This window comes from Marinobacter maroccanus (genome assembly GCF_002933275.1).
GTDB lineage: Bacteria > Pseudomonadota > Gammaproteobacteria > Pseudomonadales > Oleiphilaceae > Marinobacter > Marinobacter maroccanus.
In genome coordinates, this window is the sequence record NZ_PSSX01000001.1 from 55,207 (window position 1) to 110,235 (window position 55,029).

Sequence of the window (55,029 nt, forward strand, 5' to 3'; positions counted from 1 at the left end):
GCGTTTTCCATGGTTGCCGGAATAGGTGAGCCGTCGGCGTGGCGATAAACGCAGCTCACTCCGATGGTCAGTGCTGTCGCTGCCGGTAGCTCAACAAATCCGTCCTCTCTGGCATCCGGCTCCTCGCCGTTGATCGCGATAACCTTGAGACAGGGGCCATAATGCACCTTCTCGAGATCATCCAGATATTCGTTGAGACAATGGCTGGCGCTGACGAAGACAGTGTCTGCCTCAATCCCGTCCTGGGCGGAGGGCAATGACTGGCATCCCTGAAGTAACAGTATCCCGAAAACCACGAGCAGGGTCCGTTTCATGATATCCCCTCAACTGATGCGCGTATCCTGTTTCAGAGCTTGTCCTGTGCCGGGCCTGAGCCGGCTACCGGAGTATTGTAGCGCGTATCCCCGTCTGCGTTTCCCCGTAGCTGATCGATCAGGCGGGCATCGCGATTGTATAAGTCATTGCGAAACTGCAGTCGCCCCTCGTTATCCACCCAGGAGGTCCAGTACTGGATATGCACGGGCACTGGCTCGGGCAGCACGACAGTCTGGGGTTCTGCCCCGGAAACCAACTGGTCAATCTTATCCCGGGACCAGTCAGGTGCCGACGCCAGAAGCTGCTCTGCAAGTTCAAAAGGTTGCTCAACCCGGATGCAGCCAGAGCTGAATGATCGCTCGGCCCGGGTAAACAGGCCGCGACCCGGCGTATCGTGCAGGTAAACATCGTACTGGTTCGGAAACATGAACTTAACCTGCCCCAGGGCATTCTGGGGGCCGGGCTCCTGCACCAGCTGGTACGGGAAGTTGTTCCGGTTCAGTGATGACCAGTCAACGTCCAGCGGATCCACCTTCTGCCGGTCCGCGCCCCAGCCACGGTAAACGCTGATGTTGAGGCGCGAAAGGTAATCCGGATCCCGCACAATCTGGGGCAACTGATCCTGGATCATCACCGTGCGGGGTACGGTCCAGGTGGGATTGAACACCAGGTACCGGATGCGATCACTGAACACCGGGGTTTGTCGGAAGGGCTGGCCCACGATAACGCGCTGTCGCAACACCTCTTCGCCATCTGCCACCATCTTCAGCTCGAAACCGGCGATATTGACCAATACATAGGTGTCGCCGAGGGATTCCGGCAGCCAACGCCAGCGTTCGAGAGTCGCATCAATCTGGCGCAGTCGTTCCACCGGCATCAGGTTCAGGGCCCTCACGGTGTCCCGCCCGATAAGGCCATCGGGTTCAAGGCCATGTCGGGCCTGGAAACGCATGACTGTAGCTTCAAGCTCCGCATCGTAGTCAAGCGGATCTGTGGCCATCGCCGCTTCCTGCGCGAGCTCTCCCAATAAAGAGAGTCTGCGGCGGATTTCACTCAGCCTCTCATCCCTGTCGCCAGGGCGGATGGTCGGTCGCGAAGCCAGAGGTAACCAGGGCTGGCCCAGCAGTCTGGTAAGGTCCTGCCTTGCATTCATCAACTTTCGGTAAGCAAGATCGGCGGGCCTCAACAAATCCAGCGTGCCGGTAATATCCGAGCGCTCCAACGCATCCCTCAGAACGGATTCCATCTGTTGCTGGCGTCTATTGGCAGTCCATTCGGCGTGAACCGTCTGTGGGTTAACCTTGCCGACCAGCATGTGTGAGCTGAGCATTAGAAAAGCGTCAGAGAAAAGCAGGTCCAGATCGGCCCTTAGGTCCTCAGAGAAATCGCTCATGGGTCTGAGTGCCAGCCCGGAGAGAATATCCGCGTGATAGTCAGCCGGGTTCAGGCCGTCATGGCTGGCTTGTTCAACCGAATCGATCAGTTGCCGACGAAGCTCAGCGGATTGCCATACCGGCTGGTATCCGTTGGCCCCGTAAAAGGCCGACAGTGCCTTGTGGGCCATTAACCTGCTTCCGAGCACCTGCACTGGGAAGCCGGCCTCCATGGCCTCAATCCTGGATACAATGGCTTCATCGGCTGCCAGGCAGGCGGGTTGCCAGAAGGCGGCAAACAGGGCAAGACATGTTGTGGCGAGGTAAAAACGTCTGATTCCATGCATGGGTGTTCTCCACCTCATCCCTGAGAGGCATTAAATTGCGGTGGTAGGTGGGGCAATACTTTGATGCTACCACAGCGGCATTTGTTCCCCACCTGGCCGCCGGAAAAGATCGTTCCGCAATGGTTCCTCTTCATGGAGGTTGAGTCCCAAGCGCCGTGATTTCTTGGTGAAGCGCTGGCGAATCAGGTCCGAGTAGGGGCCCGTGCCCGTCATTCTTCGGCCGAAGGTGGCGTCATAACTCTTGCCGCCCCTCAGGTCGCGCATCCGGTTCATTACATGCTCGGCCCTTTGTGGAAAGTGCCGGTGCAACCAGTCCTGGAACAACTCGTCCAGTTCATAGGGTAAACGAAGCATAATCCAGCTGGCGCGGGTGGCTCCCGCTTCTACGGCGGCTTCCAGAATGGACTCGATTTCGTGATCGTTGATGAAGGGGATTACCGGCCCGAGAATAATGCCGGTCGGAATGCCGGCCTTCGAGAGCTGCCTGATGATCTTGAGCCGAGTGGCAGGAGCGGCTGTCCTCGGCTCCATGCGCCGTTTCAGATCGTTGCTCAGACTGGTGAGGCTGATGCGCACAGAGCAGAGTCCATCAGAGGCCATGTCGGCGAGAAGATCAAGGTCCCTGAGAATGAGAGCACCCTTGGTAATGATCGACACCGGGTGACGATATTCGGCCAGAACTTCCAGCACCTGGCGAGTAATTCTCTGGTCCCGTTCGAGGGGCTGGTAGGCGTCAGTATTGACGCCCAGGGCAATGGGCGAAACCCGGTAGCCGGGCTTGTCCAGTTCTTCTCGCAGCCGCACTGCAGCGTTGGGTTTGGCGATTAGTCGCGTCTCGAAATCCAGGCCCGGCGACATGTCCCAATAGGCATGGGTAGGGCGGGCAAAACAGTAAATGCAGGCATGCTCGCAGCCGCGATACGGATTTATGGACTGATCAAAAGGCACATCTGGTGACGAATTGCGGCTGATGATGGATTTTGCGGTTTCCAGAATGACTTCAGTGGCCAGGGTGTCGGGGTTCAGGTCGTCTTCGGGATCGTTAAACCAGTCAGGGTCGACTTCACGGTCAGTGACAATCGGCTGGAAACGGTTATGAGGATTCAGGGCGGTGGCGCGAGTTTTCATGGGATATCCATATACTGTATGTATGAACAGTAATTCGATGGTACCCTTGCCGTTTGCCCTCATCAACCAGAAAATTTCGCAGACTTGCTCCCTGGGCAGGTAACATTCGCTGATCTTTTATTCTTGACCGGGGAGCCGATGTCGGAGCTTTCGTTTATACAGTACTTTCTGATTGCCCTGATTTTTGTCTGGAGTGGTTTTGTCCGCTCCGGGTTGGGGTTCGGTGGTGCGGTTCTGTCACTGCCATTTCTGTTGCTGGTTCTTGACCAGCCGCTGGTATTCCTGCCGATTATTGCGGTCCATCTTCTGGTGTTCTCATCCCTGACAATCTGGATGAACAACCGCACAGGGGCCGGCGAGCAACGTCAGGCGGGGTCGGGAACCGTCGACTGGCAATACCTGTGGCGAATTCTGGGCATCATGATCGTGCCCAAGCTGATTGGTGTTTTCGGCCTGATCACCATGCCCTCTGACATCCTCAGTGCCATCATCTTTGTGATCGTGGCGCTCTATTCGGTCTCGTACATCATAAATCGGCCGTTTCGCAGTGGCAGCAAAACGGTGGATGCGATATTCCTGATGGTGGGCGGCTACATCAGCGGCACATCCCTGATCGGTGCGCCCCTGATCATTGCAGTGGCAGCCCAGCACCTGCCGAAAGAAAAGCTGCGGGATACCTTGTTCGCGCTGTGGTTTATCCTGGTGCTGATCAAGATGGCCGCCTTTGTCTGGGCCGGCGTCGATCTGCAACTCATCCATCACCTCTGGCTGCTGCCCTGCGCTGCGGTGGGCCATGTCATAGGGCTCTATGCCCATGACCGCATCCTCCGGGCGGAAACGCCGGTATTCTTCCGGTTGCTGGGAACGGTATTGCTGCTGGTGAGCAGCGTCGGGATCGTCAGCGTCTTGTGGTAAGCGGGGCGGCGGGCTTCAACCCGCGCGCCCGAACACCCTTTCAAAGAATCCAACTTCCCGCACGTTCGGTATCGGCAGGCTGTCGACTTCTTCCATGGCCCGTCGCCAGAACTTCTCGGGTTCATCCAGGTGGGCCACCTTGGCCCGTTCGTCAGGGCTGTAGTGGTTGTGCTCCCCGGCAATGCCTTCGGCCATGAGTTCCTGGGTCCAGAGGTAGATGGCGGCCCGGACAGTTCTCAGCAGCCGGCAGTAGACATCGCGGCTCAGATTGATAGCCAGTTCAGCTGTCAGATTAATCTGTTTCTGCAGCACTGCCATGTCGTCTTTTTCCAGCAGTACCCGGTTGCCGTTGCCCTTCTTGCAGTTTACGCAGATTTTCTCAAGGGCTTTTACTCCCTCGAGCAGATCCATGTAACCGAACTCTTCCTTCTGCTGATCGTCTACTGGCGCAGGAATCCAGCCGTACTGTGGCGATTTGGCAACTATGTGTCCGTGCAGCTCCCTGCGGTAGGGTGGCGCGGCAGCAACATCCTGGTAGCCATCAAATTCGGTACGCAGCCACGCGGCCATTTTCCGATGGCGAAGCATCATTGCAAGGGTTATGGCTGAGGGCATGATCTCTTCGAGCAAGTCGGCGGAATCCCGCGTGCGCTCGTCGAGATGGTTTACAGATGTCGACATTTCTCCTCCTCGGCAACGGGTTTCCCGATGATTCATCCCGTTGTCCGTTTGTTGTTTTTGGCGTTCGGTGGTTGTATCTGTCATTGCCGGTGACTAAAAAGTAGTCAGATAATGGCGAGGGCGCCGTTGTAAAAAGGTTACTGCTTTGTAACGGCCGGTAAGCAGCCAGACCACGGGAAGGAAAACAGGCGATGAATCGGGACAATGGCTTTGAATCACAGAGAGCTTCCATGGTGGATTATCAGCTTCGTGCCCGTGGAATCGAGTCGCCACTGGTGCTCGAGGCCATGGGCCGGGTGGCACGCGAACGGTTTGTTCCCAGGCGCATGCGGGATTGCGCCTACGATGACGGCCCCCTTCCCATCGGGGCAGGGCAGACTATCTCACAGCCATACATCGTGGCGTTGATGACGGAAGCTCTGGATCTGGAGGGCGGGGAAAAGGTTCTCGATATAGGGACCGGCTCTGGTTATGCCGCCGCGGTTCTGGGCTGTATTGCCGGCCAGGTGTTCAGCATTGAACGGGTACAGGAGTTGGCCGATCGCGCTGCACGGACACTTGCCGCCGAGGGTTTTGATAATGTCGAGGTTCGCTGCGGCGACGGCACGATGGGCTGGCCCGAGCACCAGCCCTATGATGGCATCGTCGTGGCTGCCGGTGCGCCAGCAGTGCCGGATTCGTTAAAGCATCAGCTGGCCGTTGGCGGGCATATGGTCATTCCGGTGGGCTCGGAACATTCGGTGCAGTCACTGATGCGCGTTACCCGGCTGGCGGAGGATGAATTCCGGACCGAGAACCTGGGCGCGGTGCGCTTTGTTCCCCTGCTCGGCGAACAGGGGTGGTCGTAACTGTCAGGCCTGACGTGCCGAATCAGCTGCCGGCGTTTGTGCTTTCAAAGATCTTGTCAGCCGATGCCGCCACGAAACCCGAGTAGAGTTGTCCATCCGGCTTCGGATAACGGAGGGCAAACTCGTAAAAACAGCTGGGTATGGTCACCGTCTGGTCGGAAAAGGCGACTGGTACACGATCGGCCATGGTTGACGACTGCTCCAGCAATTCTGCCGGCGAGCCCTTCACCTCTCCACCTGATGCATTTACCGTATAGCCCTGATCTTTCAGCAGTTGATTGATTTCCGGCACCGAGCGGAACTGGTCCAGGTGGTTGATGCTGACCGTGAAATGGTTGGCGCGATAGCCCCAGGCGGCCATCCAGGCCGCGTATTCGCTCTCCCGCATCAGTTTACGATAGGTTTCGTAATCAACCTCCCAGTGGCGCCCGGAGTACAGAAAATCATCGGCGATAACCGCTTCCGGCTTTACCTGTTCGACAAGACCTTTCACCACAGACTGCAACTCCGGTGAACATTCCTCCACCAGCAGTTCAGAGATAAAAACCTTCGGAAGTTCCCGGGAGGGATGCTCATAGTGCCTGGCATAGAGTTTTTTGGCCTCGAAATGGTATTCACCACCCTGCTGGTAACCGAGGCTAAGGAAGTGCTCGGCCAGAGCGTCCAGACGAACCGGATCCAGGTTGAAGGTTCGAAGCGCTATATGGTCGTTGACGATGGCCTGACCCTCTTCGGCGCCCAGGATTTTATGTATCCGTTCGGCAGAGGGGGTCACCTGCCGATAGGACTCCCAGAGCCGCGCAAACAGGGTGTCCGGATCAGTATGCATAGCGAATCTCCTCAGTAGCCGGTTCTTGGCGGGGCGGTTGGCGCCCCTGTGACTGTTGGCTGGTCTGGCCGAGCGGTAGACAGCAGGCCAGACTGCCGTCGACCAGGTCCAGTTGCCTCGCCAGTTGCTCTTCCAGCACCAGATCACAGCTATCTGGTGCCGGCCAGACCTGGCTGGTGACCGTGGCCCTGAATTCGGAACAGCCGGTATTGGCAACTATAGCGGATTTACAGGTTTCTCCCGAATCATCCGTCGGATTCTGAGGCCTGCCCCGAAGCACGGCGCTGGCCAGCAAGGTTTCGCGGACGCTGGCGATGTCTGACCTGGCACACTCCAGAGTTGGCCCACCGTCCAGAAGGTCCACGAACCCCCGGTGTCGAAAGCCTTCGCGTTCCAGCATATGCCGCGCCGCGCGCGTGTCCTCGTGCACCTGGCCAATAACCGCCCTGGCTTCACTGGTCATTTGCCGGGTATACAACGGTTTGGCGGGAATGAACTGTTCAATGAAGCCACTCTGGCCGCAGCCGGCCAGTTGTGTTGCCGACATGAAATCCAGATCCGCCACATGATGCTTGAGCCAATCCCAGAATGGAGATTGGCCCGAAGAATCTGAAACACCGCGCATTTCTGCGATCACTGTGTCTGCGAACCGCTCCGGGTGCAGGGCCATGAAGAGAAAACGCACCCGGGAGAGCAGTTTGCCTGCATTGGACCGGCGAAATTGGGGCCGGAGGTACAGCGAACAGACCTCTGTGCAACCCGTGTAATGCTGGCAACGGGTCAGGCTTTCCTCGGTATGACGCTTCTGTCGATCCTCCGCGTGGTGAACGACGGCATTGCGGCGGAAATGGACGAGCGGGCGGGAAACGCCCGCGGCGGCCTCAATACCGGTGGTGCCCATAATGTCACCGGTCGTACTGTCTTCCAGCACGAAAAGATAATGTTCATCACGGGGCTTCGTCACGGTCCGTGCGAAGCTTTCGACCGAGTGATCAATCTTGCGACTCAGGGCATCGCGATCCGGCATCAGTGAGGTGAAGCCGGGTCCGGATTCATAGGCGATCTGCACCAGGGCATCAAGATCCTTTGGGGTAATCGGTCGAATTAGCATGGCGAGCGTCCTGAGCATTGTTTCGGCTCAGTATGAAAGTCCTGGATGCCAAATTGCAGCTGCATAATGATCGAAATGATCTACAATTAGTGCAAATTGAAAAGAGGTTTAAGCAGAATGATTGGTGCCCAGGATCAGAAGCTGTTAATGCTGCTGAGGCAGAATGCCCGGGCCAGTATCACTGAGCTGGCGAAGGCCATGCATGTATCCCGATCAACGGTACAGAACCGCATTGCACGTCTGGAAGCCAGCGGGGTGATACGGGGCTACTCGGTGCAGTTGGGTGGGGAATTCTCTGCCAGACAGGTTGAGGCGCACGTGTCTATCAAGGTTTTCCAGAAGCTGACCAGCCGGACAAACGCCTCACTGGAGGGAATCAGCCAGGTGTCGCAGCTGTTTTCCGTAAGTGGAGAGTACGACCTGATTGCCATCGTTGAGGCCCAGTCACTGGAGGAACTGAGCGCCGTGCTGGACGATATTGGCAACTTGGAAGGGGTCGAGCGGACCAACTCTGCCGTGGTCCTCGAAACCCGGTTCCGGCGCTAGGCAGGCCCGAACAGATCAGGAGCCCAGCATTCCTGCGTAGGCACTGTAGAAAAAGGCACCCGAACCCAGAAGAATGATGCCCCAGGCGGGAAAGATCAAAAACGAACGCTTTGCTTTGCTCATGGCCATATCCAAGTTGCTCGGAAAGTAGATTCACACTCTTCACAGTAGCCCAAACTTGACAAATGTTACGAAAAATTTTGAGGAACAGTTCTCGGACGAGGATTAATTTGCCAATTGCGAGGGCACTAATTGCTATTGAGCGGGTCTGAAATGACGCTAGTATGAACAGGAATTGCAAACCTGAACGTAAAGTACAATAACAAAAAGGAGCCGTTTATGGCGGTAGACCCCCGGAAGCAGACCTCACTCCATTGCCTGTATTACTGGGCAGAGGAAACCCCTGACAACGTTTACCTTACTCAGCCTTACCCGGATGGCCGTGTCGAAGATATCACCTGGAAACAGGCGGCCGACCAGGTATCCAGGATGGCCGCTTACCTGAACAGCCTGGAACTGCCCGAGCCCAGCAACATCAGTATCCTGGGCAAGAACAGTGCGCACTGGATCCTCGCTGATCTGGCGATCTGGGCGGCGGGCCACGTTTCGGTGCCGCTCTATCCCACGCTCAACGGCGACACCGCGGCCTATGTTCTCGAGCACAGTGAGGCGAAGCTGCTGTTCCTTGGCAAACTTGATGGCACCGCGGACGGCTGGAACGACATCAAGAACCATATTCCGGACGATCTGCCACTCATTTCCCTGCCCATGTCGCCGCGGGACGATACCCCCAAATGGCTGGACATCATCGCGGGCCAGGAACCGGCAGAACCAAAATTGCCGGATCCGGACAACCTCGCCACTATCGTCTATACCTCGGGCAGCACCGGCCGTCCCAAAGGCGTAATGCACAGTTTTCGCACCATGATTTCGGTGGCCGACGGCCTGCAGCAGCTGTTCCCGGTTTCCTCCGAAGAGCGCATGCTTTCCTATCTGCCCCTGGCTCACGTGGCAGAGCGGGCGGCGGTTGAAACGCAATCCCTGTATTACGGTTTCCATCTCTATTTTGCCAATTCCCTGGATACCTTCCAGGAAGACTTGCAGCGGGCAAGGCCGACGCTGTTTTTCTCGGTCCCTCGCCTGTGGATGAAGTTCTATCTGGGGGTTAACGCCAAGCTGCCGCCCAAGAAGCAAAAGTTGTTGTTCAATATTCCGATCATCAGCGGCCTGGTCAAAAAGAAGGTCCTGAAACAACTGGGACTGGATTACTGTCGGGCGGCCCTTACCGGAGCTGCGCCGCTGTCAGCGGATATCGTCAACTGGTATCGCAACCTCGGGCTGGAGCTGCTGGAAGTGTATGGGATGTCTGAAAACTTCGGGTATTCCCACGCCAATCGACCCGGACAAGCGAGGGCTGGTTCTGTGGGTATGGCCAACCCAGGGGTCGAACACCGGATCGGCGAGGGCGGTGAAGTGCAGGTGAAAAGCCCCGGGCAGATGCTGGGCTATTACAAGAATGAGGAGAAAACCAAAGAGGACCTTACCGAAGACGGCTTCCTGAAAACTGGCGACATGGGGGAAATTGACCGGGATGGTACTCTCCGGATCACTGGCCGGGTAAAGGATCTGTTCAAAACCTCCAAGGGCAAATACGTGGTCCCGGTGCCCATCGAGAACCGCTTCAATCATCCCAAGGCCGAAGTGGTCTGTGTCGCCGGTGCCAACCAGCCGCAGCCCTGCCTGATGGTACTGCTTTCCGAAGAAGCCAGGGGTGAACTGGAAACCGGAGCCGATCGTGTTGAGCTGGAACAGGAGCTCGCGGCGGAACTGGACGCGGTGAATGGCGAGTGTGAGTCCCACGAAAAAGTGGCCTTCGTGGTGGTGGTTCGGGAACCCTGGACCATGGAAAATGGTATGCTGACGCCGACCATGAAGATCAAGCGGAATGTGATAGAAGATTTCTACAACCGGAAGATGGACGACTGGTTCAGCCAGGAGAAGAAAGTCGTCTGGGAATTCTGATTTCCTTTCAGTTTCCTGGTTCTTTCCACCTTCTTTCTTGCGTTCAAACGCAAAACGCCGGTGGCTCCCTGGGAGCCACCGGCGTTTTCAAATCCTTATGTTCTGTTCTCAGCCTGAGCGATCTCCTCGCTCATGCCAGATTCGGCTGCCGCTTTAGTGGCCGCCCTGCATCTGGCCCATGTCCGGAGCAACGTTTGCTGCTTTCCGGTTAAAGTTCCGCATTTTACGGCTGAAAAACTGTACCGCCTGCTTCGCCGCAGCACGGGTATACTGGCGCCTGACCTCAGCACTGTTGTGGAGGATACTGGACGGCAGCGGGTTTACGGTTGCGATATGGTTCTGAGTCATAGCGCCTTCCTCCTTTTTAACGGGTGTATTAGTTTGGGTAGGTAGATTAGTTAGGGATCTACCTTTAATTTAAAAACGATTCTAAGGGTTCTTATTTGCAGTTTGAATACGTTAAAATCCGTACTCACGTTGCAAATATGCAGTAACTATGGATTGGGATTATCTTCGATACATAAGGGCTCTGGCAATAGGCGGAACGCTTGCCAAGGCCGGAGAATTACTGGGTGTGCACCAAACCACAGTTCTACGGCGACTCGACCAGATGGAAGAGTCGATGGGTGTGCAGTTTTTTGAACGCAGCCGGGATGGATTGCAGCTCACCCCGGTGGGTGAGACCGCATTCAGGGAGGCGGAACGGCTGGCCGTCGAGATGGAAAATCTCGAGCGCAAACTGGTCGGGCAGGATTCGGCACCGGTGGGGAAGGTAAGGCTGGCGGCAGAAGACGCCATGATGAACGCATTGCTCAGCCCGATCCTTGCCGAGCTGGTTCGGGAATTTCCGGACATAGAGCTGGAAACCCTGACCGACAACGACGTGGCCAACCTGAGCCACCGGGAAGCCGATCTGACGCTTAGACCTGAGAACAAGCCCCAGGCGACCCTGGAAGGCGAGCGGATTGCGGCCATCGAGTCCGCCGTTTACGGATCTGCCCGCTATTGCCGGCGGCACCGCAATATGGACATCGAGAACCACCCGGAAGGTTGCCTCTGGATCTTGCCCGATGAAACCTTCAGCCATCTGGCCACCGGCCGGTGGTATCGGAAGCACCTGAAGAATGTCACTTCCCTCATTCGCTGCAACAGCCTGCAATCCATGCATGCTCTGGCGAAAGCTGGTGCCGGTCTGGCCGTCTTGCCCTGCTATCTGGGTGAAGGTACCCGCGAACTCCGCCGTCTGTCTGACCCGCTGGAGGGTGAGAGCGTTGATCTCTGGCTGCATGTCAACCAGGACACCCAACAAATGGCCCGGGTCCGCATCGTCATGGAGTATCTGGTTGAACGTCTTCAGGCTCTGGAGCCTCAGTTGGAGATTTCTTCAACGTTCTAGACAGCGTCAGCCACAAAACGGCCAGAACTGGTACCAGCGCCAGCACTGGAATTCCTGCTCGCAGGTTTTGAGTTGATTGTCGTAGCGGAAAGCCCGGCTCTGTACCCGGGCGGCCAGATCCATGACGGCCGGCTTCTGTTCGAAGCTCCTGCGGGCGTATCCGCCCCGGCCCTCATGGTAGGCAAGATACAGTTCCCTGGGCGCCGAATAGGAAATGCCCAGCTGTCGGTGGCTTAGCTGGTTGTACCAGCCCACGAAATCAAGCGCGTACTCCATATCGGTTCGCACCGTAAACCAGCCCTCGCCGTTGGCCACGAGATATTCGCTCCAGGCCGGGTCCAGGGCCTGGGCATAACCGTACGCTGTTGTGGGCCTGGTCCACGGAATAAAGCCCCAGAGCAGGGTGCGTGGCGGCCGGGCATGGCTGCGGAACGAGGATTCGTAATAGACAAACGCCATCTGGGTGGCGATGGGCGTGCCCCAGCGTTGCTCGGATTCGTTGGCGTAGTCGTACCAGACCGGGTGCTCCCGGAAGATTTCGCAGACGTTCTCCGGATTCGCCGGGGGATCTGGTGCCAGCAGGCTGAAGCGCAGCGTTGCCCAGGTGCCCATCAACAAACCCAGCAGCGGGAGCCCGTACCATCTGGCCCGGCTTTTCCAGATCTCCAGAGTCGTGCGCCGACCTCTGCTTTTCCGGCGAGGTCTTTTTCGTATTCCTACCAAACCGTCATCTCCGGCACCCAGGGATTGCTTGCTGCATGCATCACACCCATGGCATAAGGGAATCAACGACACGTTCGGGATGATAGGTAAATGACGCGATTTCCCCTAATTAAACCTCTTTTAGTCACAGCCCTGCTAATCACCGGTACTGCCCAGGCGGCACCGGATGCCCGCCAGGTGCTGTCAGTATCCCCTGTTGACGACATCGTGGCCCGCTATCCGGCCATGATGAGCCAGGGCATACGTGAAGGGCTGAAACAGAATGGCCAGCTTCCGCCCATGGTGGCTAATACCATCGGCAACATTGTCAGCAGCGGTTTCAACTCCGTGGATATTGAGCAGCAGATCATCAACGATCTGCAAACCAACCTCACCGATTCGCAGCTCCAGGCAGTCCATGACTGGTACGAGACCCCTGTGGCCAAAAAGATTTCTTCTGCTGAGATCGCGGCTTCGGAACCTTCTGCCTGGCAGAAAATCCAGGCGAGCGCTGCGGAACTGAATAGCCAGTACAAGGGCACTCGCAGAGCGGAAATGTTCGACCGGTTTGATCGGGCGGCCCGGGCAACAGAAAGCGCGGTGGATACCACAATCGCCGTCCAGCTTGGGCTGGCAACCGCCATGGCGGCGTTCAGCAGCGATTCAGCCAATTATGAACAGCTTCGGCAGCGCATTGAAAGCCAGCGCAGCATGCTCAGGGGCGTCGTTGGCCAGCAGGTCTACGACAGCTATCTCTATACCTACCAGAACATCGGTGCCCAGGAGATGGATCTGTACCTGCAGTTCCTGGAGAGCCCGGCCGGTTCAGCCTTCTCCAAGGTTGTGACCAACAGCATCCAGCAAGCCATAACCGAGCCCGTGGAAACCATCGGCAAACAGATGTCCCGATTTCTCAGTCCGGAATCACCAGGCGGTCAGTAAATGCCCGGAGCTCCCGGTAGACCTGGTCACGCTTGCGGTCATAGCGATGGGGAAAGTGGAAGGCAATCAGTTGCCGGACCTGTGCCGCCCGAATTGTTGGATTATTCGTCGAGTGCAGTTTGTGCAAAGCGGGATTAGGGTCCAACCTCCTTATTAAATGCGAGTGAGGAGCGTCTTTATGGATTTCAATGCCTATCAGAAAGCCCTGTCCTCACAACTGAGGGGCCTGGAATGCCCGTTTCCGGAGCAGGAGTTTGCGGAGCGTCTGGCTCGTGTCCGGGATCGCATGGCACAGGAGGATTTTGGCGCCCTGCTGCTGACCGATCCTTCGGATATTTTTTACCTGACCGGTTACAGCACCTTTGAGGTGTCTGTGCATGTGGCTCTGGTGGTCACACAGGAGGACATGCTCTTGCAGGTGCCTTCCATCGAAATGGGCCCGGCCATGGTGACTACCCGGGTTGCGCGGGTCAGCGGATACCGGTGGGAGGGCATCGGTGAAGTGCTGGAACCGCTGGTGCAGGTTCTGAACGATGGCGTTGAAACGGTCGGCATTGATGCCTGGCACGGCTCCCTTCGCCAGGGGGTGCTGGAAGGCCTCAAGGCGAGAATGACGGGCGTACGATTTCTGAATAACGGTGGTTTGTTGAAGCTGATCCGGATCGTCAAGTCCGACGCCGAAATCCGTTTTCTGCGGGAAAGCGCGCGGATAACCGCCGAGGGTCTGAAGGCTGCTGTGGCCGCGGTCCGCCCGGGTATGACCGACAATGACATTGCTGCAGAAGGCTCCCGGGCACTGCTGGAGGCCGGCAGTGAGTTCATGAGCATGCAGCCCATTGTCGTTACCGGCCGGCGCAGCAGCGTGATCCATTGCAATCACAAGCGCACGGTGGTGCGGGAGGGCGATCCGGTGTTTCTGGAATTCGGCTCAGCCTGGCACCGTTACACCGCACCAATGATGCAGACTGCGGTGGCCGGAGCCAGGCCCTCTTCGGAAATGCAAAAGGTTCACGACGGCTGCCGTCGGATTGTGGATACTCTCCTGGCGTCGGCCCGCCCGGGCGTCACCTTTGATCAGGCCGCCCAGGACGCCGAAAAGGCGCTCCAGCCGCTGGCAGGCGAGGTATTTTTCTCCGGGGTATTCGGCTACACGGTAGGCGCCCAGTTTCCCCCTTCCTGGGTGGAGGGCTCGGGCTTTATCGCCAGGGGCGGCAACATGGAGTTCCGGCCCGGCATGGTCTTCCATCTGCCTATCTGTTTGCGTATCCCGGGGCAGTGGGGCATTGGCTGTAGCGAAACCATTCTGGTTACCAAAAACGGAGCGGAGCCGATTACCGATAACCCCTGGACGCTCGGCTAATCCAGTCGCAGATCTGACAGGTAAACGGTGCGCGGTTCGGGCAGACGAACGGCAAAGAGCCCCATTCGCCTGATCTGCGACATGTCCATGGTCCGGCCATCCGGTGCGTTTTCGATGGCAGTCAGATTTTGCGTGAAGGTATTGAAGCCCGGCCCAAGGGTCAGACGCGTGTTGAAACGGTCATTGTAGGCATGGTTGCTGCGGTCATGAACCACGTCATTGATTCGCAGAGTGAGTGCAAGAGTTTCCGTTGAGGGATTGAACAGCGTTATGGTCAGCCTCTCGAAACCCCGCCAGTCAGCTGGCAGGTTATTGAGCGAGACCCCCGAGTAGGTGTCCGTGCCCAGATCGATCTTCAGGCTGTGCGGGTGATTGACCGCATGATCGGCGGAGACCGCCGGACTGCCCGTCCAGAAGGGTTCCGGGTTCTGATGACTGAAGTCATAAAGCAGGGGGAGCTGGTGATGAACCTGCCACTGTCGGGCCGCAACCATCCCGGTGGTGCCAAGCTCGAAACACAACAGCAGCGTGGCTGTTGCCGCAACCAGAAGCTGACGAACGGAGGTCTGTGGTCTTGAAAGAATCGCGGAGCGCCAGGCGATAATCAACCAACCGCCAATAAGATTGCGCAGCAGATCCCGACCGTCCATGTCGCGGTTGTGGTCGCCCTGGATCAGTTCGATACCAATTCCGACAGCCAGCAGTGCTGCGGTAACGACCAGCCAAAGGCGCCAGCCGCTCAACCACCGCCAGGGCCTGACGGCCAGTGTCAGCAACGCAAAAAGAAGGATGTGGCCAAGGTTCCAGGCCGACTTGAGCAGCGGCCCCGAGGCCCAATCCGGCCCGCCAACAAACAGGAAGGGCGCAATGAGCAGCGAAGCAGCACCGGCCAGCCATGGTAGTTGCCGGCCGGTGATTGGCATTCCCGGTATGAAACCAGGAATCATCAGCTGCGGCTGGTAACTTCCAGCAGGTGATAGCCGAACTGCGTCTTGATCGGACCGAGGACGGTGTTCACTTCGCCGTTAAATACCGCCTTGTCGAACTCTGGAACCATCTGGCCCGGGCCAAAAGAGCCAAGGTCACCACCATTGCGACCGGAGGGGCATGAGGAATGCTGCTTTGCCACTTCGGCAAAGTCCTGCCCGCCTTCAATCGCCTTTTTCAGTTCTTCGCATTTTGCTTCGCTGTCTACCAGAATGTGGCGCGCTGTTGCCTGTGCCATGATCAATGTCCTTGTGTCGGATGAATGGGTACATCAGAACGGGAATGCTGCCCGCACAGCCCGCCAGAGGCAAGCCTTTTTATCCGTGTTTCTGCGGCCTCACGGTCTACCCGGCAAACCTGTACAATGCCGGCTTTCTTTTCGCCGGCGCCTTGCCGGCCCCACATCGACAGGTTTGTTTCTTGATCTCCACCGCCAATATCACCATGCAATTCGGGGCTAAACCCCTGTTTGAAAACGTCTCCGCCAAATTCGGTAACGGCAACCGCTATGGCCTGATCGGGGCCAACGGCTGTGGCAAGTCCACACTGATGAAAATCCTGGGTGGCGACCTTGAGCCATCTGCCGGCCAGGTCATGCTGGAGCCCAATACCCGGCTGGGTAAACTGCGCCAGGACCAGTTTGCCTACGAGGATTGCTCGGTGATCGACACCGTGATCATGGGGCACGAGGAACTCTGGAACGTCAAGAGAGAGCGGGACCGGATCTACTCCCTGCCGGAAATGAGCGAAGAAGACGGCATGGCCGTGGCAGACCTGGAAGTGCAGTTCGCCGAAATGGACGGCTATACCGCCGATGCCCGCGCCGGCGAGCTCTTGCTTGGCCTCGATATCCCCCTGGAACAACACAACGGTCCCATGAGTGCCTTGGCGCCGGGCTGGAAACTGCGGGTCCTGCTGGCCCAGGCCCTGTTCTCTGATCCCGATGTATTACTGCTGGATGAGCCGACCAACCACCTGGACATCAACACCATCCGCTGGCTGGAGAACATCCTGGTGGCCCGTAACAGCACCATGATCATCATCTCCCACGACCGTCACTTCCTGAACAGTGTCTGTACTCACATGGCGGACCTGGACTATGGCGAACTGCGCCTGTTCCCTGGCAACTACGACGAATACATGACCGCCGCCACTCAGGCCCGCGAGCGCATGCTGTCGGATAACGCCAAGAAGAAGGCCCAGATTGCCGAACTGCAGCAGTTTGTCAGCCGCTTCTCGGCCAACGCCTCCAAGGCCAAACAGGCTACCTCACGTGCCCGCCAGATCGACAAGATCCAGCTGGAAGAAGTGAAGCCTTCAAGCCGGGTGAGCCCGTTTATCCGGTTCGAACAAGGCAAGAAACTGCACCGCCAGGCCGTCACCCTGAAAAACATGACCAAGGGCTTTGATGACAAGCCGCTGTTCAAAAATCTTAATCTGCAGGTCGAGGCCGGCGAGCGGATCGCTATCATTGGCCCCAACGGCATCGGCAAGACCACTCTGCTGCAATGCATGGCCGGCGCCTATACGCCTGACAGCGGCGAGGTGAAGTGGACCGACAGCGCGGAAGTGGGCTACTTCGCCCAGGACCACACGGCGGACTTTGCCGACGACGAGACCCTGACCGACTGGATGTCCCAGTGGACCAAAGGCGGCGAACAACTTGTGCGCGGTACCCTGGGGCGCATGCTGTTCTCCGGCGATGATATCGGCAAGTCGGTGCGGGTGATCTCTGGCGGCGAGCAGGGCAGGATGCTGTTCGGCAAGCTGATTCTGCAGAAGCCCAATGTGATGCTGATGGATGAGCCCACGAACCATCTGGATATGGAGTCCATCGAGGCGCTGAACCTGGCGCTGGAGAACTATCCGGGTACACTGATTTTTGTCAGCCATGATCGGGAGTTTGTTTCTTCCCTTGCGACCCGGATTATTGAGCTTAAGGCTGATGGCATCACCGATTTCAGTGGCAGTTATGATGACTATCTTCGGAGTCAGGGGTACGTTTAACCTCGGTTCTTCGGGCCTTGGGAGAATGCGGACGGGCGGGTAGGCCTTTCCAAAACACGCTCCTTACGGCCCATCCCTGGGGCGCTTGGGCTCCGCCATCCCTGGCTCCGCACAGTTTTGGAAAGGCCTACCCGCCCGTCCGCTCGTGCCTATGAGTGGCCTTCCACTAACAAAGGATAAAGATATGGGCGAGACCGAAATTATCGCTTCAACCCGCAAATGGGTCGAAGACGTCGTCGTCGGCTACAACTTGTGCCCGTTTGCCAAACGGGAACTGGTCCGGAACCGTGTACGGTTTGTGGTTTCTGAAGCCGAAACGGAAGACGAGCTGCTGCAGGCCCTGCATTCGGAGCTTCAACGACTTGAAGATGAACCAGAGATCGAAACCACCTTGTTGGTTCATCCGGGTGTATTGCAGGATTTCGGACCCTACAATGAATTCCTTGATGCGGCCGATGGGCTGTTGGCGTATCTGGAGATGGAAGGCGTTTACCAGATTGCCAGTTTCCATCCGGATTACCAGTTTGAGGGTACCGAGCCGGATGCGGCGGAGAATTTCACGAATCGGTCACCGTTTCCCATGTTGCATCTGTTAAGGGAAGCGAGTCTGGACGCAGCGATTGACAGTTATCCGGATGTGGATGGAATACCCGAGCGAAACATCGGATTGATGGAAGAACTGGGGGCGGAGAAGATGCGGGAGATCCTAGTTAACTGCGTGGAGAACTCGCCGGATACAGGGGAGTAGGATCAGGAGCCGGTGGGTAGGGCTTTCCAAAACTGTGCGGAGCCAAGGATGGCGGAGCCCAAGCGTCACATGGATGTGCCGCAAGGAGCGTGTTTTGGAAAGCCCTACCCACCGGCGAATGCACGGATCTGAAGGCCAGAGCGGTTAACTCAGAAATAACGGCACAGTTGTAAACCAGACCAATCAGAAGAGTCACAACAAATGGGACTGCTTTTCGAGCAAATTGACAGCCAGCCTTCGGTGATTGGTGAGATCACTCTTCGCAGGCGGCGGATACCGGCCATTGGCGACCGGGATATCTATGAGGTGAAGCTGGGCGAGGAATTCCTGATGTCCAGCATGTTTGTGGATGCAGAAGTGGCCCTCTCTGATATCGGATTAGGCGAAACTGAGGGCGACGATCTCAGTGTCGTTGTTGGTGGCCTGGGCCTGGGTTACACCGCCGTGGCGGCGCTCAGGCATGAGCGGGTTGCCGAGTTGCTGGTGGTTGAATACCTGGAGCCGGTCATCGGCTGGCATCAGCAGGAGCTGGTGCCTCTGGGTAAAGACCTGAACGGCGATCCGCGAAACCGATACGTGCATGGCAGTTTCTTCGATCTTGCGGTTGCCGATCCTGACGTTGGTGGTTTCGATCCGGAGAATCCCGGCAAACAGTTTGATGCCATTCTCCTTGATATCGACCATTCACCCCGGGCGCTTTTGCACGATTCCAGTGCCAGTTTCTACACCGCCAACAACCTTCGCCTGATGGCCCGGCAACTGAAGCCCCGAGGGGTATTTGCCATGTGGTCAAACGAGGGCGAGGATGACGAGTTCATGGCCGTTCTCAACGAGGTGTTCACCGATGTGGCCTGCCATGTCGTATCCTTCTTCAATCCATTTCAGAACAGGGAATCGTTCAACACCGTGTATGTGGCCCGTAAGCAGGGCTGAGAAACCGGAGTCCGTATGCCTGTAACCACGCACCGCAGCCGACCCTTCAGCTCCAGCCAGCGTCTGCCTGAGCCGGATCAGCCGCCGGTGTTGCATGCACCTGGCGAGGCCGGAGAGCTGCTGGCGGAGTTTATCCATCGCCATCCTCGCTTGCTGATTCTGACCGGTGCCGGGGTCAGTACGGATTCCGGTATTCCGGATTACCGGGACGGCGATGGTGCCTGGAAGCGCAAGCAGCCGGTTCAGCACAAGGCGTTCATGGAAGATGTTTACACCCGCCAACGCTACTGGGGCCGCAGCCTGATTGGCTGGCCGGTGATGCGTAATGCCAGGCCCAATCCTTCCCACCATTACATCTCTGACCTGGAACTGCTCAACCACAGCAGTCTGGTGGTTACCCAGAACGTGGACCGGTTGCATCAGAAGGCGGGTACCCGGGCGGTGACAGACCTGCACGGGCGGGCCGATGGGTGGTGTGCATGAGTTGCGGCTACCGTTGCCCACGGGATGAGGTGCATGATCGCTGCGCGGATCTGAACCCCGGGTTCCAGAAATATACCGCCGACACGGCACCGGATGGCGACGCCGATCTGGATGTGGATTTCGAGGATTTCCGGCTGGCGGACTGTCCGAAGTGCCAGGGGATTCTGAAGCCGGATGTGGTGTTCTTTGGTGATTTTGTCCCCAAAGACCGGGTTTACTCTGCCCTGGATACACTTAAGGCCAGTGATGGCCTGCTGGTGATTGGTTCGTCGTTGATGGTGTATTCCGGCTTCCGTTTCTGCCGGTACGCCAAGAAGTGGAACAAGCCCATTGCCACACTGAATCTGGGGCGGACACGGGCTGAGGATCTCGTGGATCTGAAACTGAACGCGAGTATCGGCGACACTCTTGATGCCGCTCTGCAGAAGCTGTAACCGGAAGCTGCCTCAAAGCCGGGGTCAGATGAAAGCTTTCATCTGACCCCATGTTCACGCTGTTCACATCAGGTTGTAGATAAACACTATAGCCACGGCCACCGGGGTAATGAACCGCACGGTGATCAGCCACAGGTTGAACATGCCCGGGGACAGGGCCAGTTCTTTCTCCATGGCTTCGCGCGACATCACCCAGCCTGCAAAGAGGGCAACCAGCAAACCGCCCAGGGGCAGCATGATGTTGGCAGTGAAGAAGTCCAGAAGGTCGAAAATGGTCTTGCCTTCCAGCATGGGCACAAAGCCAAGGGGTGCGAAATCCGCCCACAGGTTCAGGGACAGAATCGAGGCGATGCCCAGTGCCCAGCAGACTATGCCCGCGCCCAGTGTGCTGACGGTGCGGTTCATGCCTTTACGCTCCTCCAGCCATTCCACGATGGGCTCCAGCAGTGAAATCCCGGATGTCCAGGCGGCGAAGATCAGCAGCACGAAGAAAAGGGTGCCGAACAGCGAACCCATGGGCATCTGACCGAACGCCAGCGGCAGGGTCTGGAAGATCAGGCCCGGGCCGGCCCCTGGTTCAAGACCATTCGCAAACACGATCGGGAAAATGGCCAGGCCTGCAAGCAGCGCCACGCCGGTGTCGATGACCGACACGGTCATGGAGGTCTTGGCGATGGAAATGTTCTTGGGCAGGTAGGAGCCGTAGGCCATCATCACGGCCATACCCAGGCTCAGGGTGAAGAATGCATGGCCCAGCGCCACCAGGATTCCGGACGTTGTGAGCTTGGAAAAATCCGGCTGGAACAGGAACGCCACGGCCTGACCGAAGTGTCCGGTTGTCATCGCATAGCCCACAACAATCAACAGGAGCACGAACAGGGCCGGCATCAGGATGCTGACCGCCCGCTCAAGGCCCGAACGAACACCCCGCACGACCACAACCATCACCAGCGCCATGAACAGCGTATGCCAGGCGAGCAGGGTGGTGGGATCACTGAGAAGTCCGGAGAAGATGGCGCCGACAGCGTCAGCAGTCTGGCCGGTAAGTTGGCCGCTGGCGGTTGTGCCAACATAGGAAATGGCCCAGCCGCCAATGACCGAATAGAACGAGAGAATCAGGAAACCCGCCAGAATACCGATGGCACCAACCAGCTTCCAGGCCGGGTTGAGGCGGTCCCGTTCGGCAATCAGGCTCAGGCTCTTCACGGGGCTTCGGCCACCACGACGGCCGATCATGACTTCCGCCATCATGATGGGAATACCGACGACTGCGATGCACAGCAGATACACCAGCACGAAGGCGCCGCCCCCGTTCTCACCGGTCACATAAGGGAATTTCCAGATATTGCCGAGGCCCACTGCGGAACCGGTAGCGGCAAGAATAAAGGCCAGGCGTGACGACCAGAGCCCGCGTTGGGCGTTTGAACCTTCAAGCGCCGCAGAGGAGCCTTCGAGCGCCCCAGAATGGCTGGCGGAATCTGATGAAGTGACAGACATAACTATCTCCCGGAGTATTTGTTTTTGTATCAGGGTTTAAGAGGGAAGCTGCAGCTATCTGCAGCTTCCTGAGGGGTGCGCCGGTGTCAGCTTAGCCGGTGCGAGCCAACCGCTCGGGCGCCAGGCTGGCTCCGGCGGTGTGCTTTTTGAACCGTTCTTCGGCCAGTTCGTTGGCGATCTCCCCGGTGGGGCGCCCCGAGCGGTCGGAACGGTTGAAGATTTCGGTCAGGGTGTCTCCGATGGTCTCCACGTGGGCGCGAACCGTTTCCGGTGTGGCTCCGGTGCGCTCGTAGAATACATCGATGATGCCACCGGCGTTGATGGCAAAATCCGGTGCATAGAGAATGCCCCGGTCCCGCAGCATGGCATCGTGCTCCGGGTGTTCCAGCAGATTGTTGGCGGCGCCGGCGACAATGCGGGCCTGCAACTGGGGAATGCTGTTATCGTTCAGTACCGCGCCCATGGCACAGGGCGCAACCACGTCTACCGGCAGGGACAGAATGTCTTCGGCAGCGGCCGGTCTGGCCCCCAGCTGATCCACAGCCCGCTGCATGTTTTCCTCGTGGATGTCATAGACCCAGAGATCAGCGCCGGCGTCCTTCAGATGCCCGGCCAGCCGGAAACCGACATTGCCGATGCCTTGGATGGCCACCTTCAGGCCGTTGAGGTCGTCCCGCCCGAGTTTGTGTTTTACCGCTGCCTTGAGGCCGATAAAGGTGCCGTAGGCGGTTGCCGGTGATGGGTCGCCGTTGCTGGGGTTGCCATCAAAACCTGTGCGGGAGGCGATTCCTGCAACGTGTTTGGTGTGCCGGCCCATTACCTTGAGGTCGGGTACGCTGGTGCCGGAGTCTTCCGCCGCAATGTACTGCCCGCCAAGACTTTCCAGATGACGGCCCATGGCCTCCATCAGCGCTTCGGTTTTCTGTTTGCGCGGGTCACCAATAATCACCGACTTGCCGCCACCCAGGTCCAGGTTGGCAAGGGCGGATTTGTAGGTCATACCCCTTGAAAGCCGCAATACATCGCGTACTGCCTCTTCATCGGAGGCATAGGGAAACATCCGGCAGCCGCCCAGTGCAGGGCCGCGGGAGGTGTTATGGATAGCAACGATGGCCTTGAGACCGGTTTCGGGATCGCAGAAAAAGGACAGATGTTCGTGGTTATCGAACTCGGGATGGCTGAATAGCATTGTGAAATCCTCTCCCACTGGGCCGGATCTCGGCATGAGCGGGTATCTTGTTCTTGTCTACCGGCTTGTGGCCGGCGTTCCGATTTCAGGTGTCCGGTTTATCCGTTGTGGGGGTTGCCCACCGAAAGTGCCCTTTTGGGGCTGGACGAAAAACAAACTAGCCGCAATTGACGTTAACGTCAACATGCAAAAGTGAACTATTGTGACCAGTGCGCAGCCTCGGATACTCGAAGCTTTCGGGAGAGATGCATAGCGATCACCGTGTCAGCAGCCATGCTTTCATGGCATGAACCTGATCCATTAGTCTCAGATCTTGTGATTCTGCGGAAACTACCTATACGCGGATTAAGGAAACTGACCTAGTTTCCCCTGATGTCTGTCGCTTCCTATTCTTATCAGCTCCAGCCGGCCCGGGTGCGGGTGGAGTTTTTCCGGCTACTTCCCATCTCATTGTTTGTGGTGGCGTTTGGCGCTGCCTTCGGGTTGGCAGCCACTCAGAAAGGCCTTGAACCGCTACAGGCTGTGCTGATGAGTGCCACGGTCTTTGCCGGGGCGTCCCAGTTTGCAGCCGTCGACATGTGGGGCGCCGAAGTATCTGTCCTCCCGATGATTGCTGTGGTCTTCGCCATCAACTCCCGCCACCTGCTCATGGGCGCTTCACTTTACCCGATGCTGAGGGATGTCTCGCCGGGCAAGCGTTATGGTCTCTTGTTGTTGCTGACAGACGCCAACTGGGCTGTCTCTGCCCAGGAATACCAGAGTGGTCGGCGTAACCTGGAGGTGATCCTCGGTGGTGGTCTGGCGCTGTGGCTGGCCTGGATTATCGGCACCGGCCTGGGTGTCTACTTTGGTGGGTTGCTGCAGAACCCCAAAGCTCTGGGGCTGGACATGGTCTTGGGATGCTTCCTGCTGGCCATGGCATTGGGCGGGAAAAAGTCCCCAAGGGTACTTGTAGCCTGGGCCGTTGCGGCGTTGGCCTCGTTGGCGGCCTGGCGATGGCTACCGCCCAACACCCATGTGGTGGTCGGTGCTCTGGCGGGCGGCGCGATTGGCTTCTTCTGGCTTGAACGCAAGCCAACTGCAGGTGTGGAGGGAAGCGACCATGACCGTTGAAACCACCACGGCCGGCATACTGTTCCTGATTGCGGTCATGACGGCCGTCACACTGGTGACTCGCTTCGGTGGGGCGTTCGTTATGTCGTTCGTAAAGATCAATCCGCGGATTGAGAGCTTCATCAACACTATGGCCAGCTCGGTCCTGATTGCCATCATCGTGCCCATGGCGGTGACTGGTGACGCCGGAGCACTGGCAGCCCTGATTACGACTGCCGTTACCATGCTGGTGTTGCGCAAGCCTCTGCCGGCCATTGCCGCAGGTATTGCTGCCGCCGGAGTCGTTCGGTACCTGGCCTGACCTCTCAAATCTGAAGTGATTAAAAACTGCTCAAGTCTGGCGCCGCCCGGCCGATACACCTGTGTAGTGATAACAGGTACCCAAAGCCATGATTTCCTCCAGCCAGATTTCGCTTTTCCAGGACAGTTCCCGCCAGGTATCGGCTTTCGACAGCACCCAAGTGCGCATTAACCGACAAGCGCCGGCTGCACCCCAGGCCAATCAGAATGCGGTGGGCTCAGAGCTGACACTTATGCGCCAGGCCGCCTACCGTTACAGTAGCCAGGAGCAGCTCGCTTTCAGCGGCAGCAGTACGGTGACCGGTGACGGTCAGCAGAGTGTGTTCACCAGTGCCCAGCTCGCCGAGAAAACCTCGGAGCTGTTTCTGATGGGCCAACAGGCGCTGAGTGTCAGCCGTGCCGCGCTCGGTGGTGATGCGGGTGTCGAGGGGCGGGGCAGTCTCTCAGTTTCAGCCGGGCGCTACATGTTTTACTCCGAGAGCGAATCCAGAAGCTTTGCCTCTACCGGCACCATAAGCCTGGAGAACGGAGAAACCATTGATTTCACACTTTCCCTGCGACAGTCCCAGTCCCGAACCTATGAGTACTCGGAGCTGGTCCAGATCCACGAGCGGCCGCTCACCGATCCCCTGGTGATCAACTTCGGCAATGCTACCGCGCGTCTGACTGACACCCTGTTCGAGTTCGATCTGAACGGCAATGGCGAAACCGGGCAGTTTGCTTCTCTTGGCGGCGGCAGCGGCTATCTGGTGTTGGATCGTAATGACAACGGCAAGGTGGACGATGGGACTGAGCTTTTCGGTCCCCGGAGCGGTTCCGGTTTCGGCGAACTGGCCAGGTTCGATGACGACGGCAACCGCTGGATCGATGCCAATGATGAGATCTTCGCGTCGCTGTCCGTATGGGTGCAAACTGCGGACGGCTCGCAGGCTCTGAAATCCCTCGAGGAGGTCGGGGTTCAGGCGCTCTACGTGGACAATGTCGAAGACCGCTTCACCCTCGCCAACAGCCAGGGTGTACCCCTCGGCCAGATCAAAAGTTCCGGCATTTATCTGACCACCGACGGTGAGGTCCGCACCCTGGAAGAAATCGATCTTGCAGAGCAGAATACCGCCGACGCGCCGGCCGCGGAGACCGTCCTGAGCACTGACCGTGGGTCAGCAGATCGCGGTGGTAGCGGCGGGCTGGTGGAAGCTCGGGTGGAAGCGATCCGTTCGGCCCTTGAGAAGCTGAACGAGATCCGCGAAAAGCAGAAGGCGTTTATCGAAGACTCCAAAGACGCTGGCAAGCCCAAATCACCGCTTGATGATTACCTGAAGCTGATCGACAAGATGCGTTTGGAGATGCTGAATAGCCAGGACGAAAAGAAGCAGGCGGCTAGCCGGTATCTGGAGTTTGCCCGTTTGTGAACTTGGTGCATGAAACAGGCGGGTGGAGTCTCCCAAAAAACGCTGTGAATACGTCCGTGTACGCTTGGCTCCGCCATCCATGGCTCCGCACATTTTTGGGAGACTCCACCCGCCTGTTTCTTCCAAGTTGATCGTTGCCTACGGCATCGGATTGGTGTTTCTTAATGCAAGTTCCCCAACGCCAGGAAGTTTGATGCCCAATGCCAGTGGATTGACGCCAAAAGACAATCCAAGAATATTCAGTTCGACTCCTTCTCTGACGCCGGCCAACAAACCAAAGTACCCTCCCAGCGAGAACTGATAACCCGTGCCACCCGGAACCTCTGCTATCACTCGGTCGCCGATGAAGTCCTTACCGATGGCATGGTTGGGCAAAGCAACATCCAGCCCCGGGACGTCCCGTATTACCCAGGCCACGAAGGTATTGCTGTTCGGGCCAGGCCAGGCTTCATATTCGGTCGGGTAGGGGTAGGATTCCACCGCCTGGTAGAGGTCGGGAATAAGCTTTTCGGCCTCTTCTCCACGGATATCAGCATAGAGTTCCGGTTTCGCTCCGTACCAGTGTCTGTCCGGTTCACCCGGGCGGGAATTGACCACGTAGCTGCGCCATCCGGTTACCTCATGAACCCGGTAGTGACTGGCGCCTTTTTCCTTGGTGGCGATCCAGGTATGGACGGCAAAGTAACCTCGCCAACTCCAGGCCCGGGCGCCGTATACCTGAACGATGGCTTCCTCGGCCTGCTCTGGCAAAGGCGCAATCCGGGCACTCTCCCGGGTTGCTGTTTGCCAGCTCTCCGCCCCCTGCAGGCTCCCACTGGTGGCAAGCAGGATCGGGCCGGAGAGCAGCAGGAGTACGGCGCCGACCAGCCAGCCGGTATATTTCAGAAATCGTTTCATGAGCCCAGTCCAAAACGTGAGGATAACCGGGACCCTTTGGGACGCAGAAAGTTCCGGATTACTGCATTGATTGTAGTGAACAGATACGTCACCCGTTAGTTGACGGATGAGGACGGCGCCGGGCCGTGGTTTGCCGGCATCAGGCTTCTCATCTAGGCTCAAAGGTACAAGCTTCAAGTTTCAGGAGGGTTCCATGTCTGACCATCACGTCTACAAAAAAGTGGAAATTGTCGGTTCTTCAAAGAAAAGCATTGAAGATGCAATCGAGAACGCGCTTGAGGAGTGTGGGAAAAGTGTCCGCAACATGGAGTGGTTTGAGGTAACCGAAACCCGCGGCCATATTGTCGACGGCAAGGTAGGCCATTACCAGGTTGTGATGAAAGTCGGGTTTCGTATCGCTAACAGCTGAATGACCGACTTTTAGCTGCTTCGAATTGCCCGGTGCCGGATGGACGAAACCAGCTGGTTCATCAGTTCCCGGGCTTCGCCCTCATGCAGACTGTGGCATTTGTCCTGCAGCACCCGGCGGTCGTGGTTGGATGAGGCGCTGGAGACGTCTTTGAGCAGATCCAGATACTGGCAGGCCGCCAGGTGGGCCTTGATCTCGGCATCGATCAGCCGGGTCACCAGTTCATCGACGGATTCGGTACAGAAGGGACGGCTGCGGTTCAACAGATTGCGTGCCTCCAGGGCCGCATTGCGGGCTTCCAGCCTCAGTTCACCCGCGGCTTCGCCCGCTTCAACCGCCCTGAGGAACATGCCCAGGCGTTCGTGGAGATGCCAAACCTGGGGCCAGATCTTGCTGTAGGCTTCCACTTCTGTGTGGTAGCGGGCTTCCTCGACCGACGAGCCCGCCCCACCGTTACCCGCGTCACCGGGACGGTTGAATTGAGCGACCCGTATGTCGTCAACCTCCCGCCACAATGTGTCAGAACGCTCGCGCAGCGCTGCCATCTGATCCTGGTGGCGGCGCCGCGCTCCCGCGCCGAGAAACAGGGCGATAAGCGCAAGCACCAGGGCTCCCGCAGCCAGCAGCAGCGGGAGGCTGCCTGCCGATATCATGTTCCATAATGGGTCTGTATCCATCGTCTCTGACCCCCGCGCAATTCCTGTGTGGTAATTCAGTATAGAAGCTAATCCTGCTCCTGCTGACGGAAGGGCAGAACGGATTTGGCGTCTTCGAAATAACCAAGCACATGTTCCGCTTCTTCATGGGTGAAATTGTCGATGGCCTCGCGGAAGCCGGGGTGCATAATTCCATGCCATGAATGGGTAATTACCGGCTCAAAACCACGTACCAGTTTGTGTTCACCCTGGGCGCCGGCGTCAATATGGCTCAGACCCAGGTCCATAGCCAGTTCGATGCCCTGGTAATAACAGGTTTCGAAGTGCAGGTGGTTGTATTCGTCCAGGCACCCCCAGTAGCGCCCATAGAGCGTGGTTTTGCCCGCCAGAAACAGGGCGCCGGCAATCATTTTTTCTTCATGCTCGGCGATGAGCAGGTGCACATGCTCGGGCAGCTGCTCCAGAAGCAGCTCAAAGAAGCGCCTGTTCAGGTAGGGCCGCTGACCCCGTTTCAGGTAGGTGGCCTGGTAAAATACGTAAAAGGCAGACAGCACATGTTCCGGAATGCCCCGGCCGTGGAAGCGGGTAAAGGAAATGCCTTGTTCGGCAACCTGGCGGCGCTCCTTGCGTATGGACTTTCGCTTGCGGGAAGTCAGCGCTGCCAGAAAACCATCAAAGTTCCCGTAACCGTGGTTGTGCCAGTGGAACTGGCATCCGATCCGATGCAACTCCCGGTCGTGCTGGAGCAGTTTCTGGTCCTCGCTGTCCGGAAACAGCAGGTGCCAGGAGTGGGCGCCCAGTTTTTCAGTCAGCGTGTCCAGCAGATCATGAATCTGTTCTGGCGTCAGTTGTTCCCGCAGGTCCGGGTCCAGCAGCAACCGGGGGCCGGCAGAGGGCGTAAACGGGATGGCGATCAACAGCTTCGGGTAATACGCAAGGCCATGTCGCTGGTAGGCATCGGCCCAGGCCCAGTCAAAAACGTATTCACCCATGGAGTGGCTTTTCAGGAAAGCCGGTGCCAGGCCGACGATTCTGCCATCCGACTTGAACACCAGGTGTCTCGGAGACCAGCCGGTGGCTGCCGATGTGCATCCGGACGCTTCCAGAGCCTGGAAGAACTCGTAGCGAAGAAAAGGGTTGGTACATCCTGCCAGTCGCTCCCACTCTCGTGCGGGAATGTCATTGATACTGGAGCAGGTTTCCAGTGAAAAAGTCGCTGGTCCGGATTCTGGCATGGTGCGGGAAAACTCCTTTGTGTACTCGTTACCATACGTCAGAACACAGGTTCTGATCACCCTTCATCACGCTCTAAAGCCCCGGATACACCTGTGTAAAGGTTCTGCAAAGTGGGAAAGGCTGAATCAGCGACTTGCCTCGAGCGTGTTAGACTTCAGGCAGCAACGGTGGCCGGCACGACAGGTGGAGAGGCAAGATGCAGAACAGGGTGTTACTGGTCGAAGACGATGATGAACTGCGGGAACTGCTTGCCCGTTACCTGACCAATCAGGGTTTCACCGTCCGCGAGGCGGCAAACGGGCGGGACGGGCTGGCTCTGGCGCTTGGCCAGGACTGCGATATCGTCGTGCTCGACATCATGCTGCCGGACATCAGCGGCCTTGAGGTTTTGCGGGAGTTGCGGGCAGAGACTCATCTGCCGGTTGTGCTTCTTACGGCCCGGGGCGATGAAACCGACAGGATCGTGGGCTTTGAAGTCGGTGCCGATGACTATATTCCCAAGCCCTGCAATCCGCGGGAACTGGTGGCGCGCCTGCAGGCGCTGTTGCGGCGGATTGCCTGGGATCAGAAAACCGAAGTCAATGCCGCCCGGACCTATGGTGACCTGAGGGTCGAGCCCGGTCATCGCCGGATTTACCAGAACGATGTTGCCATGGAGCTGACCGCCACCGAATACGAGGTGCTTCAGGTTCTGCTGGCACATGCCGGCAGCGTGGTGCGCAAAACCGATCTGATGCAGTGGGCCCTGGGCCGCCGGCTTGAAGCTTACGACCGCACCCTTGATATGCACATCAGTAACCTTCGCAAGAAGCTGGGCAACGACGATCCGCCACGGATCGAAACCGTCCGCGGGCTGGGTTACAGCTATCGGGTGCCCGAATGAAGCAGCGGCCCATGTTCCCCCTGTTCTGGCGGATCTTCCTCTCGATCTGGCTGGCCATGGCGGTCACCGTGGTAGCCAGCAACCTGGCAACCAGAATGCTTCTGGACCGGGAACGGGAGGCGATTGAGCGGCAGGCAGGTCTCAGGGATCTGGCCGAAGAGGCGATCGCAATTCGTGAGTCCGGCGATCGAGGCGCTGCCTGGCGGTTTCTGCGGGATGAGGGCGAGCGCCTTGAACTGTTTCTGGTACTGCTCGAACAGGATGAGAACGATGGCAAGCTGCCTTCGTTCATTCGCGACCGCATGAAATCCGGCTGGTATCCGCAGAAACCGGCGGTTCTGGACGTTGGCAGCGGCTACAGGTTGGTGGCCTGGCCCCGGGTGCAGGGCGCTGGCTGGCTCAACCCCAGGTTCTTCCGGGCTATAGAGTTCGGGCTGGCCTTGCTGATGATTTCCCTGGCGTGCTGGTGGATCGCCCGCATGGTATCAAGGCCGCTGCGGCATATGGAGAGCACGGCCCGGGCGATTGCGGGCGGGGATAATTCCCTCAGGGTCAGCGAAAGAATCGCACAACGCAGGGATGAGGTGGGGCAGTTGGCGACCGCCTTCAATGCCATGACAGAGCAGCTGTGCAGCCTTCTGGATCGCCAGAAATACCTGCTCCGGGATATTTCCCACGATCTCCGAACGCCGCTCACCCGCCAGCGTATCGCCATTGAACTGGCGAACGAATCCGGCGCTGATGAGGAGCTGATGGCCAGTATCCTGCGCCAGAACGAGCGGCTTGAAACCATGACCGGACAGATCCTGACCCTGTATCGGGTGACTGACGCTGGCGGTGATATTGAGCGGGAACCCCTGAGGCCCGTGCACGTACTTAACCAGGTGCTCCAGGATGCTGCAGACTACGCCGAACATCAGGGTGTGGACTGCAAGCTGGTTGTGTCACAGGAAAGCGCACGAGTATCTGTTCTCGGTGACGAGGGCCTGCTTCAGCGAGCAATCGACAATATCCTGCAAAACGCCCTTGATCATACGCCGCCGGGCAAGGCCGTCCATCTGGGTGTGACAGTCTCGGATGGCTGGCTCAGTCTGGCGGTGGATGACGAAGGGCCGGGCGTCCCGACGGAGCTTATGGATCAGCTTTTCGAGCCGTTTTTCAGGGCCGATAAGTCCCGCGGAGGCAAAGGCTGGGGACTGGGGCTGGCTATTGCCAGGGACATCGTTGCTGCCCACGATGGTTCAATAGGAGCGGAGGCCGGTGAGCGTGGTGGCTTAAGGGTGACGGTTCGTCTGCCGGTGTTTTTCGGCGGTGGCTGATTCGGGCTCCGGATCGGAAGGTTTCAGTTTCTCTGCCCCTGAAAAGTCGATACCCTCCTGCAGTTCGTCCTCATCAAAGCGGATCCCGCAGGCTGCTTTGCAAATTTTTGCGGGTTTGGCAGTGCCCGGGTTGTTGTACTCGTCGTCAGAAGCCATAGGTCGTTGTCCATGAAAAAAGATTACCCCGTTCCCGCAGGATACCTTGAGCGTGAAACCGAAGTGAAGAAAAGCCGGTTCATTGCACGGGTGGCCCCAGTGGGTTCCCGGGAAGACGTAAAGGACTGGCTGGAGCAGGCGCATCAGGATCATCCGGACGCCCGTCATATCTGCTGGGCCTACCAGATCGGCCGCCCCGGTTCTGCCGCCGAGGCCGCCATGAACGATGATGGCGAACCCTCCGGAACGGCAGGCAAGCCGATTCTGAATGTGATTCAGCACAAGGATATGGGTGATGTCCTTGTCATGGTGATTCGGTACTTTGGCGGTATCAAGTTGGGCGCCGGCGGACTGGTGCGGGCCTATGCCGGGGCAGCAGAGAGTGTTCTGTCAGCGGTTGACCGCGTGGTGCAGAAACCCATGACGGATGTGCTGGTTTCCCTCTCCTTTGCCGATGAACAGCCCCTGCGCCATTGGTGTGAGGTTAACGGTGCATCGGTGGAGTCTGTCGATTATGGGGCATCCGTTCGTGCGCGGGTACTGGTTCCGGAGGACCTTCAGGCTGAGTTCGGGGCTTTCTGCGATGCCCATAAGCTGGATTACAGTTTTGAAAGATGATGGATCCCGGGGGCATCGTCACACGTCCGCTACGCGTATACTGTTTAAAGAGCGTTCTACTGAACTGAGGGCAGAAATCATGATGCGTTTTCTGATGTTAGCGGTTGTTACATTGGCCATGACCGGTTGCGCCAGCAATGTGGTAACCGACTACAACTCGTCTGTGGTTTTCGGCAATTATTCCTCCTGGGCGTTTGCAGGTGGTACCGACCAGTCATCCTTTACCTCACTTGACGGCACCCGGGTGCGTAGCGCCGTCGAGAGAGAGCTGAATCGGAAAGCGCTGAAACAGGTCCCCGAGGTGGAGGCCGACTTGCTGGTGAGTTGGCAGATCGTCCCCGAAGAACGGCTTGAGCAGACGGGCCTGGGGCTGGGCTTTGGTTTTGGCAGCGGAAATTTCGGTTGGGCTCTGTCCGCTCCGCCACCGGTGCGTGAAATCGAAGAGGGTAAACTGGTGGTGGAACTGGCGGACAGAAAATCCAAGGAAGTTGTCTGGCGTGCAGCCAGCCGACGCTATCTCAATGAAAACCAGTCACCCGAGACCCGCAGAGAGCTGATCGACGAGGTCGTGGCCGAAATGTTCACCAAGTACCCGCCCGGTCTCGATTGAACAGCCCGGGCAAAACAGAAATAGCACGGAGACGGAATGAAGAAGCGATCTGAGGGCGGTCTGGTTTTTTCGACCGAACAGGGGCGCATGTGCCCGGATTGCCGCAACCCGGTGAATGAATGCACTTGCACGGCAGCATCACGGCCAGCCGGAGACGGTATCGTCAGGGTGAGCCGGGAAACCAAAGGCCGCAAAGGCAAGGGTGTCACCCTGATTACCGGCATCCCACTGGATGACAAGGAACTCAAAGCCTACGCCAAGGTGTTGAAAGCCAAGTGCGGCACCGGAGGCACGGTAAAAGACGGGGTGGTCGAAATCCAGGGCGACCAGCGGGATCTTCTGGTTCCACTGCTTGAACAGAAGGGGTGGACCGTCAAGCGCGCGGGTGGCTGATGGTATAACACGCAATTCCCACTTGCTCACGTTACAATAGAGCCCTCGAACAACGAATCCCGAGTTTTACATCAACCGGAATCTGGCCGGAAATCCCCAGGGTATATCCCTAGGGATGGCAGGATCCGTTCGACCGGAGGCAAGCATGCATATACTGGTTTTGGGCGCAGGCGTTGTGGGCATTACCACGGCCTGGTATCTGCAAAAGCAGGGACACCAGGTAACCGTGGTTGATCGCCAGAACCAGGCCGGCCTGGAAACCAGTTATGCCAATGGTGGTCAGATCTCGGTATCCCATGCCGAGCCCTGGGCCAATCCATCAGCCCCCCTGAAAGTGTTGAAATGGCTCACCAGGCCGGACGCGCCGTTACTGTTCCGGCCAAAGCTGGATCCGGCCCAGTGGCGCTGGGCACTCTTTTTCCTGGGGCAATGCACCTCGGCCAGGGCCGCTCACAATATCCGCCAGATAGTGAACCTTGGCACCTACAGCCGCAGCCAGTTGCAGGCTCTGCGCCAGGAAGCGGGCATAGAGTACGACCACCTCGAGAAGGGCATCCTTCATTTCTACACCAACCCCGCCGAGTTTGACGGCGCCATGGAGCCTACCCGGATCATGCAGGACCTGGGTTGTGACCGGCAGGTTATTGATGCCGACCGCGCGGTTGAGCTCGAGCCGGCACTCAAGCCGATCCGCAACCGGATCGCTGGGGCAACCTACACCTCTGAAGACGAATCCGGTGATGCGCGGTTATTCACGCAGAACCTGGCCACCCGTTGCGCGGAAGCCGGAGTGGAGTTCCGCTATGGCACAGAAATTCTGAGTTTTGAGCGCGCCGGCGAGCGGGTGCTTGGGGTTCAGACTCTCCGTGAAGGCCATCATGAGACGCTCCGGGCGGATGCCTATGTGCTGAGTATGGGCAGCTTCAGTGCGGCGCTGGCCCGGCAGTTGGGTATTTTCCTCAACATATACCCGGCCAAGGGCTATTCGATTACCGTGCCGGTGAAAAACGAAGAGGCAGCGTTCAAGGTCAGCCTGACCGACGATGAGTACAAACTGGTTTACTCACGCCTTGGGGACCGTATGCGAGTTGCAGGTACGGCGGAGCTCAGTGGCTACAGCCGAAAACTGAATTACACTCGTTGCCGTGCTATCGTCCGACGGACGGCGGAAGTCATGCCCGAAGCGGGCTACTGGGACCAGGCCGAATTCTGGGCCGGTCTGAGGCCTGCGACCCCCTCCAATGTGCCGTACATCGGGAAGAGTCACTTTGCCAACCTGTACCTGAATACCGGGCACGGTACCCTGGGCTGGACCCATTCCTGCGGTTCCGCTGCAGCGCTTGCGGATATCATTGATGGCCGCAAGCCGGATGTGGATTTTACCTTCTCCGGGCTATAAAACTGAAAGAGGGTCAGATGAATGCCTTCATCTGACCCCGGCCTCCGGCGTTCGGACGGTTTACTGCAGCTGATCCCGGATCAGCTTCTTGTTGATCTTGCCAACGCTGGTCTTGGGAATATCTTCCACGAAATCAATATACTCGGGGATCGCCCACTTATTGATTTCGCCGCTTTCCACGAATTGCTTCAGGTGGTTCTGGATATCCCCGGCACTCGCTTGCTCACCGGGTTTCAGAGTAACCAGGGCGTGCGGCCGTTCGCCCCATTTCTCATCGGGTACGCCAACCACGGCAGCGCCGGCGACGGCTGGATGCTGGCTGATCAGGTTTTCGAGGTCCAGTGAAGACAGCCACTCACCACCGGTTTTGATCACGTCTTTGATACGATCCTTGATGGTGATGGTGTTGTCCGGCTCCATGGAGGCCACGTCGCCGGTATGAAGCCAGCCACCTTCCCAGAGCTGTTCGCCTTTCTCGGGCTCCTTGAAGTAACCCTGGGTCAGCCAGGGTGCGCGTGCCACGATCTCGCCCTTGGCCTCGCCATCATGGGGAACCGGGTTGCCCTCGGGGTCTACGATCTCCAGCTCAACCATAGGCGTTGCAATGCCGGTCTTCACACGGATTGCCGTTTGCTGCTCGAGAGGCAGCTCCAGGTCTTCGGGTTTCAGGTGTGAGGCGCAGAGCAGCGGACAGGTCTCAGACATGCCGTAGGCGGTGTACATCTTGATGCCGAGCTTGGCCCCGGCATCGCACAGGCCCTTGGTGAGAGCGCTGCCGCCAATCAGTACGTGCCAGTTGCTCAGATCGGCTGTCTTGATGGACTCCGTCGCCATCATCATCTGCATGATGGTGGGCACGCAGTGGGAGAAGGTCACTTTATGCTCTTTGAGAAGATCGACGAGCAGCTCCGGCTCATAGCGGCCCGGGTACACCTGCTTGATGCCCATCATGGTAGCTGCATAGGGCACGCCCCAGGCGTGCACGTGGAACATCGGCGTTACCGGCATGTACACCGACGAGGAGCGCATCAGAGGCATCTCATCGAACGACGCCACCGTGCCTGTCATGGCCAGCGTGTGCAGGACCAGCTGGCGGTGGCTGAAGTAAACGCCCTTGGGATTGCCGGTGGTACCGGTGGTGTAGAAGGTGGTTGCGACGCTGTTTTCGTCGAAATCGGGGAAGTCGAACTTGTCATTGGCCCTGGCGAGAAGGTCCTCATACTCGCCGGCGGTTTCAACAGGTGCCTGTTTCGCGGTATCGCTGTCGGTGAGCTGAATCCAGGTCTTGACCGTTTTGATCTCGCCCTTGACGGCTTCAATGATCGGGAGGAAGTCGTCGTGCACCAGAACCACATCGTCTTCGGCGTGGTTCATGGTGTAAACAATCTGGTCCGGAGACAACCGGATATTGACCGTGTGCAGAATGGCACCAATCATCGGAATGGCAAAGAAACACTCCAGATAGCGTGGCGTATCCCAGTCCATCACCGCAACGGTATCGCCCGGTTTTACACCGGCATCGGTCAACGCGTTTGCCAGGCGATGGATGCGCTCAACCAGATCGGTGTAGGTGTACTTGCTGCGGTTGGAGTAGACAATTTCCTGGTCCGGATTGTACCTGGGGCCCGAGAGCAGGAGTTGCTTGATCAGCAGCGGGTACTCATAGGCATTTTCAGCCGGGGGGAGAATGCGTGTCTGTGCCATTACGTGTTTCCTCTTTCCCAGTTGTTGGTGTTATCACGAGAAACAGGAATAAATCTGACACAGATTGACTGAAACAGGAACCGGTAATAGTGAAAAAATGCAGAGCGAACGGTGGCTTAGATACAAATTCCGTTTCGCTCTGCGGACATGCCTTTTAGGGCTTCAGTCTTACTCGTAGGTGCAGAGGTAAGCGGTGTCGATGTCGGTCTTTGCCTTGAAACTGGCCTGGCCCGCTACATCAAAACTCTCGCCGGCACCGTAGGTCATCCACTCTTCCATGCCGGGGAGCAGGACCGTGAGGGCGCCGCTGATCACAGTCATGGTTTCTTTCTTGCTGGTACCGAACTCATACTCGCCCGGGCTGATCACTCCGACCGTGGCCGGCAGAGTGGAGGTCTGGAAGGCGATGGATTTGGCTTTGCCGTCGAAATATTCGTTTACTTTCAGCATGGGCTGAGCTCCTGGAATAAGTTTGGAGGCCTACTATACGGGAATTTCGTGCACTTCCAATGACAAATCATCAGTCTGAGACGTTCTAGTCCCTGGACGAAACTGCTCGCCCTGTTTTGTTCTCAAGTCCGCTACTGAGCTTGTGACTGTCTGGATCATACCGCTCACGCAGTTCGTCTTTGGTTGTACCGCTCCAGAGCGTTATACCGGTGAAATAGCCTGCTCTGCCGATGACATGAGCCGCTATCGGAGCCGTCAGTAGAATAAACACGATGAAGGCGATTGCCCGCGCGGCCACAGCGCTGTCGGAAAAATGCAGTGCCACTCCGGCCATCGTCAGTATGGCGCCCATTGCGCCTGCTTTGGTGGATGCATGCATGCGTGTCGGCAGGTCCGGCAACCTCACAATGCCGATGGCCGCAAGCACCATGAAGGAAGCCCCTGCCAGCAACAGGATAGAAACGAAGATTTCACTCATCCTTGACACCTCCGCGCTCCAGGAATCTGGCGAAACCTATTGCAGCAAGAAAAGCGGTGAGGGATATCACGATGGCTACATCAAGAAAACTGGAGACACCGGTATCGATGGCGTGAACCCCAACGTAGCCAACCACCACGGATGCAATCAGCTCCAGTGCAACCACGCGGTCCGCCAGAGAAGGGCCCCGGGTTAACCGGATGAAGGCAAAAAGCAGCGCCAGGGACAGCATGAGATAAACGATGTTAATGGCGATTCCAAGCATGGTGGCCCCCTAGCGCATAACCTTCAGGATTCTGTGCTCCAGTTCCTTCAGGTCATTTCTGAGTTGCTCCTCGTCCTGAAGAAACATGGCATGGATAAATAACACCCGTCGATCATCGGAAACATCCAGGCTTAGCGTACCGGGAGTCAGGGAGATGACACTACTGACAAACATGATCTCCATATCAGTGCTTGCCTCGAGCGGAAACGCGATAACACCCGGCTTCATATGCCAAACCGGTGTGGCGACGTCGTAAGCAACGCGCAAGTTCGATTTCACCAGTTCCTTCAGGAAAAAGACCAGGAAGGCGACCAATCGCGGAATCCTCCGGGAGTAGCCCTTCAAAGCAGGAACCTGGTTTTGCAGCACCATGAGCGCAATGTAGCCAAAACAGAAACCGGCCAGCAGGTTCATGGCAGTGACGCTGCCACTGAGAACCACCCAGGCGATTGCGAGCAGAACGTTCCAGAACAGGCCGATCATTTCGACTGCCCTCCAAGAACCGCTTCTATGTAAAGTTGCGGGTTCATCAACTGGTCTGCGGCGGTTTCAGCCAGGATGTATATGGGCTGGCCATAAAGACCGATAACCAGCGTGCACGCCGCGAGCCCGACCACAGGCACATAATAAGCCCAGTTGTTTCTCTCTTTTACCTCGCCATTGAGCCTGCTCGCATCGGTTACATGATCTGGCAGCTTTTTCCAGAAAACCTCCGCCCAGATCTTGATCATTGAATACAGGGTCAGCAAGCCAACCAGCAAGGCGATCGCCGTGATCACATATTCACTGGCTTCCAGGCTGGCACGCACCACAATGAATTTGGCGAAAAAGCCGGACAAAGGGGGAATGCCGGCGAGCGATAATGCAGGAATCAAAAACAACAGAGCGAGGTAAGGGCGCTGACGGTAAACGCCGCCCAGGTCTTTCAGCTCATAGCTACCCAGCAGACGGTAGGTGATGCCGCTCACCAGGAACAGGTTCGTCTTCACAATAATGTGGTGCATGATATAGAAAACACCGCCTATCAGTGCCAGAGGCGTGAATAGCGCAAGCCCAAGAAGCATGTAGCCGATCTGGCTGACGATATGGAACGACAGGATACGCCGGAATTCGAACTGCGCCGCGGCCCCGAGCACACCCGTCAGCATCGTGAGAGCGGCGGCCCACAGCAGTATGGTATGGGTGTACCCGACATCCTGCGTGAAAATCAGCGTGAATACCCGGTACAGAGCGTACACACCGACCTTGGTAAGCAAACCCGCGAACAGCGCTGAAACGGCGACCTGGGGAGTGTGATAGGACGCGGGGAGCCAGAAAAACAGCGGGAACGCCGCCGCCTTGATGCCGAACGACACCATGAACAGCAGGGAGACAACGGTAACCATGCCGGGGTCGTCAACGCTGTTTACCTTCTGCGCGATGTCCGCCATGTTCAGGGTGCCCACCATGCCGTACAACAAGCCCACGGCGGATAGAAAGATGGCCGACGAAAACAGGTTCAGGGTCACGTACTTGATGGCACCTTCCATCTGGGCGCGTTCTCCGCCCAGGGTCAGCAAGGCAAACGAAGCGAGCAGCATCACTTCGAACCAGACAAACAGGTTGAAGATATCGCCAGTCAGGAAGGCACCGGCTACGCCGGCCAGCAGCAGGTGCATCAGCGGGTAATAACCGAACTTTTCGTGCCCCTTGGGGGTCGAGGCCAGCGAATAGATCGCGATGGCCAGACCGATAATGCCGGTGAGCACAATCATGATGGCGCCAAGAACATCGGACACCAGCACGATGCTGAAGGGCGCAGGCCAACTGCCCATTTCCACCACCAGAAAGCCCTGCTCAATGGTTGAGTGCATCAGCCAGATGCCGGCCGCGAGCAAGAGCCCGGTGGCAATAACTGCAAGGACCCGCTGCAGCGTGATGGAGCGCCAGAACGCCAGGGACAGGGCCCCGGCGGTCAGGGGTATCAGGATCGGGAGAACGAGTTCCGGGTTCAAGTATCCGTATCCTTCATCTTGTCCAGGTCATCGGTTCCGACCACCTCGTAGGCACGACGGATCAGAACCACGGCGAACGCCAGGACGCTGAAAGCAATCACAATGGCGGTGAGGATGAGGGCCTGTGGCAGTGGATCAGCGACTGTTCCAGCGATTTCGCTTGCCCCCTCGAGAATCAGCGGGGGCGCGCCCCGGGTCAAACCGGCGACCACGAAAATTAGCAGGTTGGCTGCGTTGCTCAGGATGATCAGGCCAATGACCAGTTTCACGATAGAACGCCTCAGCATCATGTAAATGCTGGCCGTAAAAAGCAGCCCAATAACGTAGGCCATCATGGTTTCCATTGCTGCGCCCCCTCCGTGTCAATGAATGCTCGCTTCATTCTTCGGACTCCATAAGACTGATCACAAAGGTCATCAGCGTTCCCAGAACAGCCAGGTAGACGCCAATGTCGAAAATCAGGACGGTTGATAACTTCAGGTAGCCTTCACCGGGTAGCGGAACTTCCCACCATTGGGCGGTGAGCATGGCCTGGCCAGACCACAGGGCAGGGATGGTTGATGCGAGCCCGAATAGCAATCCGGCCGCCAGAATATCCCGGGGGCTGATACGAAGCAGTTTGCGGGTTGATTCTGCCCCAAAAGCGAAGGCATAGAGTACGAAGGCGCTGGCTGCCACCAGTCCCCCAATAAAACCACCGCCAGGTTCGTCGTGCCCGCGCAGGAGCAGGAAAATCGAAAACATCAGTTGCAGCGGCATGATGGCCAGGGCCGCGGTGTGGAGTATGAGCGTGTTGGTCTTCATGACTTGTGCTGGTCCTCCGCCCTGAGTTTGACCATCGAATAGACACCCATAGCGGCAAGACCCAGAACAAAGATCTCCCCCAATGTGTCCAGTTGCCGGAAGTCCACCAGAATTACGTTGACGATGTTTTTGCCAAAGGCCAGGCCGTAACTGTTTTCAATGTAATAGCTGGAGATGCTGTCGAAGTACTGGATATCCAGCGCCGCAAGCATTATCAGGGTCATGATCGCGCCCGCAAAGACTGCGACCGTCAGGTCCCGGTAACGTTCCCAGGGCGATGACAGGTTGACGAACGGGGGCAGCTTGAAGAGCACAAGCACCAGCAAAATGACGGTGAGAGTCTCCACCAGCAGCTGGGTGATCCCAAGGTCCGGGGCGCTGAAGTGGATGAATATCAGGGCCACCCCGAAACCGAGCACACCCACAGAAGCCACGGAGCCCAGGCGGGACCGGGTAACACTGGCAAAGACAGTGGCCGCCACGATAAGAAGAGCTATTCCAAATTCATAGAAGTAGCCATTGCTGAAATCGAAATCGAGTTGGAAGCCGTGCCGGGTCAAGAGTGTGTAGCCGGTCAGACCGAAGGTCACAAGCACAAGGATCAGCAGATAAACACCGAGTACCCCGTTCTGCAACACACGTGTTTGCCAGCTTGCGATCTGAGTAATCCCGAGCATGAATCGGAAATACCCCGCCTCGGGGCCAACGCGGCTGCCAGCCGTGTTGACCGCATGAAGTGTCGGATGCAGTCCCTGCCAGGCTATGAAAAGCAGTGAGCCTGCCAGCAGGCTGACGCCAGACAGTATCAACGGGATATTCACTCCGTGCCACAGGGCAAGAGCGGTCTGTACGCCGCTGCCATACACTGAGGATACGGCTGCATCCAGCACGAACGTTGCCGGCAAAAACGGTGCCACGCCAAAAATCAGGGCCAGCAGGGTCAATACTGCCGGGCCAATCAGCATGGCGAAGGGCGCATCGTGGGGCTGTTTGGGGGTTGTGCGGGCGGGACCGAAAAACGGCTTCAGGAAAACCAGTCCCGCCACGGCCACAACCAGGATCGAAGAAGCGACAGCGGCTGCCAGCAATCCCCAGGACCACGAGGGCGAGTTGAGGACCGACTCGAACATCAGTTCCTTGGCAACGAAGCCAAAGAGCGGGGGAAGCCCTGCCAGGGACAGTGCAGCCAGGCCGGTAATAATTGCGGTCCTGGGCATGCTGTGCCAGAGACCTCCCATTTTGGTGATGTCTTTGGTGCCGGTTTCATGGTCCAGGGCACCTGCGAGCATGAACAGCGCTCCCTTGTAGAGGGAATGGGCCACCAGAACGCACACGAAGGCAATGATAGCCTTTTCCGTTCCAACCCCGATCAGCATGGTAAGGGTGCCCAGAGCCATAACCGTGGAATACGCCAACACCTTCTTTATGCCGGTGCTGCTGAACGCCAGGTAAGCCCCGGTGAGCATGGTTGCAGCCCCAAAAAACATCAGGGAATAGCTCCAGAGCGCATCGCCGTCCATGGAGGAATTAAGACGCGCCAGCAGGTAGACACCAGCCTTGACCATGGTCGCCGAGTGCAGGTAGGCGGAAACGGGTGTGGGCGCCGCCATGGCATTGGGTAGCCAGAAATGGAAAGGTACCTGGGCGGACTTGGTAAAGGCGCCGATGAGTACGCAGACCGCCGCAGCGGTGTAATAACCGTGTTCGTGAATCGCCAGGTCGGATGCGAGGATTTCGGAAAACGAGTAGCTGCCGGTGATGAAGATCAGCAGAATCAGGCCGGCCATTAATACCAGGCCACCGCCCGCCGTAACGAAGAGCCCTTGCAAAGCACATTTTCGGGCTTCCGCGTCCTCGTGGTTGAAGCCGATTAACATGTAGGAGGTGATGCTGGTCAGTTCCCAGAATACGAAGAAAGTAATGAGGTTATCGGACAGCACCAAACCGAGCATCGACGCCATGAACGACAGCATGATGACGTAGAACCGGGCGAGATCTTTATGGCCTTTCAGGTAGGAGCCGGCATAGATCAGGATGAACGTGCCGATACCGCTGATGAGAAGAGCAAAGACCAGCGACAGGCCATCAACCATGAAATCAAGGGAGACGCCGAGGCCCGGCATCCACTGGTTCTGAATCAGGAGGTTTTCACCGCCGCTGATCGTCGGGATCAGGCTGGCAAAATAGGCTGTGAGCAATGCGGGGAGCAGGGCCAACACCCAGCCGATGTGTCTGCCTGCCACGCGATGGAGCGCTGGAACCGCCAAAGCCAGCAAAAATCCCGAAAGAACAGCCAGTAACATCATGCAAGGGTGCTCCTTTACGACCCAAGTTAAAACGTCCTGCGGTTAACGGCGCTTTTTAAACCAGTATTTAATACGGTTCCTTGTTATAAAAAGTTCTTAAAAATTATCGGGAAATTCATTGGTCCCAGGGCTGCCCCCGAGAGTTTTCTGTTGTTTTAACCTTTAAATGCATGGCAGCTTTTGCCAGGAAGTTGGCACTGACGGGGGCTGTCATGAACAGAAATGCCGTAATCAGGATTTCTTCAATGCCGATGCCCTGCCCAAGGGTACTGAAGTAGATTACGGAGCTGATCACGATGGCGCCTACCCCGACGGTTGTGGCCTTGGTCGGTCCGTGAAGGCGGGTGAAAAAGTCCGGTAGGCGCGCCAGACCAATGGCACCCACCAGAGTAAATGCGCCGCCGATCAAGAGCAGCAGGCAGATGGCGTATTCAGCGTACGGGTTCATCTGATTGATCCTCCAAAAGCATGGTGTGTGCCTGGCATGGGCTTACTCAATGACGCTGCCCCGTTTCAGATATTTGGCCATGGCAACGGTTCCCACAAAACCCATAACGGCAATGAGCAGGGCCGCCTCAAGGTACATGCGTGTTCCCAGAGTGATGCCCAATAAAACAATCAGCGCAATGGCATTGATATAGAGGGTATCGAGCGCCAACACTCTATCCGGTGCATCCGGGCCTTTGATCAGACGGTAAACGTTTAAAAGCACCGCCAGAGTGACCATGGCAATGGTGATATAGAGAGCGGTAACCATCATTGGAACATCTCCAGCAGAGGCTTCTCGTAACGGGCTCTTATCGTGTCGATGACCTCCTGGTCATCTTCCGCGTCCAGAGCGTGAATCAGCAGCAGCTTGTTATCATCACTGACATCAGCGCTCACGGTTCCGGGCGTCAGCGAAATGGTGCTGGCCAGAATGGTGATGGCAAGAGGATGTTCCAGCTCTAGTGGATAACAGATAAATGCAGGGCGTGCCGGGCGCGGGCTAAGAATGAGTCTTGCCACCTCGAAGCTGGCCACAACAATATCCCTGATGACTCGCGCGAGGTACGCGGGCATCCGCCAGGCCTTTATGAACGCCGGTGGATCAGGCCAAAAACCCTGTGTCATTTGCGGTATACCCCACGCCAGTATGATGCCGAGAACAACACTGCCGCCGCTGACGCCGTCACTCAGAAACTGCCAGGTAATAAAAAGGGTCAGACTGAGCCAGGGCTGGGGAAAACTGAGGCGATCAAGCATTAGCTATCCTCCCTGACCATCTTGGTTTGCAGGATCTCGGTATAGGCATCTTTATTGTGCAGCTGTTCTGCCGTGGCATCGGTATAGCGGGTAATCGGGCCGGCCAGCACAACGATCACCACTGCCAGTGCGGTCAGGGCACCGGCTGCGACAGAAATCCGGCCGTTAAGCGGGTCTGGCTTTTCCAGATGGCCTTCCACGGTACGCCAGAAAACAATACTGCCAGCGCGGCTGTACGCGATAACAGTCAGGAAACTGCCGATCAGAAGTACTGACCAGAGCCATGCCATTTCGGTTCCCGACTGCACGGATTGCAGAATCAGTACCTTGCCGAAGAAGCCACTCAGTGGTGGCAGGCCGGCTGCGGCAACGGCGCCGATCAGGAACAGCACGCTCAGGAAGGTACGGTTCTGCATTTTGGGGGCGGTAATGATGCGGTCCTGGGCAGTGCCTCTTTGGTTGGCCACCAGCTCCGAGACAAGGAACAGTCCACCAACCGTCCAGGTCGTGCTCAGCAGATAGAATAGGGCAGCAGAGAGGCCGGCTTCGGAACCGAGCGAAATGGGCGCCAGCAATGTGCCTACGGAAATGATGACCTGCCAGGCGACCAGCGTTTTCAGACTGCCGGATCCCAGCGCGCCAATCACCCCCATGGCGAGGGTGGCCAGGGCAATGGGGAACAGCCAGTCCATGCCGAGATTGGCCAGTTCTCCGGCATCGTCGCCGAAGATCAACAGGTACACCCGCAAAATGGCGTAGATGCCCACTTTGGTCATCACCGCAAACAATGCGGCAACCGGTGCAGTGGCTTTTGAGTAAGCCCGGGGAAGCCAGAAGCACAGGGGCAGTATGGCTGCTTTCAGACCGAAGACCACCAGCAGCATCATGCCACCGGCCTTGACGATATTCAGGCCTTCTCCGGAAACCTCGGGGATCTTGACCGCCAGATCTGCCATGTTCAGGGTGCCGGTGACACTGTAGATCATGCCGACACTGATAAGGAAAATCGCAGAGCCAATCAGGTTCAATACAACGTAATGCAATCCTGGAACGGTTCTTATCGTCCCCCCGCCATGCATCAACAAACCGTAGGAGGCAATAAGTAGCACCTCGAAAGCAACGAACAGGTTGAACAGGTCGCCGGTCAGGAAAGCGATGTTCAGTCCCATCAGCTGGAACAGGAAGAGAGCGTGGAACTGGCGATTGCCCTCGTCGGCACCACCGATCGAATAGAGGTGACAGAACAGGCCCAGAACGGCCGTCATGATCAGCATCAGTGCTGCCAGGCGGTCAAGGACCAATACAATCCCGAACGGTGGCTGCCAGTTGCCGAACGCATAGATGCGATAGCTGCCATCGTCTGCCAGTACCAGAAGCACGATGGCAGAAACCAGCATCAGAACGGTCGTTGCCAGTGCCAGTGTGCGGCGAAGGCTGATGGGCGCATAGCCCATGAAAGCCTGAAGAATGCCGCCTAGCAGCGGAATCAGAACAGGAGCGGTAAGCCAGTGGTTCATTTACCGGTTACCTCCTCTTCTTCCGGAGCAGGCGATTTGTAGGGTTGTTTGCCATCCACATGGTCGTCCTCGTTGTCGGCCAGGTTGCGCAGTGACAGGACGACAACAAAGGCGGTCATGGCGAAGCCAATCACGATAGCCGTCAAGACCAGTGCCTGTGGCAGCGGGTCGGAATAGCTTGCAGCGGTACCGAGGACCGGTTGCTCGCCCGTTGCCAGGCGTCCGCTGGAGAAGAGAAAAAGATTCACACCGTAGGACAGCATGGTCAGGCCCACCACCACGGGAAAGGTGCGAGCCCGCAGAATCAGATAAACGCCGGATGCTGTCAGGGCACCAATGACCAGCGCGAAAACAAGCTCCATTATGCACCCTCCCTTTTACTTTTTATGGCGGAGTGGGGAGTTATCCGGCCGATACTGACCAGCGCAAGCAGGGTAGCGCCGATCACGGTGAGATAGACGCCCAGATCAAATATCAGGGCGGACGCGACCTCAAACTTGCCAACCACCGGCCAGGTTATGTAATCGAATGTGGAGGTCAGGAACGGATAGCCGAAGGCCAGGCTTCCGGCCCCGGCAACGGTTGCGAACAACAGACCCAGGCCAATGACGTTATGGTAGCGGAAGGAAATTCGGTCCTCAGTCCAGTTCATGCCAGCGGCAATGTATTGAAGGATCAGGGCAACCGAAGTAACCAGGCCGGCGATGAAACCACCGCCGGGCAAATTATGGCCCCGCAGGAAAATGAATGCGGAAACCATCAGTGCCAGGGGCAGCATGGGCCGGGCAATCAGCCGCAGCATCAGCGGGTGGGAGTCCCGCGTCCAGGGGTGGCCTTCGCCGTCGCTGGGCGGCGGCGTCAGGGCGGTGTTCTTGAGCATGGCGTATATACCGAGGGCCGCAATGGCCAGAACGGTGATTTCGCCGAGGGTATCGAAGCCCCGGAAGTCCACCAGAATCACGTTGACCACGTTGGTGCCGCCACCGCCGGTTTTGCTGTTTTCCAGAAAGAAATCAGATATTGAACTGAACGGTTGGGTCAGCATGGCCAGAGTGACCAGTGTCATGCCAATACCAGCGACCGCTGCAATAGCAATGTCCCTGAGACGCCTTTTCAACGGTGTTTCAATTGGCGTCCAGGAAGGCATGTAGAAGATGGCCAGCATAAGCAGAACAATGGTCACCACTTCGACAGACAGCTGGGTCATAGCCAGGTCTGGTGCCGAGAAACGGGCGAAGGCCAGGGCCACAAAAAGTCCCACCACGCTCAACAGAACCAGCGCATAGAACCTTTGCCGGTGCAGGGCGGCTGTTGTCAGGGCGCACAGGATAAGCAGCCCTGCCGCAATAGCTGTCGGCAGATCTACGGGGCCAAGCCCGTTTTCACCAATAAAGAGACCCATACCAAGAAGCGGCATGGCTGCGACCGCAATAGCACTTACCAGAAGGAACATGGCGTATCGCTGGAGCGAGCCGTTCTCTACTCGCGCTGTGAACCTGTTGGCCAGATCGACAACCCTCAGAACGGCCGCTTCGAAGACCGCTTTTTCATCAATTTCCTTGAATCGGGCATGGAAGTCGAAGAAGCGCTGACGCTGGCTGTACATGAGTAAGCCACCGAAAAAGGCGACAAAACTCATGAGCAGAGGAAGGTTGAAACCGTGATAGACCGAAAGCGTGTAATCCGGCACATCACCGCCGAGCGTGGCTGACGCTGCCATATACAACAGCGGGCCCACAGAAACGGCCGGGAACACGCCCACCATGATGCAGGCAAACACCAGGATCTCCACCGGAAATTTCATGTAGCGCGGTGGCTCATGGGGTGGGTAGATCGGAAGATCCACCGGTTTGCCATTGAAGAAAACATCGTGGACAAAACGGGCTGAATACGCCACCGCAAAAATCCCGGCCAGAGTCGCAACAATCGGCGGCAGCCAGGCTATAAGCCCGGGTAGATTCAGCTCCAGGGATTCTGCGAAGAACATTTCCTTGCTCAGGAAACCGTTCAGCAGTGGAACACCGGCCATGGACGAAGCGGCCACCATGGCCAGGGTTGCGGTATGTGGCATGTAACGCCACAGGCCGTTGATACGTCGCATATCGCGGGTACCGGTCTCATGATCAATGATACCGGCAGCCATAAACAGGGAGGCCTTGAATGTGGCGTGGTTGATCACGTGGAAGACTGCCGCCACCGCGGCAAGCTGCGTGCCCATACCAAACAGAAGGGTGATCAGGCCCAGGTGGCTGACCGTTGAATGGGCCAACAGGCCTTTAAGGTCATGCTTGAACATGGCGACATAAGCGCCAATGAGCAAGGTGGCCATGCCGGTAAAACTGACCATGTAGAACCACTGCTCGGTGCCTGCCAGCGCCGGATAGAGCCGGGCCATCAGGAAGATGCCGGCTTTGACCATGGTGGCCGAGTGCAGGTAGGCCGATACCGGAGTAGGCGCCTGCATGGCATGGGGTAGCCAGAAATGGAACGGAAACTGGGCTGACTTGGTGAAGGCCCCAAGCAGAACCAGGGTCAGGGCGATCGGGTACATGGCATGTGCCTTGATCTGGTCACCGGCGGCCAGCACGTCATCAAGTTCAAAGCTGCCAACAATGTTGCCGATGATCAGAATGCCGGCCAGCAGCGCGAGGCCACCGCCACCGGTCACCGCAAGGGCCATTCGAGCGCCGCGCCGGGCGTCCTGTTTGTGGGTCCAGAAGCTGATCAGCAGGAACGAGGTCAGGCTGGTCAGTTCCCAGAAGATCATCATCAGCAATAGATTGCTGGAAAGCACAATGCCCAGCATCGAACCTTTGAAGCAGAGCAGTAGGGCGTAGAATTTGCCAACGTTCTCGTAGGCCTTCAGGTAATAACGGGCGTAGAGAATGATCAGCAATCCGATAATCAGGATCAGCAGGGCGAACAGCAGAGACAGGCCGTCCAGCCGGAAGCTGAAAGAGAGGCCGAGGGCCGGCAGCCATTCGTAGCTGTGCAGCACCACGCCGCCATCGGCCAGGGTTTCCCAATGGGGGAACAGGGCTGCGAGTGCGATCAGCGCGGGTACAGAAGATGCAACGGCAATCGCCGTTCTGCCGCCCTGGGCGAACAGGGGTGCGGCTATAGCACCCAGAAAAGGCAGTAAAACAACCAGCGGTAGCGACATCGCAACCTCGTTATTGGTTTTCTTTTACGTGAGTATTGAAGGCATGTTTGCCTGAGTCTAGTCTCCGGCCAGCCACCCTGCACATTGAGCGCCGATGCAACTACGGCATGGAGGGTGGGGTGGATCAGCAGAAAGCAGGCGGGTCCGGGAAGTACGGTAGACGACCCCGGTGCCGCGCGATGTCAGCGGTAACAGGTGGGCGAGTAACTCTTGTGCAGCCGAAGGACCTTGCGGTCATGGTTGCTCCGTCAGTCAAACTTGATTGCCGATGATACGTGCCCCGTCTGGAAGGTCAAGTCAACTTGCCATTGATCAAGTGTATACTCGCGATAAATATTTATTGAGAGACTCCAATGACCGAAATCTACCCCAACCTTTTGAAACCTCTCGATCTCGGCTTTACCGAACTGAAGAACCGGGTGCTGATGGGGTCCATGCACACAGGGCTCGAAGATCGGTTCTGGAACATTCACAAGTTTGCCCGGTACTTTGCCGAGCGGGCCGAAGGTGGTGTCGGGCTTATGGTAACGGGTGGTTTTTCGCCCAATCTGGTCGGCCAGTTAGCCCCGCTCGCCTCAACCATGAACAACCGGGCCACCGCCCTGCTGCATCGTCATGTGACCGGTGCGGTTCATGAGGCAGGCGGAAAGATCTGTATGCAGATTCTGCACGCAGGGCGTTATGGCTATCAGCCGTTGATTGTCTCTGCATCCGCAACCAAGGCGCCAATCAGCCCTTTCAAGGCTCGCGCTCTCTCGTCCAAGGGGGTTGAGCGACAGATCAACGATTTCGTCAGTGCCGCGAAACTCGCAAAGTTTGCCGGTTATGACGGCGTTGAAGTGATGGGCTCTGAAGGCTATTTCATCAACCAGTTTTTGTGCGAGCGCACGAATAAGAGAACGGACAGATGGGGCGGGCCATACGAAAACCGTATGCGACTCCCGGTGGAGATTGTGCGGCGCATGCGAGAAGCCGTAGGGCCGGAGTTCATCATCATTTACCGGTTGTCGATGCTGGATCTGGTTGAGGGCGGCCAGACCTGGGACCAGATCGTAACTCTGGGCAAGGCCATCGAACAGGCGGGAGCCACTATCATCAATACCGGAATCGGGTGGCACGAAGCGCGGGTTCCCACCATCGTTACCTCTGTGCCCCGTGGCGGATTCGCCGATGTCACCGCCAAGTTCTATGGCGAAGTGGATATCCCGGTGTGCACCACCAACCGCATCAATACCCCGGAAAAAGGGGAAGAAATTCTTGCAGCCGGCAAAGCCGACATGGTCTCCATGGCCCGGCCTCTGTTGGCGGACAGTGAGTTTGTACGCAAGGCCGAGCAGGGGCGCAGTGATGAAATCAACACCTGCATTGCCTGTAACCAGGCCTGTCTGGACCATGCTTTTCAGGCCAAGCGGGCCTCCTGCCTGGTGAATCCACGAGCCTGTCACGAAACCGAGCTGGTGTTGACGGTGGCGCCCGTTGTGCGCCGGGTCGCCGTGGTGGGTGCCGGGCCTGCGGGATTGGCGGCAGCGACAACAGCTGCGAAACGGGGCCACAAAGTGACGCTTTTCGAAGCGGATGACCAGATCGGCGGCCAGTTCAACTACGCCAAGCGCATCCCGGGTAAGGAAGAGTTCTACGAAACCCTTCGCTACTTCCAGCGCCAGATCGAACTGCTGGAGATTGATCTCAAGCTCGATACTCGCGTGAATGCAGAGTCATTGAAGGCACAGGGTTTCGACGACGTGGTGATCGCCACCGGCGTGAAACCAAGAACACCCGAGATTGACGGCATCGACCATCCCAAAGTGCTCGGCTACCTCGATGTGCTTCGTCACAACAAACCTGTTGGTAGAACGGTGGCGGTTATTGGTGCCGGCGGCATAGGTTTCGATGTCAGCGAATTCCTCACCCACGATTTCAGTCATCATCCGGAAGGCGAGCAGGTCAGCGTTGCTGACTGGCAGGCAGAGTGGGGCGTCAACCCCGACTTCGATGGCCCCGGAGGCCTGGCCGAGCGCCAGCCGACGCCATCTCCCCGCAAGATTTACCTGATGCAGCGAAAAACCGGCAAAGTGGGCGGAGGTCTGGGCAAGACCTCAGGCTGGGTTCACCGCAACAGCCTGAAACATCGCGAAGTCGAGATGCTCAGGGGCTGTCGCTATGAGCGGATTGACGACCAGGGGCTGCATATTTCTGTGACCGACAAAGACGGCAAAGTGATGGAAAACCGGGTATTGGCTGTGGATAACGTGATAATTTGCGCCGGTCAGCAGCCCCACCGGGAGCTTTTTGACCAGTTGTCGGAATCTGGGGTGAACGCACACTTGATCGGTGGTGCCGACGTTGCCGAAGAACTGGATGCAAAGCGCGCCATCCGGCAAGGTACCGAAGTGGCGGCAGCGCTCTGAAGCCCGCAAAAAATGGCAACAGGTGACGAGAAAGGGCAGTCAGTGGCCGTTTGAGGCCGTGACTAACGAACGGTTTTCAGAGCGTTTGAAATCGCCTCGGCCTCTGCTTCAAGTACCTGACACCGAAAGCTGTTTCCCTGGCGAAGGGCCTGCTCGATCTGTTTTCGCTTCATGTCATACAGCTTGCTAAGAATGTCTGCCTGGCTTTGTCTGATCGGTGCGTTCATGGCGGACCTCCCCATAGTGACACCTGTCGGTATTCTTTACGTTTGAGGCCGGATGTTGGCCTTCAATGAAAACCGATGCATAACCCGGGCCAGGCAAGGCATTGCGAACATTACCTGACAAAACGCGAGCGGTAGGCGCCCGGAGAAAGCCCGGTATGTTTGCGGAACAGCCGAGTGAAAGAACTCACGTCTTCGTACCCTACCAACTGGGTGATTTCATCAATTGGCAAGCGCGATTTCTCCAAATGCTGACGTGCCACCTCAATCCGAAGAAGCTGCAGGTACCCGGTGGGTGTGTCGCCGGTTGCAGCCTTGAAACGGCGAATCATAGAGCGCTCGGTCAGTCCGCCTAATGAGGCCAGGCGTTGGAGGGTTATGGGTTCACTGTAATGGCCATCCAGCCAGTCCTGTAGCTTAAGAATGGCCGCGTCGGAATGGTAGCGCCGAACCTGCAGAGCGCTATAAGGCGCCTGACTGGTTCGCCCCGCATCAATCACAAACGCCTTTGCCAGCTCCCGCGCAATCTGAGCCCCCGCGTATCGCTCTACCAGGTAAATCCCCAGATCCCACCAGGCCATCCCGCCCCCGGCACAGGCAATGTCACCGTCCACCGTCACCAGCTTGTCCGGTTGCAGGTTCACCGTCGGGAAGCGTTGCCGGAACTGATGACTAAAACCCCAGTGCGTCGTCGCCTGCCGACCATCCAGCAGCCCCGCCTCGGCAAGCATGAATGCGCCGGTGCAATTACTCGCCACCCGCACCTGCCCGACGTCTGAAGACCGAAAAGTGCTGAGCCACTCAATGAGCTCCGAATTTCCCGCCAGAACCACATCAATCGGGCCGCCAATAGTCGGTATCACCACCAGATCACTCTCGTCGCCCGGCAGCAGATCATTCCAGGCCCCGTCTGGTTGAATGGTCAGCCCGTTAATGCAACGGCACGGTGCCGCGTCCCGGGTTAAAAGCCGAGTCGTGAACTGAGGTGCTGGCGTTTCATCGTTAATCCGCGCCCAAGTCACCCCCGCAAGCCGAAAGAGATCAATAATGCCAGTAATAGCACTGGCAAGTGCCCCATCAAACCCGATAACAGAAACGGTTCGCATACAAACTCCTAAGTAGGGCGCCAGCGGGGTGTTCCCTCCCGGGACTGTCTGCAGCATGGATGCTGCAGTCAAGCTTACATGGGTGAGGCCGAGCGTTTATGAAGCGAAGCTTCATGCGACAGCCGAACGACTGCAATCTGTGATTGCAGGCTGGACCCCGCAGGGGTATTCACAGCGTGTCCCGGGAGGGAACACCCCGCTGGCGGCCGGTCGCCAAGCGTGGGTTTGATCACCAAGAATACGGGGCGTGGCAATATCGACCATAATTATGTCATAAACGCCGGTTCCCAGAAAAAACCAGTTGTGAGAGGCTGTCGACAACAAACAGGAGACCAAGCATGACCGACACCCTGATCGACCGCCGCGACCTGGCGTTCCAGCTATACGAAGTCCTCGATACAGAAAACCTCACCACCCGCGAGCGCTTCAGCGAACACAACCGTGACACCTTCGATGCCGTCATCGAAACTGCGGACAAGATGGCCCGGGAAAAATTCGCGACCCATAACAGCGCTGCCGACAAAGACGAGCCGAAGTTCGTCAACGGCCAGGTCGAGATGCTGCCGCAGGTAAAGGAAGCCTTCGACGCCTATGCGCAAGCGGGCTTTATCGCAGGACGCTACGACTATGAGCTCGGTGGCATGCAGCTGCCCGAATCGGTCATGGCCGCCTGCAACGGTTTCTTCACCGCCGCCAACCCCGGCACCGCCGGTTATCCGTTCCTGACCACAGCAGCCGCCAATCTGATCCGGGTTTTTGGCAATGAACAGCAGAAAACCACCTTCCTGCCGAATATGCTCAGCGGCCGTTTCAGTGGCACCATGGCCCTGACTGAACCCCACGCGGGCTCCTCACTGGCGGATATCCGGACCTCGGCGTCTCCCACCGATCAAGGGCACTACCTGATCAAGGGCGCCAAGATTTATATCTCCGGTGGCGAGCAGTCCATCACTGATAACATCGTTCACATGGTGCTGGCCAAGATCAAAGGTGCGCCGGCAGGCGTGAAAGGCATCTCCCTGTTTATCGTGCCCAAGTACCTGGTGGATGACGAAGGCAAACCCACCGAGCGCAACGGCGTGAATCTGGCTGGCCTGATCCACAAACTGGGTTACCGGGGAACCACGTCTACCGCACTCAGCTTCGGTGACGACGCCCCCTGTCATGGATACCTGGTCGGCGAGCCCCACCAGGGCCTGAAATACATGTTCCAGATGATGAACGAAGCGCGGGTTGGCGTGGGTTTCGGCGCTGCCGTGATCGGTTATCGCGGGTACATGCACAGCCTGGAATATGCCAAGGACCGTCTACAGGGCCGCAAAGCCAGCGAGAAAAATCCCGAGTCACCACAGGTGCCTATCATTGATCACGCGGATGTCCGGCGCATGCTGCTGGCCCAGAAAGCCTACAGTGAGGGTGGTCTCGCCCTGTGTCTCTATGGCGCCCGACTGATGGATGATCAGCACACCCATCCCGACGAGCAGAAGCGCCAGGAAGCCGGAAAGCTGCTGGACCTGCTTACCCCGGTCATCAAGGCCTGGCCCTCCGAATACGGCCCGAAGGCTAACGACCTGGCCATCCAGGTATACGGTGGCGCCGGCTACACCCGTGAATATCCGGCAGAACAATGCTGGCGCGACAACCGCCTGAACCCGATTCACGAGGGCACCAATGGCATCCAGGCCCTCGACCTGCTCGGCCGTAAGATCTGGCAGGACCAGAGCCACGGTTTGCAGCTGTTGATGCAGGAAATGCAGGTGGATCTGCAGGCAGCCACCACTGATCGCTGCCAGCAGTGGGCCCTGTCCCTGAGTGAAACCCTGCAGCAGGCGGTGAAAGTCACTCAGAGCCTTGGCAAGTCCCTGATGGAAGGCGATCCCGACAGAACTCTGGCCAACGCCTCCTGCTATCTGCACCTGTTCGGCCACATTATTGTTGCCTGGATGTGGCTGCGCCAGGCTAACGCTGCAGCCCACGCCCTGGGTTCCGCCAACACCGATGACGAGCGCAATTTTTACCAGGGCAAGCTGCAGGCGGCCCAGTACTTCTTCCACTGGGAATTGCCAACCGTGGCTCAGGATCTGGTTCTGCTGCGCAATCAGGACGATACCTGCTTGAACATGAAGGCCGATTGGTTCTGACTTCGGAGTAGGCACAATCGGCCGGGATCGCTTTCAGGGACACGCTACAAGCACCCGCAAGCGGGTCCGGCCAGCAATTATAGATTGCTGTCGTTCGACTGTCGCATGAAGCTTCGCTTCATAAACGCTCGGCTTCACCCCTGTGCGCTCGGCTGTGGCCATCCTTGGCCACAGACGGTCCCGGGAAGCCGAACCCGTCGGTCGCGCCCCCGCATGAGTGCGGCCTGGAAGGAACGGCAAAGCATTTAAAAGGTAAGAGAAAATGGCTTTGGTGAACGTTGAGAAGAAAAATCATATCTTGCTGATCGGGCTGAACCGCCCGGAAAAAATGAACGCCATGAACCGCGAGATGTACCACCAGATCGCTGCGGCGTATTACCAGTTGGAAAATGACCCGGAGCTGCGGGTCGGCCTGATGTATGCCGAGGGCGACCACTTCACCAGCGGCCTGCAACTGGACGACTGGGCCGGAGTTTTTGCCGATGGTAAAGGCATCGAGCCGGGCGAGGGCGAACTGGATCCGTTCCATATCACTGGTCAGGCGCTGAGCAAACCCGTGATCTTCGCCGCTCAGGGTATCTGCTTCACCTGCGGCGTTGAGATGATGCTCAACACCGATGTGCGCGTCGCTGCCAAAGGCACCCGTTTCGCACAACTGGAAGTAAAACGCGGCATCTTTGCTTGCGGCGGCGCCACCATCCGCCTGCAGCGTGAAATCGGCTGGGGCAATGCCCAGCGATACCTGCTGACTGGCGATGAGTGGACCGCCGATCAGGCGTATCAGTGGGGGTTGATTCAGGAACTGGTGGAACCCGGCGAGCAATTCAATGTTGCGTTGGAAATCGCTGAAAAGATGGCCAAGGCCGCACCGCTGGGTGTGCAAGGTAGTCTGAAATCCTCGAAGATCGCTGTCAGCGGGGGACAGGAGGCTGCGAAACAGCGTTTGTTCCCGGATCTGCAGCCGGTGATGGCCAGTGAAGATGTCAAAGAGGGAATCCAGTCTTTCCTGGAACGGCGCGAAGCTGTTTTTAAA

The 55,029-nt window shown here is 57.5% G+C and carries 55 protein-coding genes and 1 pseudogene (2 of these 56 cut by a window edge); 24 read left to right on the forward strand and 32 right to left on the reverse strand.

The features are described from left to right. From KEHDKFFH_RS00265 to KEHDKFFH_RS00275, 3 genes are all read right to left on the reverse strand, one after another. Nucleotides 1-314: the 5' portion of a hypothetical protein gene (locus KEHDKFFH_RS00265; protein ID WP_104320070.1), read on the reverse strand. Its footprint begins 139 nt before the window's first position; only the first 314 of its 453 coding nucleotides appear in the window; it begins with the start codon at nucleotides 312-314; its stop codon lies off the left edge, out of view. A 32-nt stretch (nucleotides 315-346) separates the two neighbouring features. After that, nucleotides 347-2,035 (reverse strand): L,D-transpeptidase family protein, encoded by a 1,689-nt coding sequence (locus KEHDKFFH_RS00270; protein WP_104320071.1) that lies wholly within the window; start codon nucleotides 2,033-2,035, stop codon nucleotides 347-349. Between the two features lie 66 nt (nucleotides 2,036-2,101). Further along, complete coding sequence (locus KEHDKFFH_RS00275; protein WP_104320072.1) at nucleotides 2,102-3,163, reverse strand: PA0069 family radical SAM protein; 1,062 nt, start codon at nucleotides 3,161-3,163, stop codon at nucleotides 2,102-2,104. A 138-nt stretch (nucleotides 3,164-3,301) separates the two neighbouring features. Between KEHDKFFH_RS00275 and KEHDKFFH_RS00280 the strand changes: the two genes are divergently transcribed. Then, nucleotides 3,302-4,078, forward strand: coding sequence for a TSUP family transporter (locus KEHDKFFH_RS00280; RefSeq protein WP_104320073.1), 777 nt, complete (start codon nucleotides 3,302-3,304; stop codon nucleotides 4,076-4,078). 15 nt (nucleotides 4,079-4,093) lie between these two features. Here the strand turns inward: KEHDKFFH_RS00280 and KEHDKFFH_RS00285 are convergent, their stop codons facing one another. Beyond that, a complete protein-coding gene (locus tag KEHDKFFH_RS00285; RefSeq protein ID WP_104320074.1) occupies nucleotides 4,094-4,759 on the reverse strand; it encodes an AbiTii domain-containing protein in 666 nt (221 codons plus the stop codon). A gap of 191 nt (nucleotides 4,760-4,950) precedes the next feature. Between KEHDKFFH_RS00285 and KEHDKFFH_RS00290 the strand changes: the two genes are divergently transcribed. Continuing rightward, complete coding sequence (locus tag KEHDKFFH_RS00290; RefSeq protein ID WP_104320075.1) at nucleotides 4,951-5,607, forward strand: protein-L-isoaspartate(D-aspartate) O-methyltransferase; 657 nt, start codon at nucleotides 4,951-4,953, stop codon at nucleotides 5,605-5,607. A gap of 22 nt (nucleotides 5,608-5,629) precedes the next feature. Here the strand turns inward: KEHDKFFH_RS00290 and KEHDKFFH_RS00295 are convergent, their stop codons facing one another. Both KEHDKFFH_RS00295 and KEHDKFFH_RS00300 read right to left on the reverse strand, forming a co-directional pair. Further along, nucleotides 5,630-6,436 (reverse strand): DUF1338 domain-containing protein, encoded by an 807-nt coding sequence (locus KEHDKFFH_RS00295; protein WP_104320076.1) that lies wholly within the window; start codon nucleotides 6,434-6,436, stop codon nucleotides 5,630-5,632. Next, nucleotides 6,426-7,547 carry an arginine N-succinyltransferase gene (locus tag KEHDKFFH_RS00300; protein WP_241956397.1) on the reverse strand — a complete coding sequence of 374 codons (1,122 nt, stop codon included), beginning with the start codon at nucleotides 7,545-7,547 and terminating at the stop codon, nucleotides 6,426-6,428. Before KEHDKFFH_RS00300 ends, KEHDKFFH_RS00295 begins: the two co-directional genes overlap by 11 nt. A gap of 117 nt (nucleotides 7,548-7,664) precedes the next feature. On the opposite strand from KEHDKFFH_RS00300, the gene KEHDKFFH_RS00305 reads away from it, so the two are divergent. Further along, nucleotides 7,665-8,093: an Lrp/AsnC family transcriptional regulator gene (locus KEHDKFFH_RS00305; protein WP_064228234.1), complete on the forward strand. Its 429-nt coding sequence runs from the start codon at nucleotides 7,665-7,667 to the stop codon at nucleotides 8,091-8,093. Nucleotides 8,094-8,432: 339 nt separating this feature from the next. After that, entirely contained in the window at nucleotides 8,433-10,115 is a 1,683-nt protein-coding gene (locus KEHDKFFH_RS00310; protein ID WP_104320078.1) for an AMP-binding protein, read from the forward strand. Nucleotides 10,116-10,268: 153 nt separating this feature from the next. On the opposite strand, the gene KEHDKFFH_RS00315 is transcribed toward KEHDKFFH_RS00310, so the two are convergent. Next, nucleotides 10,269-10,463 carry a hypothetical protein gene (locus KEHDKFFH_RS00315; RefSeq protein WP_104320079.1) on the reverse strand — a complete coding sequence of 65 codons (195 nt, stop codon included), beginning with the start codon at nucleotides 10,461-10,463 and terminating at the stop codon, nucleotides 10,269-10,271. Nucleotides 10,464-10,611: 148 nt separating this feature from the next. On the opposite strand from KEHDKFFH_RS00315, the gene KEHDKFFH_RS00320 reads away from it, so the two are divergent. After that, complete coding sequence (locus KEHDKFFH_RS00320; protein ID WP_104320080.1) at nucleotides 10,612-11,511, forward strand: LysR family transcriptional regulator; 900 nt, start codon at nucleotides 10,612-10,614, stop codon at nucleotides 11,509-11,511. Nucleotides 11,512-11,517: 6 nt separating this feature from the next. Here KEHDKFFH_RS00320 and KEHDKFFH_RS00325 read toward each other — a convergent pair whose 3' ends face one another. Continuing rightward, on the reverse strand, nucleotides 11,518-12,123 hold the full coding sequence (locus KEHDKFFH_RS00325) for a transglycosylase SLT domain-containing protein (protein ID WP_479684611.1): 606 nt from the start codon (nucleotides 12,121-12,123) through the stop codon (nucleotides 11,518-11,520). A gap of 201 nt (nucleotides 12,124-12,324) precedes the next feature. Between KEHDKFFH_RS00325 and KEHDKFFH_RS00330 the strand changes: the two genes are divergently transcribed. Together KEHDKFFH_RS00330 and KEHDKFFH_RS00340 are read left to right on the forward strand one after the other, a co-directional pair. Beyond that, nucleotides 12,325-13,155 (forward strand): DUF2059 domain-containing protein, encoded by an 831-nt coding sequence (locus KEHDKFFH_RS00330; protein WP_104320081.1) that lies wholly within the window; start codon nucleotides 12,325-12,327, stop codon nucleotides 13,153-13,155. Nucleotides 13,156-13,333: 178 nt separating this feature from the next. Beyond that, nucleotides 13,334-14,515, forward strand: a complete 1,182-nt coding sequence (locus KEHDKFFH_RS00340; protein WP_104320082.1) for a M24 family metallopeptidase — start codon at nucleotides 13,334-13,336, stop codon at nucleotides 14,513-14,515. Here KEHDKFFH_RS00340 and KEHDKFFH_RS00345 read toward each other — a convergent pair. After that, entirely contained in the window at nucleotides 14,512-15,438 is a 927-nt protein-coding gene (locus tag KEHDKFFH_RS00345; protein ID WP_241956398.1) for a succinyl-CoA synthetase subunit beta, read from the reverse strand. The genes KEHDKFFH_RS00340 and KEHDKFFH_RS00345 overlap by 4 nt on opposite strands. A gap of 23 nt (nucleotides 15,439-15,461) precedes the next feature. Then, nucleotides 15,462-15,740, reverse strand: a complete 279-nt coding sequence (locus tag KEHDKFFH_RS00350) for a peptidylprolyl isomerase (protein WP_064228242.1) — start codon at nucleotides 15,738-15,740, stop codon at nucleotides 15,462-15,464. 182 nt (nucleotides 15,741-15,922) lie between these two features. Here KEHDKFFH_RS00350 and KEHDKFFH_RS00355 point away from each other — a divergent pair, with 182 nt between their 5' ends. From KEHDKFFH_RS00355 to KEHDKFFH_RS20525, 4 genes and pseudogenes are all read left to right on the forward strand, one after another. Next, a complete protein-coding gene (locus KEHDKFFH_RS00355) occupies nucleotides 15,923-17,509 on the forward strand; it encodes an ABC-F family ATPase (protein WP_104320468.1) in 1,587 nt (528 codons plus the stop codon). A 184-nt stretch (nucleotides 17,510-17,693) separates the two neighbouring features. Then, nucleotides 17,694-18,257 carry a DUF1415 domain-containing protein gene (locus KEHDKFFH_RS00360; RefSeq protein WP_104320084.1) on the forward strand — a complete coding sequence of 188 codons (564 nt, stop codon included), beginning with the start codon at nucleotides 17,694-17,696 and terminating at the stop codon, nucleotides 18,255-18,257. Between the two features lie 201 nt (nucleotides 18,258-18,458). Continuing rightward, complete coding sequence (locus KEHDKFFH_RS00365; protein ID WP_104320085.1) at nucleotides 18,459-19,190, forward strand: polyamine aminopropyltransferase; 732 nt, start codon at nucleotides 18,459-18,461, stop codon at nucleotides 19,188-19,190. Between the two features lie 15 nt (nucleotides 19,191-19,205). Further along, nucleotides 19,206-20,107 (forward strand): annotated as a pseudogene (locus tag KEHDKFFH_RS20525) (NAD-dependent protein deacetylase). Nucleotides 20,108-20,170: 63 nt separating this feature from the next. Here the strand turns inward: KEHDKFFH_RS20525 and KEHDKFFH_RS00375 are convergent. Further along, entirely contained in the window at nucleotides 20,171-21,604 is a 1,434-nt protein-coding gene (locus tag KEHDKFFH_RS00375) for a sodium-dependent transporter (protein WP_104320086.1), read from the reverse strand. A gap of 91 nt (nucleotides 21,605-21,695) precedes the next feature. Further along, nucleotides 21,696-22,793, reverse strand: a complete 1,098-nt coding sequence (locus KEHDKFFH_RS00380) for a Glu/Leu/Phe/Val family dehydrogenase (protein WP_104320087.1) — start codon at nucleotides 22,791-22,793, stop codon at nucleotides 21,696-21,698. A 372-nt stretch (nucleotides 22,794-23,165) separates the two neighbouring features. Between KEHDKFFH_RS00380 and KEHDKFFH_RS00385 the strand changes: the two genes are divergently transcribed. From KEHDKFFH_RS00385 to KEHDKFFH_RS00395, 3 genes are all read left to right on the forward strand, one after another. Continuing rightward, complete coding sequence (locus tag KEHDKFFH_RS00385; protein WP_104320088.1) at nucleotides 23,166-23,906, forward strand: AzlC family ABC transporter permease; 741 nt, start codon at nucleotides 23,166-23,168, stop codon at nucleotides 23,904-23,906. Continuing rightward, entirely contained in the window at nucleotides 23,896-24,207 is a 312-nt protein-coding gene (locus KEHDKFFH_RS00390; RefSeq protein ID WP_104320089.1) for an AzlD family protein, read from the forward strand. The genes KEHDKFFH_RS00385 and KEHDKFFH_RS00390 overlap by 11 nt, the downstream gene beginning before the upstream one ends. An 88-nt stretch (nucleotides 24,208-24,295) precedes the next feature. Further along, on the forward strand, nucleotides 24,296-25,615 hold the full coding sequence (locus KEHDKFFH_RS00395) for a hypothetical protein (protein ID WP_104320090.1): 1,320 nt from the start codon (nucleotides 24,296-24,298) through the stop codon (nucleotides 25,613-25,615). 138 nt (nucleotides 25,616-25,753) lie between these two features. Here the strand turns inward: KEHDKFFH_RS00395 and KEHDKFFH_RS00400 are convergent, their stop codons facing one another. Then, the gene (locus KEHDKFFH_RS00400) at nucleotides 25,754-26,512 is read right to left on the reverse strand and encodes a DUF3750 domain-containing protein (RefSeq protein WP_104320091.1); all 759 of its coding nucleotides are present in this window, start codon (nucleotides 26,510-26,512) and stop codon (nucleotides 25,754-25,756) included. 193 nt (nucleotides 26,513-26,705) lie between these two features. On the opposite strand from KEHDKFFH_RS00400, the gene KEHDKFFH_RS00405 reads away from it, so the two are divergent. Continuing rightward, nucleotides 26,706-26,921 (forward strand): dodecin, encoded by a 216-nt coding sequence (locus KEHDKFFH_RS00405; protein ID WP_008173934.1) that lies wholly within the window; start codon nucleotides 26,706-26,708, stop codon nucleotides 26,919-26,921. 11 nt (nucleotides 26,922-26,932) lie between these two features. Here the strand turns inward: KEHDKFFH_RS00405 and KEHDKFFH_RS00410 are convergent, their stop codons facing one another. Beyond that, entirely contained in the window at nucleotides 26,933-27,598 is a 666-nt protein-coding gene (locus tag KEHDKFFH_RS00410) for a hypothetical protein (RefSeq protein WP_104320092.1), read from the reverse strand. A 47-nt stretch (nucleotides 27,599-27,645) separates the two neighbouring features. Further along, a complete protein-coding gene (locus KEHDKFFH_RS00415) occupies nucleotides 27,646-28,812 on the reverse strand; it encodes a GNAT family N-acetyltransferase (protein ID WP_104320093.1) in 1,167 nt (388 codons plus the stop codon). Between the two features lie 197 nt (nucleotides 28,813-29,009). Here KEHDKFFH_RS00415 and KEHDKFFH_RS00420 point away from each other — a divergent pair, with 197 nt between their 5' ends. From KEHDKFFH_RS00420 to KEHDKFFH_RS00450, 6 genes are all read left to right on the forward strand, one after another. After that, nucleotides 29,010-29,696 carry a response regulator transcription factor gene (locus KEHDKFFH_RS00420; protein ID WP_104320094.1) on the forward strand — a complete coding sequence of 229 codons (687 nt, stop codon included), beginning with the start codon at nucleotides 29,010-29,012 and terminating at the stop codon, nucleotides 29,694-29,696. Beyond that, a complete protein-coding gene (locus KEHDKFFH_RS00425) occupies nucleotides 29,693-31,015 on the forward strand; it encodes a sensor histidine kinase (RefSeq protein WP_104320095.1) in 1,323 nt (440 codons plus the stop codon). Before KEHDKFFH_RS00420 ends, KEHDKFFH_RS00425 begins: the two co-directional genes overlap by 4 nt. A gap of 168 nt (nucleotides 31,016-31,183) precedes the next feature. Then, nucleotides 31,184-31,789: a YigZ family protein gene (locus KEHDKFFH_RS00435; protein WP_104320097.1), complete on the forward strand. Its 606-nt coding sequence runs from the start codon at nucleotides 31,184-31,186 to the stop codon at nucleotides 31,787-31,789. Nucleotides 31,790-31,871: 82 nt separating this feature from the next. Continuing rightward, nucleotides 31,872-32,399, forward strand: coding sequence for a DUF4136 domain-containing protein (locus tag KEHDKFFH_RS00440; RefSeq protein ID WP_192875730.1), 528 nt, complete (start codon nucleotides 31,872-31,874; stop codon nucleotides 32,397-32,399). A gap of 36 nt (nucleotides 32,400-32,435) precedes the next feature. Then, nucleotides 32,436-32,792 (forward strand): translation initiation factor Sui1, encoded by a 357-nt coding sequence (locus KEHDKFFH_RS00445; protein WP_104320099.1) that lies wholly within the window; start codon nucleotides 32,436-32,438, stop codon nucleotides 32,790-32,792. A 103-nt stretch (nucleotides 32,793-32,895) separates the two neighbouring features. Further along, the gene (locus KEHDKFFH_RS00450; RefSeq protein WP_338418380.1) at nucleotides 32,896-34,191 is read left to right on the forward strand and encodes a D-amino acid dehydrogenase; all 1,296 of its coding nucleotides are present in this window, start codon (nucleotides 32,896-32,898) and stop codon (nucleotides 34,189-34,191) included. A gap of 60 nt (nucleotides 34,192-34,251) precedes the next feature. On the opposite strand, the gene KEHDKFFH_RS00455 is transcribed toward KEHDKFFH_RS00450, so the two are convergent. The 15 genes from KEHDKFFH_RS00455 to KEHDKFFH_RS00525 form a co-directional block, all read right to left on the reverse strand. Then, nucleotides 34,252-35,895, reverse strand: a complete 1,644-nt coding sequence (locus KEHDKFFH_RS00455; RefSeq protein ID WP_104320101.1) for a fatty acid--CoA ligase — start codon at nucleotides 35,893-35,895, stop codon at nucleotides 34,252-34,254. Nucleotides 35,896-36,063: 168 nt separating this feature from the next. Then, nucleotides 36,064-36,345 (reverse strand): pyrimidine/purine nucleoside phosphorylase, encoded by a 282-nt coding sequence (ppnP, locus tag KEHDKFFH_RS00460; RefSeq protein ID WP_064228261.1) that lies wholly within the window; start codon nucleotides 36,343-36,345, stop codon nucleotides 36,064-36,066. An 85-nt stretch (nucleotides 36,346-36,430) separates the two neighbouring features. Then, complete coding sequence (mnhG, locus tag KEHDKFFH_RS00465; RefSeq protein ID WP_104320102.1) at nucleotides 36,431-36,823, reverse strand: monovalent cation/H(+) antiporter subunit G; 393 nt, start codon at nucleotides 36,821-36,823, stop codon at nucleotides 36,431-36,433. After that, entirely contained in the window at nucleotides 36,816-37,088 is a 273-nt protein-coding gene (locus KEHDKFFH_RS00470) for an MrpF/PhaF family protein (protein ID WP_014577875.1), read from the reverse strand. Before KEHDKFFH_RS00470 ends, mnhG begins: the two co-directional genes overlap by 8 nt. Nucleotides 37,089-37,097: 9 nt before the next feature. Next, entirely contained in the window at nucleotides 37,098-37,571 is a 474-nt protein-coding gene (locus tag KEHDKFFH_RS00475; RefSeq protein ID WP_104320103.1) for a Na+/H+ antiporter subunit E, read from the reverse strand. Next, nucleotides 37,568-39,082, reverse strand: a complete 1,515-nt coding sequence (locus KEHDKFFH_RS00480) for a Na+/H+ antiporter subunit D (protein ID WP_104320104.1) — start codon at nucleotides 39,080-39,082, stop codon at nucleotides 37,568-37,570. The genes KEHDKFFH_RS00475 and KEHDKFFH_RS00480 overlap by 4 nt, the downstream gene beginning before the upstream one ends. Then, the gene (locus tag KEHDKFFH_RS00485; RefSeq protein WP_104320105.1) at nucleotides 39,079-39,426 is read right to left on the reverse strand and encodes a Na+/H+ antiporter subunit C; all 348 of its coding nucleotides are present in this window, start codon (nucleotides 39,424-39,426) and stop codon (nucleotides 39,079-39,081) included. The genes KEHDKFFH_RS00480 and KEHDKFFH_RS00485 overlap by 4 nt, the downstream gene beginning before the upstream one ends. 34 nt (nucleotides 39,427-39,460) lie before the next feature. After that, nucleotides 39,461-39,886 carry a Na+/H+ antiporter subunit B gene (locus KEHDKFFH_RS00490; RefSeq protein WP_104320106.1) on the reverse strand — a complete coding sequence of 142 codons (426 nt, stop codon included), beginning with the start codon at nucleotides 39,884-39,886 and terminating at the stop codon, nucleotides 39,461-39,463. Continuing rightward, nucleotides 39,883-42,192 carry a putative monovalent cation/H+ antiporter subunit A gene (locus KEHDKFFH_RS00495; RefSeq protein ID WP_104320107.1) on the reverse strand — a complete coding sequence of 770 codons (2,310 nt, stop codon included), beginning with the start codon at nucleotides 42,190-42,192 and terminating at the stop codon, nucleotides 39,883-39,885. Before KEHDKFFH_RS00495 ends, KEHDKFFH_RS00490 begins: the two co-directional genes overlap by 4 nt. A 115-nt stretch (nucleotides 42,193-42,307) precedes the next feature. Next, nucleotides 42,308-42,640: a Na+/H+ antiporter subunit G gene (locus tag KEHDKFFH_RS00500; RefSeq protein WP_104320108.1), complete on the reverse strand. Its 333-nt coding sequence runs from the start codon at nucleotides 42,638-42,640 to the stop codon at nucleotides 42,308-42,310. A gap of 42 nt (nucleotides 42,641-42,682) precedes the next feature. Then, nucleotides 42,683-42,952 (reverse strand): K+/H+ antiporter subunit F, encoded by a 270-nt coding sequence (locus KEHDKFFH_RS00505; protein WP_104320109.1) that lies wholly within the window; start codon nucleotides 42,950-42,952, stop codon nucleotides 42,683-42,685. Then, the gene (locus KEHDKFFH_RS00510; protein WP_104320110.1) at nucleotides 42,949-43,437 is read right to left on the reverse strand and encodes a Na+/H+ antiporter subunit E; all 489 of its coding nucleotides are present in this window, start codon (nucleotides 43,435-43,437) and stop codon (nucleotides 42,949-42,951) included. Before KEHDKFFH_RS00510 ends, KEHDKFFH_RS00505 begins: the two co-directional genes overlap by 4 nt. Then, nucleotides 43,437-44,954, reverse strand: a complete 1,518-nt coding sequence (locus KEHDKFFH_RS00515) for a monovalent cation/H+ antiporter subunit D (RefSeq protein ID WP_104320111.1) — start codon at nucleotides 44,952-44,954, stop codon at nucleotides 43,437-43,439. The genes KEHDKFFH_RS00510 and KEHDKFFH_RS00515 overlap by 1 nt, the downstream gene beginning before the upstream one ends. Further along, nucleotides 44,951-45,316, reverse strand: coding sequence for a Na+/H+ antiporter subunit C (locus tag KEHDKFFH_RS00520; RefSeq protein ID WP_064228271.1), 366 nt, complete (start codon nucleotides 45,314-45,316; stop codon nucleotides 44,951-44,953). Before KEHDKFFH_RS00520 ends, KEHDKFFH_RS00515 begins: the two co-directional genes overlap by 4 nt. Continuing rightward, nucleotides 45,316-48,117, reverse strand: coding sequence for a monovalent cation/H+ antiporter subunit A (locus tag KEHDKFFH_RS00525; RefSeq protein ID WP_104320112.1), 2,802 nt, complete (start codon nucleotides 48,115-48,117; stop codon nucleotides 45,316-45,318). The genes KEHDKFFH_RS00520 and KEHDKFFH_RS00525 overlap by 1 nt, the downstream gene beginning before the upstream one ends. A gap of 353 nt (nucleotides 48,118-48,470) precedes the next feature. On the opposite strand from KEHDKFFH_RS00525, the gene KEHDKFFH_RS00530 reads away from it, so the two are divergent. Next, entirely contained in the window at nucleotides 48,471-50,525 is a 2,055-nt protein-coding gene (locus KEHDKFFH_RS00530) for an NADPH-dependent 2,4-dienoyl-CoA reductase (RefSeq protein WP_104320113.1), read from the forward strand. A gap of 62 nt (nucleotides 50,526-50,587) precedes the next feature. Here KEHDKFFH_RS00530 and KEHDKFFH_RS20195 read toward each other — a convergent pair whose 3' ends face one another. Beyond that, nucleotides 50,588-50,752, reverse strand: a complete 165-nt coding sequence (locus tag KEHDKFFH_RS20195) for a hypothetical protein (protein ID WP_192875720.1) — start codon at nucleotides 50,750-50,752, stop codon at nucleotides 50,588-50,590. Nucleotides 50,753-50,862: 110 nt separating this feature from the next. Then, nucleotides 50,863-51,855: a GlxA family transcriptional regulator gene (locus KEHDKFFH_RS00540; RefSeq protein ID WP_104320115.1), complete on the reverse strand. Its 993-nt coding sequence runs from the start codon at nucleotides 51,853-51,855 to the stop codon at nucleotides 50,863-50,865. 338 nt (nucleotides 51,856-52,193) lie between these two features. On the opposite strand from KEHDKFFH_RS00540, the gene KEHDKFFH_RS00545 reads away from it, so the two are divergent. Further along, the gene (locus tag KEHDKFFH_RS00545; protein ID WP_104320116.1) at nucleotides 52,194-53,996 is read left to right on the forward strand and encodes an acyl-CoA dehydrogenase; all 1,803 of its coding nucleotides are present in this window, start codon (nucleotides 52,194-52,196) and stop codon (nucleotides 53,994-53,996) included. A gap of 262 nt (nucleotides 53,997-54,258) precedes the next feature. Then, nucleotides 54,259-55,029: the 5' portion of a crotonase/enoyl-CoA hydratase family protein gene (locus tag KEHDKFFH_RS00550; protein WP_104320117.1), read on the forward strand. Its footprint extends 9 nt past the window's final position; 771 of the gene's 780 nt are visible here — the first part of the coding sequence; the start codon lies at nucleotides 54,259-54,261; its stop codon lies off the right edge, out of view.

Bases quoted from the DNA above. Each gene is read 5' to 3' on its own strand.
- KEHDKFFH_RS00445 (WP_104320099.1), top strand. From the start codon at position 32,436: ATGAAGAAGCGATCTGAGGGCGGTCTGGTTTTTTCGACCGAACAGGGG.
- KEHDKFFH_RS00510 (WP_104320110.1), bottom strand. From the start codon at position 43,437: ATGCTTGATCGCCTCAGTTTTCCCCAGCCCTGGCTCAGTCTGACCCTT.
- KEHDKFFH_RS00415 (WP_104320093.1), bottom strand. From the start codon at position 28,812: ATGCCAGAATCCGGACCAGCGACTTTTTCACTGGAAACCTGCTCCAGT.
- KEHDKFFH_RS00330 (WP_104320081.1), top strand. From the start codon at position 12,325: ATGACGCGATTTCCCCTAATTAAACCTCTTTTAGTCACAGCCCTGCTA.
- KEHDKFFH_RS20195 (WP_192875720.1), bottom strand. From the start codon at position 50,752: ATGAACGCACCGATCAGACAAAGCCAGGCAGACATTCTTAGCAAGCTG.
- KEHDKFFH_RS00385 (WP_104320088.1), top strand. From the start codon at position 23,166: ATGTCTGTCGCTTCCTATTCTTATCAGCTCCAGCCGGCCCGGGTGCGG.
- KEHDKFFH_RS00505 (WP_104320109.1), bottom strand. From the start codon at position 42,952: ATGATGGTTACCGCTCTCTATATCACCATTGCCATGGTCACTCTGGCG.
- KEHDKFFH_RS00540 (WP_104320115.1), bottom strand. From the start codon at position 51,855: ATGCGAACCGTTTCTGTTATCGGGTTTGATGGGGCACTTGCCAGTGCT.
- KEHDKFFH_RS00495 (WP_104320107.1), bottom strand. From the start codon at position 42,192: ATGATGTTACTGGCTGTTCTTTCGGGATTTTTGCTGGCTTTGGCGGTT.
- KEHDKFFH_RS00320 (WP_104320080.1), top strand. From the start codon at position 10,612: ATGGATTGGGATTATCTTCGATACATAAGGGCTCTGGCAATAGGCGGA.
- mnhG (WP_104320102.1), bottom strand. From the start codon at position 36,823: ATGAGTGAAATCTTCGTTTCTATCCTGTTGCTGGCAGGGGCTTCCTTC.
- KEHDKFFH_RS00395 (WP_104320090.1), top strand. From the start codon at position 24,296: ATGATTTCCTCCAGCCAGATTTCGCTTTTCCAGGACAGTTCCCGCCAG.
- KEHDKFFH_RS00405 (WP_008173934.1), top strand. From the start codon at position 26,706: ATGTCTGACCATCACGTCTACAAAAAAGTGGAAATTGTCGGTTCTTCA.
- KEHDKFFH_RS00530 (WP_104320113.1), top strand. From the start codon at position 48,471: ATGACCGAAATCTACCCCAACCTTTTGAAACCTCTCGATCTCGGCTTT.
- KEHDKFFH_RS00280 (WP_104320073.1), top strand. From the start codon at position 3,302: ATGTCGGAGCTTTCGTTTATACAGTACTTTCTGATTGCCCTGATTTTT.
- KEHDKFFH_RS00285 (WP_104320074.1), bottom strand. From the start codon at position 4,759: ATGTCGACATCTGTAAACCATCTCGACGAGCGCACGCGGGATTCCGCC.
- KEHDKFFH_RS00300 (WP_241956397.1), bottom strand. From the start codon at position 7,547: ATGCTAATTCGACCGATTACCCCAAAGGATCTTGATGCCCTGGTGCAG.
- KEHDKFFH_RS00525 (WP_104320112.1), bottom strand. From the start codon at position 48,117: ATGTCGCTACCGCTGGTTGTTTTACTGCCTTTTCTGGGTGCTATAGCC.
- KEHDKFFH_RS00420 (WP_104320094.1), top strand. From the start codon at position 29,010: ATGCAGAACAGGGTGTTACTGGTCGAAGACGATGATGAACTGCGGGAA.
- KEHDKFFH_RS00390 (WP_104320089.1), top strand. From the start codon at position 23,896: ATGACCGTTGAAACCACCACGGCCGGCATACTGTTCCTGATTGCGGTC.
- KEHDKFFH_RS00485 (WP_104320105.1), bottom strand. From the start codon at position 39,426: ATGGAAACCATGATGGCCTACGTTATTGGGCTGCTTTTTACGGCCAGC.
- KEHDKFFH_RS00350 (WP_064228242.1), bottom strand. From the start codon at position 15,740: ATGGCACAGGCAACAGCGCGCCACATTCTGGTAGACAGCGAAGCAAAA.
- KEHDKFFH_RS00470 (WP_014577875.1), bottom strand. From the start codon at position 37,088: ATGCTTGGAATCGCCATTAACATCGTTTATCTCATGCTGTCCCTGGCG.
- KEHDKFFH_RS00380 (WP_104320087.1), bottom strand. From the start codon at position 22,793: ATGCTATTCAGCCATCCCGAGTTCGATAACCACGAACATCTGTCCTTT.
- KEHDKFFH_RS00290 (WP_104320075.1), top strand. From the start codon at position 4,951: ATGAATCGGGACAATGGCTTTGAATCACAGAGAGCTTCCATGGTGGAT.
- KEHDKFFH_RS00425 (WP_104320095.1), top strand. From the start codon at position 29,693: ATGAAGCAGCGGCCCATGTTCCCCCTGTTCTGGCGGATCTTCCTCTCG.
- KEHDKFFH_RS00500 (WP_104320108.1), bottom strand. From the start codon at position 42,640: ATGAACCCGTACGCTGAATACGCCATCTGCCTGCTGCTCTTGATCGGC.
- KEHDKFFH_RS00295 (WP_104320076.1), bottom strand. From the start codon at position 6,436: ATGCATACTGATCCGGACACCCTGTTTGCGCGGCTCTGGGAGTCCTAT.
- KEHDKFFH_RS00375 (WP_104320086.1), bottom strand. From the start codon at position 21,604: ATGTCTGTCACTTCATCAGATTCCGCCAGCCATTCTGGGGCGCTCGAA.
- KEHDKFFH_RS00360 (WP_104320084.1), top strand. From the start codon at position 17,694: ATGGGCGAGACCGAAATTATCGCTTCAACCCGCAAATGGGTCGAAGAC.
- KEHDKFFH_RS00270 (WP_104320071.1), bottom strand. From the start codon at position 2,035: ATGCATGGAATCAGACGTTTTTACCTCGCCACAACATGTCTTGCCCTG.
- KEHDKFFH_RS00340 (WP_104320082.1), top strand. From the start codon at position 13,334: ATGGATTTCAATGCCTATCAGAAAGCCCTGTCCTCACAACTGAGGGGC.
- KEHDKFFH_RS00440 (WP_192875730.1), top strand. From the start codon at position 31,872: ATGCGTTTTCTGATGTTAGCGGTTGTTACATTGGCCATGACCGGTTGC.
- KEHDKFFH_RS00310 (WP_104320078.1), top strand. From the start codon at position 8,433: ATGGCGGTAGACCCCCGGAAGCAGACCTCACTCCATTGCCTGTATTAC.
- KEHDKFFH_RS00520 (WP_064228271.1), bottom strand. From the start codon at position 45,316: ATGGAGCTTGTTTTCGCGCTGGTCATTGGTGCCCTGACAGCATCCGGC.
- KEHDKFFH_RS00435 (WP_104320097.1), top strand. From the start codon at position 31,184: ATGAAAAAAGATTACCCCGTTCCCGCAGGATACCTTGAGCGTGAAACC.
- KEHDKFFH_RS00345 (WP_241956398.1), bottom strand. From the start codon at position 15,438: ATGCCAATCACCGGCCGGCAACTACCATGGCTGGCCGGTGCTGCTTCG.
- KEHDKFFH_RS00455 (WP_104320101.1), bottom strand. From the start codon at position 35,895: ATGGCACAGACACGCATTCTCCCCCCGGCTGAAAATGCCTATGAGTAC.
- KEHDKFFH_RS00305 (WP_064228234.1), top strand. From the start codon at position 7,665: ATGATTGGTGCCCAGGATCAGAAGCTGTTAATGCTGCTGAGGCAGAAT.
- ppnP (WP_064228261.1), bottom strand. From the start codon at position 36,345: ATGCTGAAAGTAAACGAATATTTCGACGGCAAAGCCAAATCCATCGCC.
- KEHDKFFH_RS00475 (WP_104320103.1), bottom strand. From the start codon at position 37,571: ATGATCGGCCTGTTCTGGAACGTTCTGCTCGCAATCGCCTGGGTGGTT.
- KEHDKFFH_RS00515 (WP_104320111.1), bottom strand. From the start codon at position 44,954: ATGAACCACTGGCTTACCGCTCCTGTTCTGATTCCGCTGCTAGGCGGC.
- KEHDKFFH_RS00275 (WP_104320072.1), bottom strand. From the start codon at position 3,163: ATGAAAACTCGCGCCACCGCCCTGAATCCTCATAACCGTTTCCAGCCG.
- KEHDKFFH_RS00400 (WP_104320091.1), bottom strand. From the start codon at position 26,512: ATGAAACGATTTCTGAAATATACCGGCTGGCTGGTCGGCGCCGTACTC.
- KEHDKFFH_RS00410 (WP_104320092.1), bottom strand. From the start codon at position 27,598: ATGGATACAGACCCATTATGGAACATGATATCGGCAGGCAGCCTCCCG.
- KEHDKFFH_RS00315 (WP_104320079.1), bottom strand. From the start codon at position 10,463: ATGACTCAGAACCATATCGCAACCGTAAACCCGCTGCCGTCCAGTATC.
- KEHDKFFH_RS00545 (WP_104320116.1), top strand. From the start codon at position 52,194: ATGACCGACACCCTGATCGACCGCCGCGACCTGGCGTTCCAGCTATAC.
- KEHDKFFH_RS00325 (WP_479684611.1), bottom strand. From the start codon at position 12,123: ATGGGCACCTGGGCAACGCTGCGCTTCAGCCTGCTGGCACCAGATCCC.
- KEHDKFFH_RS00490 (WP_104320106.1), bottom strand. From the start codon at position 39,886: ATGAAGACCAACACGCTCATACTCCACACCGCGGCCCTGGCCATCATG.
- KEHDKFFH_RS00365 (WP_104320085.1), top strand. From the start codon at position 18,459: ATGGGACTGCTTTTCGAGCAAATTGACAGCCAGCCTTCGGTGATTGGT.